Here is a 52,306-nt window from a genome sequence, read left to right as displayed (position 1 = left end):
GGGAGGCTGTGGTCGTCGCTCGGGAGGATGTGCCGGGGGATCAGCGGCTGGTGGCCTATTACGTGGCCGGACCGGATGTGGCCGGACCGGATGTGTCCGTTGAGGGGCTGCGGGTTCATCTGGCCCGGACTCTGCCCGACTACATGGTCCCGGCGGCCTTCGTCGCGCTGGCGGAGTTCCCGCTGACCGTCAATGGCAAGCTGGACCGGAGGGGTCTGCCCGGCCCTGACGCGGCCGTGTACGCGTCCCACCGGTACGAGGAACCGTCCGGGCCGCTGGAGACCCTGCTGGCCGGGGTCTGGTCGCAGGTGCTGGGCGTGGACCGGGTGGGCCGGCACGACAACTTCTTCGAGCTGGGCGGGCACTCCCTGCTGGCCGTGACGCTGGTGGAGCGGCTGCGCGAGCGCGGCACCGCCACCGACGTACGGACCCTCTTCGTGAACCCCACGGTGCAGGGCCTGGCCCGCGCCGTCGAGGGCGGCACCGAGGCCGTGGCCGTGACCGTGCCGCCGTCGCTGATCCCGGCCGGGGCGAGCACGATCACGCCCGACCTGCTGCCGCTGGTGACGTTGTCGCAGGAGCAGATCGACCAGGTCTGTGCCGCCGTCCCCGGTGGTGCGGCGAACGTCCAGGACATCTACCCGCTGGCGCCGCTCCAGGAAGGCATGTACTTCCACCATCTGCTCGGGGGCGAGGGCGACGCCTATCTGCTCTCCAGCCTGGCGTCCTTCCGCTCCGAGCAGACGCTGACCGCGTTCCTGACCGCCCTCCAGCAGGTCGTGGACCGCCACGACATCCTGCGGACCTCGATCCTGCGAACTGGTCTGCCGGCTCCCGTGCAGGTGGTCTGGCGCCGGGCAGAACTCCCCGTCGAGCACCTGGATCCTAAGACCCTGGAGGAGCAGCACGCCGGACCGGACACGGCCGCGCGGCTGCGGGACCGGTTCGATCCCCGGCACTACCGGCTGGACCTGAGCCGGGCCCCGTTCCTGCGGGTCGCAGTCACCTTCGACGCGGACCGGCAGCGCTGGCTGGCCCTGGTGATGCTGCATCACCTGGCCGGTGACCACAGCACCCTGGACGTCCTGCGGCAGGAGGTCGAGGCCCACCTGAGCGGTCGGGCCGACCAACTGCCCGTACCGGTCGCCTACCGGGACGTGGTGGCCCAGGCCCGGCTGGGCGTGTCCGAGACCGAGCACGAGGAGTTCTTCACCGCGCTGCTCGGGGACGTCGACGAGCCGACCGCGCCCTTCGGAGTGCTGGAGGAGCACAGCGACGGATCGGGGCTGCGGGACGCCGCCGCGGCCCTCGACCCCGACGTGGCGCTGCGTCTGCGGCAGCAGGCCCGTCGGCTGGGCATCGGCACGGCCGGGCTGTTCCACCTGGCCTGGGCCCAGGTCCTGGCCCGGGTCACCGGCCGCGACGACGTCGTGTTCGGCACGGTGCTGTCCGGACGGGCCCAGGGCACGGCCGGCGCCGAGCGCGGGATAGGCCTGTTCATCAACACCCTGCCGATACGGATCACCTTCGACGGTCGGACCGTGGAGACAAGCGCCCGGCACACCCACGACACCCTGGCCGGACTGCTGCGGCACGAGCACGCCCCGCTGTCGCTCGCGTCGCGGTGCAGCGCGGTCGTGGCTCCGGCACCGTTGTTCACCAGCCTGCTCAACTACCGGCACAGCCTGCGACCGGCCACCGCACCCGTACAGTCGGCCGGAACCCGGCCGCACTCCGGGACCGAGGCGGAGCGCTCCGGGATCGACACGGAGGCCCCCGGGACCGAGACGGAGATCGAATTCGTCGACGGTGCCGCCGAGGGCGGCGCGACCTTCCCGGTCACCCTGTCGGTCGACGACGACGGCATCGGGTTCCGGTTCCGGGCCCAGGTGGACGACTCGATCGACCCGGTCCGGGTGTGCGCCCTGCTGACCACGGCCCTGGAGCAGTTGGCGGTCGCGCTGGCGCGGACCCCGGACCGTCCGGCCGGAGACCTCGACGTGCTCCCGGCCGCCGAACGGGCCCGGGTGGTGGACGAGTTCAACGCCACCGACCTCGATCTGCTCACCCCCCGCGGTCTGCGGCCCGGGACGACCGTGCACGGACTCTTCGAGGACCAGGCCGCCCGGACGCCGGACGCGGTCGCGGTCAGCGACGAGGCCGGGTCCTGGTCATACGCGGACCTCGACGCATGGGCCGAGCGGATCGCCCTGCGTCTGCGGGCGAGCGGCGCCCGGCCCGGCACGCTGGTCGGCGTCTGCGCCGAACGCGGCGCCGGCCTGGTCGCCGGGCTGCTGGCCGTGCTGAAGTCCGGCGCCGGCTACCTGCCGTTGGACCCGGGCCTGCCCGCGGACCGGTTGCGGCACATGCTGACCGACGCCGCCCCGGTCGCCGTCCTGACCACCCGGGGAGCCCCCCGCACCCTGATCGGCACACTGGTCGACGACGAGGACGGCACCGGCACGCCGGTGATCGAACTGAGGGCCGACGCGGACACGGACGCCGACGCCGCATCAGAGGCCGCCACGGCCACCGAGACCGCTCCGCCCGTGCCCGTCCGCGGTGACTCCGGCCCCGGCCGCGCGACCGCGACGGACCTGGCCTACGTGATCTACACCTCCGGTTCCACCGGCATCCCCAAGGGGGTGATGGTCGAGCACCGGTCGGTCGTCAACCGGCTGCTGTGGGCCCAGCACGAGTACCGACTCGGCAGCGACGACGTCGTCCTGCAGAAGACGCCGTTCGGCTTCGACGTCTCGGTCTGGGAGTTCTTCTGGCCGCTCGCCGTCGGGGCCCGGCTGGTGACGGCCCGCCCCGGTGGCCACCAGGAACCCGCCTACCTGGCCGAGGTCGTCCGGCGTGAGCGGGTCACCACCTTGCACTTCGTGCCCTCCATGCTGCAGGTCTTCCTGGACCACGTGGAACGCCTCGACCCCGCGGACGAGGCCGCCGCGATCGCCCCGACCCGGGTCCTGGCCAGCGGCGAGACCCTGCCCGCGGCCCTGGTCCGGCGGTTCCACCGGATCCTGCCCGGCACCGAACTGCACAACCTGTACGGCCCGACCGAGGCCGCCGTCGATGTCACCGCCTGGCCCTGTCCGCCCGGCGACGTCACGGGCCCGGTCCCGATCGGACGTCCGGTGGCCAACACCCGGATGTACGTTCTGGACCCCGCCGGACGGCCCGCCCCCGTCGGCGTGCCCGGGGAACTGTTCATCGGTGGCGTCCAGGTCGCCCGCGGCTATCTGAACCGGCCCGGGCTCACCGCCGAGCGGTTCGTCCCCGACCCCTTCACCGGCGGGGACGACCGGCTCTACCGCACCGGCGACCTCGGCCGGTGGCGGCCCGACGGAAGCCTTGAGTACCTGGGCCGCGACGACTTCCAGGTCAAGATCCGCGGCTTCCGGATCGAGCTGGGCGAGATCGAGGCCCGGCTCGCCGAACAGCCGGAGATCGATGAGGTCGTGGTCCTGGCCCGCGAGGACGTCCCGGGCGACCGGCGCCTCGTCGCCTACTACGTCCCGGCCACCGACGACGAGGACGTCTCCGTGGCGGCGCTGCGCGGCCGTCTGGGCGCCGCACTGCCCCCGTACATGGTGCCGGCCGCGTTCGTGCCGATGCCGGTGCTGCCGCTGACGGCGAACGGGAAACTGGACCGCGCGGCCCTGCCCGCCCCCGGCGGCGACGCCGTCCGGGTCACCGGCTACGAACCCCCGGCCCCGGGCCTGGAGACGGTCGTGGCCCGGGTCTGGGCCCAGGCCCTCAACGTGGACCGGGTCGGGCGGCACGACGACTTCTTCGCGCTCGGCGGACACTCGCTGCTGGCGGTGTCGCTGGTGGAACGGCTGCGCGAGCAGGGCGTGCACACCGACGTCCGGTCCCTGCTCACCCACCCCACCGTCGCCCGGCTGACCGCCGTCCCGCACACCGGCACCGGCCAGGAGGACGTCGTGGTCCCGGCCAACGGCATCCCCGCCGGGGCGAGCGCGATCACGCCGTCGATGCTGTCCCTGCTGACGCTGTCGGCGGAGCAGGTCGACCGGATCGTGGCCACCGTTCCTGGCGGCGCCGCGAACGTCCAGGACCTGTACCCCCTGACACCGCTTCAGGAGGGAATGCTCTTCCACCACCTGCTCGGCGACGACGGCACGACCGGCGGCGGCGACGCGTACCTGCTCTCGGAACTGCTGTCCTTCCCGACCCGGGACCAACTCGACGCCTTCATCACGGCACTCGGGTCGGTCGTGGACCGGCACGACGTCCTGCGGACCTCCATGCACTGGGAAGGTCTGACCGCACCCGTCCAGGTGGTGCACCGGCAGGCGGGCCTCCCCGTCGAGGAGGTCGACCTGAGCGGCGTCCCGGCGGCCGAGGCCGCGGTCGAGCTGCGGGCGCGGTTCGATCCGCGCCGGTTCCGCCTCGATCTCACCCGCGCCCCCCTGCTGCGGGTCTGCGTGGCCTTCGATCCGGCCGCGAAGCGCTGGCTGGCGCTGGTCCTGCTGCACCACCTCGCCGGTGACCACGGCGGGCTGGCCGTGCTGCACGAGGAGGTCGGCGCGTTCCTGGCCGGACGCGGCGGCGACCTGCCGCTCCCGGTGCCCTACCGGGACGTGGTGGCCAAGGCCCTGCTCGGGGCCTCCACCGCCGACCACGAGGAGTTCTTCGCCGGCCTGCTGGGCGGGATCGACCGGCCCACCGCCCCGTTCGGGCTGCTCGACGTCCACGGCACCGACGACGTCCGCGAGGCCCTCGTGCGCCTCGACCCGGAGACGGCCCGCGCCCTGCGCGCGTCCGCCCGCCGGCTCGGCGTGAGCACCGCCGGTGTCTTCCACCTGGCCTGGGCGCAGGTCCTGGCCCGGCTCACCGGCCAGGACGACGTCGTGTTCGGTACCGTCCTGGTGGGCCGGACCCACGGCGGCGCCGGAGCCGAACGGGGCCTCGGCCTCTTCATCAACACGCTGCCCGCGAAGGTCGAGGTCGACGGGACCGGGATCGCCACCGCGCTCCAGCGGGTGCACCGGCTGCTGATCGACCTGCTGGCCCACGAGCACGCCTCGCTCGCCCTGGCCCAGCGCGCCAGCGCCGTCCCGCCGTCCGAGCCGCTGTTCACCACGCTGCTGAACTACCGCCACAGCGCCCCGTCCCCCGCCCCGGACACCGTCGTCGCCCCCGCGTCGGACGGTTCGCCGTACGGGTCCCCCGACGACTCCGCCTCCCCCGACGGACCGCTGGACGGCGTCGAACTGCTGGGCAGCGCCGAGCGGACCACCTACCCGCTCACCGTGTCCGTGGACGACCTGGGAGAGGACTTCACGCTCACCGTGCAGATCGCCGGGAGCGACCCGGGCGCCGACCCCGACCGGGTCGCGGCGATGCTGCGCACCGCGCTGGAGCGGCTTGCCGACGCCCTCGCCCAGGCCCCGGACACCCCGGCCCGCGACCTCGACGTCCTGCCCGCCGCCGAGCGGACCCGGCTCGTCGAGGAACTCAACCGCACCGACGCGCCCACCGGCCGCCCCGCCTCCGTGCACGAGCGGTTCGAGGCCCAGGCGGCGGACACCCCGGACCGGGTGGCGCTGGTCCACGGTGACCGGTTCTGGTCGTACGCGCAGCTGAACACGCGGGCCAACCGGGTCGCCCACCACCTGCTCGGCCTGGGCGTGCGGCCCGACGCCCTGGTCGGCGTCTGCGCCGTACGTGGCCCGGACCTGGTCGCCGCGCTGCTCGGCGTCCTCAAGGCGGGCGCCGCCTATCTGCCGCTGGACCCCGCCTACCCGGCCGACCGCCTGCGGTACATGCTCACCGACGCCGCCCCGGTCGCCGTGCTCGCCGACGGCCCGGACACCGCAGCCCGGCTGGCCGCTCCGGCCGCCGACGCGGCTCGCCCGGTGCCCGTGATCGAGCTGGGCGACCTGCTCCTCGGCCGCGGCGACTTCGCCGGACTGCCCACCGGCGACCCGGTCCGGACCGCCACCCCCGGCGACCGGCTCGCCTACGTCATCTACACCTCGGGCTCCACCGGCGTCCCCAAGGGCGTGCTGGTCGAGCACCGTTCGATCGTCCGGCTGGTGGTCAACAGCGGATACGCCGACTTCGGCGCCGGCGACCGCGTGGCCCTGGCCGCGAACCCGGCCTTCGACGCCGCCACGATGGAACTCTGGGCCCCGCTGCTGAACGGCGGGCGGATCGTCGTCGTCGACCACGACGACCTGCTCGACCCGGAGCGCCTGAGCGCGCTCCTGCGCCGCGAGTCGGTCACCGTGCTGTGGCTGACCGTCGGCCTGTTCAACCGCTACGCCGACGAACTGGCCCCCGCCTTCGCCGACCTGCGCTACCTGATCGTCGGCGGCGACGCCCTCGACCCGGCCCCCGTCGGCCGGGTCCTGCGGATGGCCCCGCCCCGGCACCTGCTGAACGGCTACGGCCCGACCGAGACGACGACGTTCGCGCTCACCCACGAGATCACCCATGTGCCCGAGGGCGCCCGGAGCATCCCGATCGGCACTCCCATCGGCAACACCCAGGTGTACGTCCTGGACCGGCTCGGCCGGCCGGCCCCGGTCGGCGTGGCCGGGGAACTGTACGTAGGCGGGACCGGTGTGGCCCGGGGCTACCTCGGCCGGCCCGAGCTGACCGCGGAGCGGTTCGTACCCGACTCCTTCCGCCCCGGTTCCGGCGGCCGCCTCTACCGGACCGGTGACCTCGGCCGGTGGCTGCCCGACGGCACGGTCGAGTTCCTCGGCCGCAACGACTTCCAGGTCAAGATCCGCGGATTCCGGGTCGAGCCCGGCGAGATCGAGGTCCGCCTCGGCGAGCACCCGCGGGTGCGGGAAGCGGTCGTGCTGGTCCGCGAGGACCGGCCCGGCGACCAGCGCCTCGTCGCCTACGTCGTCCCCCGGGACGCCGAAAGCGCCGAGGACGGCGCCGACGGACCCGGCGCCGACGACCTGCGCACCCATCTGCGCCGTACGCTGCCCGACCACATGGTGCCCTCGGCGTTCGTCCGGCTGGAGCGGATGCCGCTGACCGCGAACGGGAAACTGGACCGCGCCGCCCTGCCCGCCCCCGACGGCGACGCCTACGGCTCCCGCGACTTCCAGGCCCCCCGCGGAGCGTTCGAGACGCACGTGGCCGACGTCTGGTCCCAGGTCCTGGGCGTGGACCGGGTCGGCCGCCAGGACAACTTCTTCGAACTCGGCGGGCACTCCCTGCTCGCCGTCACCGTGGTCGAGCGGCTGCGGGAGCGCGGCCTGAACGCCGACGTCCGCACCGTCTTCGCCAGCTCCACGGTGGCGGTCCTGGCCGCCGCGATCGAGGCCGGCACCGGCTCCGGCGCGGTCGTCGTCCCGCCCAACCCGATCGGCCCCGACACCATCGAGATCACCCCGGACCTGCTGCCGCTGGTGTCCCTGACGCAGGAGCAGATCGACCACGTCGTGGCCGGCGTCCCCGGCGGGGTGGGCAACGTCCAGGACGTGTACCCGCTCGCGCCGCTCCAGGAAGCGATCCTCTTCCACCACCTGCTGGCCACCGACGGCGACGCGTTCCTGGTCTCCCACCTCATCGCCGTCGACTCCGCGGACCTGCGGAGCCGGGTCGTCGACGCCATGCAGACCGTGATCGACCGGCACGACACCCTGCGCACCGCGGTGGTCTGGGAAGGACTGCCGCAGCCGGTGCAGGTCGTGTGGCGGCACGCGCCGCTGGTGGTCGAGGAGGTCGACCTCGACCCCACGTCGGACCTGGACGCCGCCGACCAGCTGCGGGCCCGCGTCGACGCCCGCCACTACCGGCTCGACCTCGGCCGGGCCCCGCTGGCCCGGCTGTTCACCGCCTACGATCCGGACGCCGGACGCTGGCTGATCCTCGCCCTGCTGCACCTGGTCACCGGCGACGGCACCGTCCTGAACCTGATCCGGGACGAGGTCGCGGTGATCCTCGCCGGCCGGCCGGACTCCCTGCCCAGTACGCTGCCCTACCGGGACGTCGTCGCCCAGACCGTCCTCGGGGTCTCCGCCGAGGACCACGAGCGGTTCTTCCGGCACCTGCTGTCCGGGGTGGAGGAACCCACCACTCCGTTCGGACTGACGGACGTCTACGGCAACGGCACCGGCATCAGCGAGTCCCGCATCACGCTGGGCGCCGGCCTCTCCCAGGCCGTCCGGGACCAGGCCCGCCGCCTCGGCGTCTCCACCCCGAGCCTGTTCCACCAGGCCTGGGGACAGGTGCTGGCCCAGGTCACCGGCCGCGCCGACGTCGTCTTCGGCACCGTGCTGTCCGGCCGGATGGTCGACGAGACCGGCGCCGACCACGGGGTGCGTACCTTCATGAACACGCTGCCGGTCCGGATCACCGTCGACGAGCGCCCGGTCGACCTCGGGGTCCGGGAGATGCACCAGCTCCTGATCGACCTCATGCGGCACGAGCACGCACCGCTCGCGCTGGCCCAGCGGTGCAGCGCCGTCCCGGCCCCCACCCCGCTGTTCACCAGCCTGTTCAACTACCGGCGGCAGCGCGACGCCGTCCCGGCCCCGGTCGCCGGCCTCGACGCCACCCCGCTGTCCGGGTTCGACTTCATCGATGTCGAGGACCGCAACAACTACCCGCTGACCGTGTCCGTCGACGACCTGAGCGACGGGTTCGCCCTGACCGTCCAGGTCGACGACACCGTCGCCCCGGACCGGATCGCCGCACTGCTGCGCACCGCCGTCCAGGAACTCGTGACCGCCCTGGCCGACGAACCCTCCCGGCCGGTGCGCCGCATCGACGTCCTGCCCGACGCCGAACGATCCACCCTGCTGCACGAGTTCAACGCCACCGCCGTGCCCTTCGACGAGGACGCGCTGGCCCACGAACTGTTCGAGGCACAGGTACGGGCCACCCCGGACGCGGTCGCGGTGGTCCACGGGGACACCACGCTCAGCTACGCCGAACTGAACGTCCGTGCCAACCGGGTCGCGCACCGCCTGCGCTCCCTCGGCGTCCGCCCGGACCGCCGGGTCGGGATCTGCGCCGGACGCGGCCCGGAGACGGTGATCGCGATGATGGCCGTGCTCAAGGCCGGCGGCGCCTACGTCCCCCTGGACCCGGCCTACCCGGCCGACCGGCTGCGGCACATGCTCACCGACAGCGAGCCCGTCGCCGTCCTCGTCCACGGTCCGGCCGCCCGCGGCCGGCTGCGCGAACTCGGCCCGGACGCCGGGATGCCCGTGATCGACCTGGCCGAACCCCTCGACACCACCACCGGCTCCGACACCGACACCGACCCTGCGCCGCTCGGGCTCACCTCCCGGCACCTGGCCTACGTGATGTACACGTCGGGCTCCACCGGGTTGCCCAAGGGCGTCATGATCGAGCACCGCGGGCTGGTCAACCTGATCGGCTGGACCCTGTCCTCGTACAGCGAGCAGGCCCTGTCCCGGATGCTGTTCGCGACGTCGATCAGCTTCGACCTGTCCGTGTTCCAGCTGTTCCCGACCCTGTCCACCGGCGCCTGCGCCGTGATCGTGGAGGACGCCACCACGCTGGTCAGCGAGGAGGTCGACACCTCCCTGATCAACACCGTGCCCTCGGCGATGGCCCTGCTGGTCGACTCCCGCGCCGTACCGCCGATGGTCCGCACCGTCGACCTCGGCGGCGAGGCGCTCCCGCGCGAGCTGGTCGAACGGATCTTCGCCGAGACGGAGATCGAGGAGGTCTACAACACCTACGGCCCCACCGAGACGACCGTCAACGCGACCTGGACGCTGATGCGCCGCGAGGACGGCTTCGTCACCCACATCGGCCGCCCGATGGACAACACCCAGGTCCACATCCTCGACGAGCAGGGCCGGCCGACGCCGATCGGCGTCCCCGGCGAGATGTTCATCGGCGGCGCCGGAGTGGCCCGCGGCTATCTGAACCGACCCGAACTGACCGCCGAACGGTTCGTTCCCGACCCGTTCGCACCCCCGCTCCCCGGCCGCCCCGAACCCCGTATGTACCGCTCCGGCGACCGGGCCCGCTGGCAGCCCGACGGCACCATCGAGTTCCTCGGCCGCGACGACTTCCAGGTCAAGATCCGCGGCTTCCGGATCGAACCGGGCGAGATCGAGGCCCGCCTGCTCGCACACCCCCTGGTCCGGGAGACCGTCGTGGTGGCCCGGGAGGACGTCCCCGGCGACAAGCGCCTGGTCGCCTACTACGTCGCCGACGCCACCGACGCCCCGGCCGGGGACGACGTCGAGACACTGCGCGAGCACGTGGCCGCCACGCTCCCCGGACACATGGTCCCGGCCGCCTTCGTACGCCTGGACGAGTTCCCGCTGAGCATCAACGGCAAGCTGGACCGGCGGGCCCTGCCCTCCCCGGACGGCAACGCCTACGTCACCCGCCGCTTCGAGGCCCCGGTGGGCGACACCGAGACCGCGCTCGCCGACCTGTGGGCCGACGCACTGGCCGGGCCCGAGGGCACACAGCAGGTCGGCCGGCACGACAACTTCTTCGAGCTGGGCGGGCATTCGCTGCTCGCGGTCTCGCTCGTCGAGCAGATGCGCGAGCGCGGCCTGGCCACCGACGTACGGACGCTGTTCGCCCAGCCCACCGTGGCCGCCCTGGCCGCGGCGATCACCGCCGGGGGCGGCCCCGGCACCGTCGCCGTCCCCGCGAACCTGATCCCGCCCGGCACCGGCGAGATCACCCCGGCCATGCTGCCGCTGCTCACGCTCACGCCCGAACAGATCGACCTCGTGGTCCGGTCCGTGCCCGGCGGCGCGCCGAACGTCCAGGACATCTACCCCCTCGCGCCGCTCCAGGAAGGGATCCTCTTCCATCACCTGCTCGGCGGTGAGGGCGACGCCTACCTTCTGTCCAGCCTGATGTCGTTCGGGTCCCGGTCGCTGGTGGACCGGTTCACGGCGGCCCTGCGGGTGGTGACGGACCGGCACGACGTCCTGCGCACCGCCGTTGTCCGGGACGGCCTGCCCGACCCGGTCCAGGTGGTCCTGCGCGACGTGGAACTCCCCGTGGAGGAAGTGGTCCTGGACGCCGCCGACCCGGAACGGGACGCGGCCGCCCAACTGCGCGACCGGTTCGACCCGCGCCACTACCGGCTGGACCTGCGCCAGGCACCGCCCCTGCGGATCATGCTCGCCCAGGACCCGGCCTCCGGCCGCTGGCTCGTCCTGGTGCTGCTGCACCACTTCGCCGGCGACCGCGGCACGCTGGACGTCATCCGCGAGGAGGTGCAGGCCGTCCTCGCGGGACAGGCGGCCGGTCTCCAGGACCCCGTGCCCTACCGGGACGTCGTCGCCCAGGCCCGGCTCGGCGTCTCCGAAGCCGAGCACGAGGAGTACTTCACCGGCCTGCTCGGCGACGTGGAGGAGCCGACCGCCCCGTTCGGGCTCAGCGACATCCACGGCACCGGCGGGAACATCGACGAGGCCGTGCGTCGGCTCGACCCCGGCACCGCCCGCCAGGTGCGGCGGACGGCCCGGCGGTACGGCGTCACGACCGCCGGCCTGTTCCACCTGGCCTGGGCCCAGGTACTGGCCCGCACCACCGGCCGGGACGACGTCGTCTTCGGCACCGTCCTGTCCGGACGGACCGAGGGCGCCGCGGCCGGCGCCGGCCGCGGGGTCGGTCTCTTCGTCAACACGCTGCCGGTCCGGTTCACGCTCGGTGTGACCCCGGTCGCCTCGGGGGTCCGGCAGATGCACGAACGGCTCCGGGAACTTCTGCGCCACGAGCACGCGTCACTGGCCCTGGCCCAGCGGTGCAGCGCCGTACCGGTGTCGAGCCCGCTGTTCACCAGCCTGCTCAACTACCGGCACCAGAGCCCGGCCGCCGTCGCGGAGCCGGACACGGACCTCTTGGCGGACGTCGAGCTGCTCGGCGGTACGGACCGGACCAACTACCCGCTGGTGATGTCGGTCGACGACGCCGGCGAGCAGGGCTTCGGCCTGACCGTCCAGATCGCCCGGAGCGCAGCCACCCCGGTCGACCCGGACGCGGTGTGCGCCCTGTTCGAGACGGCCTTGACCGGCCTGGTCCGGGCCCTGGACGAGGATCCGCAGCGGCCCGTCGCCGACATCGACGTCCTGAGCCCCGGGGAACGGGACCTGCTCGTCCACGGCTTCAACCCGCACACGCCCGCCGGCCCGGCCCCTACCCTGACCGCCCTGTTCCAGGACCGGGTGGCGGCCGCGCCGGATGTCGTGGCGGTGGTGCACGAGGGTCGTTCGCTGACGTATGCGGAGCTGAATGCCCGTGCCAACCGGGTCGCCCACCGGCTGCGGGCCCTCGGTGTCGGTCCGGATGTTCTGGTCGGTGTGTGTGCCGAGCGTGGGCTGGATCTCGTGGTGGCGTTGCTGGGTGTGCTGAAGGCGGGTGGCGCGTATGTGCCGTTGGACCCGGCGTATCCGGTGGACCGGCTTGCTCACATGCTGTCCGACAGTGCGGCCCGGGTCGTTGTGACGGCGGGGGCCGCCGCGGGATCGGTCATGGAGGCACTCGCCGGTGACGGGCTGCTGGTCGTCGACCTGTCTGAACTTGGCTCCGGAGAAGAGGCGTTCGCTGAGTCGGATCCGGTGGGGGTCGGTGTCCGTCCGGAGCATCTGGCGTATGTGATCTATACGTCGGGTTCGACGGGTGTGCCGAAGGGTGTGATGGTTGAGCACCGGAACGTGTCGCGGTTGTTCTCGGCGACGGATGCGTGGTTCGGGTTCGGTCCGGAGGACGTCTGGACTCTGGCGCATTCGTATGCGTTCGACTTCTCGGTGTGGGAGTTGTGGGGTGCGCTGCTGCACGGGGGCCGGTTGGTGGTTGTGCCGGCTGACGTGGTGCGTTCGCCGGAGGATCTGTATGCGTTGGTGTGTGCCGAGGGTGTGACGGTTCTCAGTCAGACGCCGTCGGCGTTTGCGCCGTTGGTGCGGGCGCAGTCGGTGTCGGAGGCGGGTCACCGGCTGCGGTTGGTGGTCTTTGGTGGTGAGGCGTTGGAGCCTGCTTCGCTGCGGCCGTGGTTCGAGCAGAACCCTGGTGCAGGGACGCGGTTGGTGAACATGTACGGGATCACGGAGACGACCGTGCATGTGACGTACCGGCCGGTGAGTGAGGAGGATGCCGACTCCGTGGGCAGCCCGATCGGCGTGCCGATCCCGGACCTGCGCGTGCACGTCCTCGACCCGCAGGGCCGTCCCGCCCCGGTCGGGGTCGCGGGCGAGATGTTCGTCGGTGGCGCGGGCGTGGCCCGGGGCTACCTGCACCGCCCCGAGCTGACCGCCGAACGGTTCGTCCCCGACCCGTTCGCGGCCGGTGACGAGCGGCTCTACCGGACCGGCGACCTGGCCCGCCGCCGCCCCGACGGTTCGCTGGAGTACTTGGGCCGTAACGACTTCCAGGTGAAGATCCGCGGGTTCCGGATCGAACTCGGCGAGATCGAGGCCCGGTTGCTGGACCACCCGGGCATCCGGGAGGCCGTGGTCCTGGCCAGGGAGGACATCGCGGGGGACCGGCGTCTCGTCGCCTACTGCGTCGCCGGACCGGATGTGGGCGAGGCCGGGCAGCCGTCCGGACCCGAGGCCGCGGAGATCCGGGCCTTCCTCGGCGCCCGGCTGCCGGAACACATGGTCCCGGCCGCCTTCGTACGCCTGGACGGTCTGCCGCTGACGGTGAACGGGAAACTGGACCGGGCCGCGCTGCCCGCCCCCGGCGTCGAGGCCTTCGGCACCCGTGGATACGAGGCGCCGCAGGGCCCGGCCGAGACCACCCTGGCCCGGATCTGGGCCGAGGTCCTCGGTGTCGAGCGGGTCGGCCGCCACGACAGCTTCTTCGACCTGGGCGGCCACTCGCTGCTGGCCGTCCGCGCCCTGGCGCTGGCGGAGCGGGCCGGGTTGACCGTCTCGATCGCCGAGTTGTTCGCCCGTCCCACCGTCGCCGCCCTGGCGTCCGGATCCGCTTCGGCGACGGACCCGGAGGAGACCCTCATGTTCCGGCGTCCCCGGATCGTCCCGGACGACGCGGACACCGGGGCACCGGCCGACGGCGGGCCCGGTGAGCAGCCCGCCGGGGACGGTGCGATCGAGCTTCGGACCGGTCTCGGCGACCGGCCGCTGTTCCTGGTCCACGACGGCTTCGGCCAACTGCTCTACAGCCGGGCGCTGCTGCCCTACCTGGACGACACGATGTCCGTCCACGCACTGCCGGCCGATCCCCGCGGCCCGTCCGGAGCCCGGACCGTCCAGGGAATGGCGGCCCGGCTGATCCGGCTGATGCGCCGGGTGCAGCCCAGCGGCCCGTACCGGCTGGCCGGGTATTCCTTCGGCGGCACGCTCGCCCACGAGATGGCCACCCAGCTGCTCGGGGACGACGAGACCGTCGAGTTCCTCGCCCTGTTCGACACCCGCGTCCGGCCGGCCGCGGTGGTCGAGGACCTCACCGCGGAAGAACGGCTGAGCCGGGAGATCCTGCGTACCGCCGACACCGACGGGACCGCCGCCGACGCGGAGGAACTCGCCGGACTGGTCGCGACGTCCGACTTCGCGGCCCTCGTGGGCACGGCCAGGGAACGCCTGCTGCTGCCGCCGGAGCTGACCGTGGCCGACGCCCGGGTCGTGGTCGAGACCCTGCAACGGACCGAGTCGGCGCTCGCCGAGCACCTGGCCGGCGCCAACGGCGTCCCGGTGCACCTGTTCACCGCCGACGACGACCGGACGACCGGCGCCGACCGCGGCTGGGCCGCCCTCCTGCCGGCCGCGGAACTCCGGGTGATCCCGGTCGCGGGCACGCACTGGACGATGTTCCAGGCCCCCCACGTGAAGTCGGTGGGCGAGGAACTCGCGGCGGCCTTGCGGGACGTGGGCGGCGAGACGGTGGCCGACCGGTCGCTCCCGGGCACCGGTTTCACTCCGCTGGTGACCCTGCAACAGGACCGCACGGGACGGGCCGTCCCGCTGTTCGCCGTCGCCGGAGCCGGTGCCAGCGTCGTCGCCTTCACCGACCTGTGCGACGCCCTCGGCCGCGAACGACCGGTCCACGGGCTCCAGGCCCGCGGACTGGACGGCCTGCTGCTCCCGCACACCAGCGTCAGGGCCGCCGTCGACACCAATCTCGCGGCGCTGGAACGGACCCACCCGTCCGGGCCGGTGCACCTGCTGGGCCACTCGTTCGGCGGCTGGATCGCCTTCGAGATGGCCGGCCGGCTGCGGGACGCCGGACGAACGGTGGCGTCCCTGACCCTGCTCGACAGCGAGCCGCCGGACGCCGGGGCACAGCCGCCGAAGGAGTACGGGCACAGCGACGTCCTGGCCCGCTGGGTCAGGATCTTCGAGATGAGCCTGGAGCAGCCGCTCGGGATCACCCCCGCACAGCTCGCCCCCGGGACCGACCCGGCCGTGCGACTGGCCCTGATCCACCAACGGCTGGTCCACTTCGGGCTGCTGCCGAGCCGGACCACCCCGGACGTGCTGCACGGTCCGCTCCGGGTGTTCGCGGCCGCGGTGCGCACCCCGTACACACCGCGGGCGCCCTACCCGGGCCGGGTACAGCTCGCCCTGGCCGACGACTCCCTGTTCGACGGCGACGCCAACCGGCGGCTCAAGGACGCCATGGCGGCGGGCTGGCGACGGTGGGCCCCGGACCTGGAGGCGTTCGACCTGCCGGGGACCCACATGACGATCCTCAGGCCGCCGAACTCCGAGGTCCTGGGCGCCCGCCTGCGCGCGGGATTCGCCTCCGACAGAGGTGAGCGGATCTGACCTCGGCGCGACATCACGTGCAGCACAAGGCATTTCACGCCGCCCCGGAGCCGGTGGGTCCCCCCGGCTCCGGCCCGCGGCCATCGCATCCGGCCGAAGGCAGCGCCCGCGAGTTCCCACTCGCGGGCGTCGCACCGGCCCTTCACGAGGAGCTGTTCTCCGTATGGGCGTCACGTCGCCGTCGTCCCGTCCCGATGCCACGACGCTGGTCGAGGCGGTGCAGTGGTGGAGCGACAACGAGCCGGACCGGCCGGCCTTCGCCTTCGTGGCCGACGGCCACGACGAGTCGGCCCGGTTCAGCTACGCCCGGCTGGACCGTGAGGCCCGCCGGGTCGCCGCCGCGCTCAGCGGCACGGCCCGCCCGGGCGACCGGGCCCTGCTGTGCTTCGCGCCGGGCCCGGACTTCGTCGTCGGATACCTGGGCTGCCTGTACGCCGGCGTCATCGCCGTTCCGGTCAACCCGCCGCAGAACTCCCGCCACCTCGGCCGGCTGACCGGCATCGCCGACGACTGCGGCGCCGTGGTGGTGCTCGGCGACGCGGCGACCCTGGCCGCGCTGCGCGCCGACGCACCGGACCCGGCGTCGGTCCTCCGGCCGACGCTCACGGTGGACACGAGCGGCCCGGACCGCCCCGACGTCGACTGGCGGCCCGGACCGGTCGACCCGTCCGGCGTCGCGTTCCTTCAGTACACTTCCGGATCCACGGCCGCCCCGAAGGGGGTGGTGGTGGCACACGACAACCTCGCCGCCAACCTGCGCATGCTCGGCGACGCCCTGGACATGTCTGCGGACACGGTCGTCGTCAGCTGGCTGCCGACCTACCACGACATGGGACTGATCGGCTGCACCCTGACGCCCCTGTGGCACGGACATTTCACTGTGCAGATGCCGCCGATGGCCTTCCTGCGCGACCCGATGGCCTGGCTGCGGACCATCTCCCGGTACCGGGCCACCGTCACCAGCGCACCCAACTTCGGTTATGAGCTGGCCGCCCGGACGGCGACCCCGGAGCGGCTCGCCGAACTCGACCTCTCCACCCTGGAGACGGCGTGCAACGGGGCCGAGCCGCTCCGGGCCGACACCATGGACCGGTTCAGCCGGATCTTCGAACCGGCCGGGTTCCGCAAGCCCGCCTTCTACCCCTGCTACGGCCTGGCCGAGGCCACCCTCCTGGTCTCCGGCCGGCATCTCACCGGCCCCGCCCGGCGCGACACCGTCACCCTGGACCGCGAGGGTCTGCAGACGGGCAAGGTCATCCCGGTCGACGACGACCCGCACGCCCGGCCGGTGGTCAGCTGCGGGCCGCCGCAGCAGCCGCAGGCCGTCGCCATCGTCGAGCCGGAGACCGGACGGGAGTGCTCACCGCACGAGGTCGGCGAGATCTGGCTGTCAGGTCCGCACGTCGCCCGCGGCTACTGGAACAACCCGCAGGCCACGGCCGAGATCTTCGAGGCCGTCCTGCCCGGCCACGACGGCACCTTCCTGCGCACCGGCGACCTCGGCTTCCTCCACGAGGGCGAGCTGTACGTCAGCGGCCGGCAGAAGGACCTGGTGATCGTCTTCGGACGCAACCACTACCCGCAGGACATCGAGGCCACCGTCGCCCGGCACCACCAGATCGGGCCCGGCGGATCCGTGGCCTTCTCGCTCGAACACGGCGGCTCCGAGGGCGTCGCGATCGTGGCCGAGGTCGCCCCTCGCCACCAGCGGGAGGACCTCACCGCCGTGGCCGAGGCGATCGCCCGGGACGTCCGGCTCGACCACGACGTCAGTGTCCTTCAGGTCGTGCTCGTCAAACGCGGTGCGCTGCCGAAGACCTCCAGCGGGAAGGTCCGCCGCCGTCACACCCGCGACCTGCTGCTCCGAGCCGAACTGACCGAGATCCTGCGCTGGCCGGACCGTACCCCGTCCCCCGACGGAGCCACTGGGCCGGACGGCAGCGACGACGCCCGGTGGGAGCGGCCCGCCGGGACCCGGCCGGACCGTCTTCCGCCCGGCGTGGACGACGTCCTGGACATGATCCGCTCCGAGATCGCGACGGCCCTCGGCCTGCGCGTCAGCGCGGTGGACGTGGCCGTCCCGATGGGGGACCTCGGGCTGGACTCGCTCGGCGTCACCCTCCTGCGCACCCGGCTCCACGAGGTCACCGGGGTCGCCCTGCGGATCGAGACGCTGCGGGACCAGACCTGCCTCGACCTCGCCAAGACCATCTTCCGGACGACGCTGGCCCGAGCCATCAGCCAGGCCGACACCCCGGAACCCCAGGACGACGACTCGTACGACCAAGGATCGCTGTGACTTTTGACGAACTGCTCGCCCTGGCCGCCGACCTGGGGGTCACCTTCCGCGCCGACGAGGAGGGCCTGACCTTCCGGGCCCCGAAGGGCGCGATGACCCGGGAACTGCGGGCCGCCGTGGCCGACCACCGGGCCGAACTGGTCGCGCTGCTGCGCGCCCAGGCCGAGGACGGCCCGGACCCGCTGGACACCGGTGACCTGAGCGAGGCCGACCGCCGGCTGGTCTCCAGCGGTCAGCAGCGGCTGTGGCTGATCGACCGGATGAACGGCCCCAGCCCGCTGTACAACCTGCACATCCGGCTGCGCTGGCGCGGCGCCCTGGACCGGGCCGCCCTGTCCGGGAGCCTGCGCGATGTGATCGGCAGGCACCCGTCCCTGCGGACCCGGTTCGCCGACACCGCGTCCGGTCCGCAGGCGGTCGTCGCACCGGTCCCGGACGACGCCGGACCCGCGTACCTGGACCTGCGCGAGCCGGTGGCCGAGGCCGGCCGGGCCGAGCGGGAGCGGGCCGCGGCCGCGCTCCTGCTCCAGGAAGAGCAGACCCGGTTCGACCTGAGCCGGGGCCCGCTGCTGCGGGTGGCTGTCCTCACCCTCGCCGACGACGAACACATCGTCGCGGTGACCCAGCACCACATCGTCTCGGACGGCTGGTCGCTCAAGCTCTTCCTGGACGAGCTGACCGACGGCTACCGGGCCCGGCTGGACGCGCCGCACGACGGCGCCCCGGCGGCCCCCGTCCTGGAGTACGCCCACCACGTCCGCCAGGAGCACCGCGCGCGGACCCGGCCCGCCCACCGCGACCGCCGGTCCTGGTGGCACCGGCACCTCAGCGGCCTGCCGGCCCTCGACCTGCCCGCCGGACAGATACCCGCGACCGAGGCGGCCGGCTCCCGGCACACCGGCGGGGCGCACGAGTTCACGGTCCCGGCCGCGCTGACCGGCCGGCTGGAGGAGCTGGCCGCCCGCAACGGCTGCACCCCGTACACGGTCCTGCTCACCGCCTGGGCGATCCTGCTGCACCGGCTCACCGGCCAGGAACAGTTCGCGCTCGGCACGGTGGCCGCCGGCCGCGACGAGATCGCCCTGCAGAACGTCATCGGGTTCTTCGCCAACACCCTGGCCCTGCGCTGCGACCTGACCGGCGCCCCGAGCACGGCCGAGGCGATCGCCCGGCTGCGGGCCGAGAGCGCTGACGCGCTCAGGAACGAGCTGCCGTTCGCGGACGTCGTGGCGGCCGTGGAAGCGGCCGGGACCGGACGCGGGAACGGGCTCAACCCGCTCGCGCAGACCGTGTTCGTCTTCGAGAACATCCCGGCGCAGGCCGTCCGTGACCTCGGCGACGACGTCACCGTCACCCTGGAGACCCGGATCGACGGCGCCGTCGACGGCACGGCCAAGTTCGACCTGTCCCTGGTCATGGCCCGTGCCGGGAAGGGTCTGGCCGGACTGCTGGAATTCTCCGGCGCCCGGTTCGACGCCGCGGCGGCGGCCCGGATCACCGACGGCCTGCTCACCCTGCTGGACGGCATGGTCACCGACCCGGACGCACCGGTCGGCGCACTGCCGCTGCTGACCGCAGCCCAACGGGCGCAGGTGACCGAGGAGTTCAACGCCACGGCGATCGACCACCCCGACGTGGCCCAGGTCCACGACCTGTTCGAGGAACAGGTCCGCGTCCGCCCGGACGCCGTCGCCCTCGTGTCCGGCGGTGTGCGGCTGACGTACGCACAGCTGAACGCGCGGGCCAACCAGGTGGCGCACCACCTGCGCGCGCAGGGAGTCGGCCCCGACGTCCTGGTCGGGGTCTGCGCGGAGCGCGGCCCGGCCCTGGTCACCGCGATGCTGGCGGTGCTGAAGGCCGGCGGCGGCTACGTGGCCATGGACCCGGCCGCCCCGACCGAGCGGCTGCGGTACCTGCTCACCGACAGCGCTCCGGCCGTCCTGCTGCTGGCCGGTCCCGACGCGTCCCGGCTGACGACCGACCCGACCGTCACCGACGCCGGTCTGCCGGTTCTCGACCTGGACGACGCCGACGACGCCTCTGGGGCACTGGCCGGGCTGCCCCGGACGAACCCCGCCCCGCATCCGGCGACCTCGGAGTCCACGCCGTCCGGGCGGACGGCCTACGTGGTCTACACGTCCGGGTCGACCGGCCGGCCCAAGGGCGTCGTGGTCGAGCACCGCAACCTGGCCCACCTCGTCCGATGGCACTGCGACGCCTTCGGCCTGGGCGCCGGTTCCCGGTCCTCCAGCGTCGCCGGCGTCGGGTTCGACGCCACCGTCTGGGAGATCTGGCCCAGCCTCTGCGCGGGCGGCACCCTGCTGCTGCCGACCCCGGCCGAGTCCACCGATCCGCAGGCCCTGCTGACCTGGTGGCGGGCCCAGGACCTGGACGTGAGCTTCCTGCCCACCCCGGTCGCGGAACTGGCGTTCGCCCAGGGCGCCGCCGATGCCCGGACCGGCACCCTGCTGATCGGCGGTGACCGGCTGCGCCAGGCCCCGCCCCCGGACCTGCCCTTCACCGTGGTCAACAACTACGGGCCGACCGAGACCACCGTGGTGGCCACATCCGGGCGGATCGAGCCGGGGCATCCGGTACCGCACATCGGCCGCCCGATCGCGAACACCCGGGTCTACGTCCTCGACCCGCTGCTCGCCCCGGTGCCCGTCGGCGTCGCCGGAGAGCTGTTCATCGGCGGCGCCGGTGTGGCCCGCGGCTATCTGAACCGGCCGGAGCTGACCGCGGAGCGGTTCGTCCAGGACCCGTTCCCGGGTGCGGGCCGGCTCTACCGGTCGGGCGACCTGGTGCGCTGGCGGGCCGACGGCACGCTGGAGTACCTGGGCCGCAACGACCACCAGGTCAAGATCCGCGGAAACCGGGTCGAGCCGGGCGAGACGGAGGCCCACCTGCTGGCGGGACCCGAACTCCAGGACGCCGTGGTCGTCGCCCGGGAGGACACCCCCGGAATCCCCCGCCTGGTCGCCTACTGCGTCCCCGCTCCCGACCACGCGGGCGACGAGGCCGGCCTCCTGGCCGCGCTGCGGTCCCGGCTGAGCGCCGTGCTGCCCGACTACATGATCCCCTCGGCCTTCGTCGCCCTGGACGCGCTGCCGCTCACCGCGAACGGCAAACGCGACCTCAAAGCCCTGCCCGCCCCGGACCCCGACGCCTGGTCGCAGAGTGCGTACGCCCCGCCCGTCGGCGACACCGAGACCCGGCTGGCCGACGTCTGGGGCCAGGTCCTGGACGTGTCCCAGGTCGGCCGGAACGACAACTTCTTCGAGCTGGGCGGGCAGTCGCTGCTGGCCGTGACCCTGGTGGAGGCACTGCGCCGGCACGGCCTCGGCACAGACGTCCGTACCCTCTTCGCGCATCCGACGGTGGCGGGGCTCGCCGCCGCGCTGGAGTCGGGTGCGGTGCCGGAGACGGTCGTCGTCCCGGCGAACCTGATCCCGGCCGACGCCGACGTGATCACCCCGGACATGCTGCCGCTGGTGTCGCTGACGGCGTCCCAGATCGAGCGGATCGTCCGCACGGTACCCGGGGGCGCGGCCAACGTGCAGGACATCTATCCGCTGGGCCCGATGCAGGAGGGCATGCTCTTCCACCACCTGCTCGACGACGGCGACGCCTACCTGCTTTCCAGCCTCGTCTCGTTCGCGTCCCGGGAACTGGCGGACCGCTTCGTCGACGCCCTCCAGATGGTGGTCGACCGGCACGACATCCTGCGCACCTCCCTCGCCTGGGAAGAACTGGCGGTCCCGGTCCAGGTGGTCCGGCGCACCGCCCCGCTCCCGGTCGCGGACGTCACCCTCGACCCGGCCGGACCGGACGCCCCCGACGCGGGCGACCGGCTCCGGGCCCAGGCCGCCCCGGCCCACTACCGTCTCGACCTGCGGCAGGCCCCGCTGCTGCGCGTCGTGCGGGCCCAGGACCCGGCGACCGGCCGGTGGCTGGCCCTGGTCCTGCTGCACCACCTGGCCGGCGACCACACCGCCCTGGACGTGATGCGGGACGAGGTGGCGGCCGTCCTGGCCGGCCGCGCCGCCGACCTGCCCGCCCCGACGCCGTACCGGGACGTGGTGGCCCAGGCCCTGCTGGGCGTCCCGCGGGCCGAGCACGAGGAGTTCTTCACCGAACTGCTGGGCGACGTCGACGAACCCACCACCCCCTTCGGTCTCACCGAGGCCCGGGGCGACGGCTCCGACGTCGAGGAGCACACCCTCGCCCTGGACCCCGGCCTCGCCCGGGACCTGCGCCGGCAGGCCCGGCGGCTGGGCGTCGGCCCGGCGGCCGTCGTCCACCTCGCCTGGGCCCAGGTGCTGGCCCGGATCAGCGGCCGGGACGACGTCGTGTTCGGGACCGTCCTGCTCGGCCGGACACACGGCGGAGCGTCGGCCGAGCGCGGACTCGGTCTGTTCGTCAACACCCTGCCGGTGCGGATCCCGGTGGGCGGCGACGACGTCGAGACCGGCGTCCGCGACACCCAGCGGCGGCTGACCGCACTGCTGCGGCACGAGCACGCCCCGCTCTCGCTGGCCCAGCGCGGCAGCGCGATCCCCGGATCCGGACCGCTCTTCACCAGCCTGCTCAACTACCGGTACAGCGCCCCCGCCGACGGGCCGGACACGGCCCCGATCTGGCCCGGCATCGAGATGTCGGGCGGACGGGAGCGGACCAACTACCCGGTCACCGTGTCCGTCGACGACCACGGCACCGGATTCACCGTGACCAGCCAGGTGACGCCGGGCCCGACCGGGATCGAGGCCGCCCGGGTGTCGGCGCTGCTGGCCACCGCGCTGCGCCGGCTGGTCACCGCGCTGACCCCCCAGACCGCAGGACCGGACGCGCTCCCGGTCCCCGGCGCACCGGTCACGGTCGCCGCCGTGGACGTACTGCCCACGGCTGAACGGGACTTGGTGCTGACCGGGTTCAACCCGCTACCGGCCGAGCCGCCGGCCCGAACCGCGGATGACGACCTCCTGCACACCCTGTTCCAGGCGCGCGCCGCCGCCACCCCGGACGCGATCGCGGTCGTGCACCGGGACCACTCCTGGACCTACGCGGAACTGAACCGGCGGGCCAACTGCGTCGCCCACCGGCTGCGTGCGGTCGGGATCGGCCCGGACACCCTCGTCGGTGTCTGCGCCCGGCCCGGACTGCCGCTGATCGCCGCCCTGATCGGCGTTCTCAAGGCGGGTGGCGCCTATCTGCCGATGGACCCCGCGCACCCCGTCGAGCGGCTGGCCCACCTGCTCACCGACAGCGCCCCGGCCGTGGTCCTGGCCGACACCTCCGCCGCCCTAACCGTGACGGAGACCGTCGGCCGGACGGCCTCGGCGGCGACGGTCCTGGACCTGGACGGCCTGACGGACGGCACCGGTGCCTTCGCCGGCCTGCCGGACACCGACCCGCGGGAGACCGGCGTACGGCCCGGTCACCTGGCCTACGTGATCTACACCTCCGGATCGACCGGCGTGCCGAAGGGCGTGCTGGTCGAACACCGCAACGTGACCCGCCTGTTCTCCTCGACTGACTCCCTCTTCGGGTTCGGCCCGGACGACGTGTGGGTCCTGGCCCATTCGTACGCCTTCGACTTCTCCGTCTGGGAGCTGTGGGGGGCGCTGCTGCACGGCGGACGCCTCCTCGTGGCCGACCCCGACGTGCTGCGCTCGCCCGGCGACCTGTACGAACTGGTGTGCAGGGAAGGGGTGACGGTCCTCAACCAGACCCCGTCGGCGTTCCAGCCGTTCGTCGCGGCCCAGGCCCGGCACGGCGCGAGCGCCCGGGCCGGGGCGGCCGTTCCGGAGCACCGGCTGCGGTACGTGGTCTTCGGCGGGGAGGCGCTCGAACCGTCGTCCCTGCGCCCGTGGTTCGAGCAGAACCCGGGGGACCGCACCGTCCTGGTGAACATGTACGGGATCACCGAGACGACCGTGCACGTGACCCACCGGACGCTCTCCGTCCAGGACACGGGGACGTCCGGTGCCAGCCCGATCGGCGTGCCCATCCCCGACCTGCGGGTGTACGTGCTGGACCCGCACGGCCGGCCGGCCCCGGTGGGAGTGGCCGGGGAAGTGTTCGTCGGCGGCGCCGGCGTGACCCGCGGCTATCTGAACCGGCCGGAGCTGACCGCGGAGCGGTTCGTCCAGGACCCGTTCCCGGGTGCGGGCCGGCTCTACCGCTCGGGCGACCTGGCCCGGTGGCGGGCCGACGGCATGCTGGAGTACCTGGGCCGCAACGACCACCAGGTCAAGATCCGCGGCTTCCGCGTCGAACCGGGCGAGATCGAGGCCCGGTTGCTGGACCACGCCGACGTGCGCGAGGCCGCCGTCGTCGCCCGGGAGGACACGCCCGGAGACCAGCGGCTGGTCGCCTACTACGTCCCGGCCGGCACCCGGTTCGAAACCGGCAGCGAGTCCGGGAGCGGAACCGAGTCCGGGACCGGGGCCGAAACCGCCTCCCGGGCCGACGGGTTCCGCGCCTTCCTGGCCGCCACTCTGCCCCCGTACATGGTCCCGGCCGCCTACGTCCGTCTGGACTCCCTGCCGCTGACGGTCAACGGCAAGCTCGACCGCTCCGCCCTGCCCGCACCGGACACGGCCGCGCACGCCGTCCACGGCGCCGAGGCCCCCACCGGGGCGACGGAACAGCTCCTGGCCCAGGTGTGGGCGCGGAGCCTGGGCCTGGAACGGATCGGCCGGCACGACGACTTCTTCGCACTCGGCGGGCACTCGCTGCTGGCCGTCTCGACGGTGGAGCAGATCCGGGCACAGGGCCTGGCCACCGATGTGCGCACGCTCTTCGCGCATCCGACGGTGGCGGGGCTCGCCGCCGCGCTGGAGTCGGGTGCCGTGCCGGAGACGGTCGTCGTCCCGGCGAACCTGATCCCGGCCGACGCGGACGTGATCACCCCGGAGATGCTGCCGCTGGTGTCGCTCACGGCGGAGCAGATCGACCGGATCACCGCGAGCGTGCCCGGCGGCGCGGCCGACGTGCAGGACATCTATCCGCTGGGTCCGTTGCAGGAGGGCATTCTCTTCCATCATCTGCTGGGTGGGGAGGGTGATGCGTATCTGCTGTCGAGTCTGATGGCGTTTGATTCGCGGGAGTTGGTGGACGACTTCACGTCGGCGTTGCAGGTCGTGGTGGACCGGCATGACATTTTGCGGACGTCGGTGCGGTGGGAGGGGCTTCCCACCCCGGTCCAGGTCGTCCATCGTGAGGCCGCGCTCCTGGTCGAGCAGGTTGATCTCGGTTCTGGCCCGGAGGTGGAAAGCCGGTTCCGGGCGCTGTTCGACCCGCGGCGGTTCCGGATCGACCTGCGCGAGGCCCCGTTGCTGCGGCTGGCCGTCGTAGCCGATCCGGATCGTGACCGGTGGCTGGTGATGGTGCTGCTGCACCACTTGGTGGATGACAACACGTCGTTGCGGTTGCTGGTGTCGGAGGTCCGGGCGATCCTGGGCGGCCGGGCGGGGGAGCTGCCCGAGCCGGTGGCCTATCGCGACGTGGTCGCTCAGTCGGTGCTGGGGGTGTCGCGGGCGGAGCACGAGGAGTTCTTCTCCGGTCTGCTGGGCGACGTGGACGAGCCGACGGCGCCGTTCGGGCTCCTCGATGTCCAGGGCGACGGCACCGGCATCACCGAATCCACCGTCGCACTCGATCCGGCACTGGCTGCCACCGTGCGTGAGTGCGCCCGCGCCCTGAACGTGTCCGCCACCAGCCTGTTCCACCTGGCCTGGGGTCAGGTTCTGGCGCGGGTGACGGGCCGGGACGACGTGGTGTTCGGCACTGTGCTGTTCGGGCGGATGCACGGCGGTGCCGGGGCCGAACGCGGTCTGGGCCTGTTCGTCAACACTCTCCCGGTCCGGGTCACCGTCGGCTCCCAGGACGTGCGTTCCGGGCTGGGTGAGGTGCATGGTCTGCTGACCCGGTTGCTGCGGCACGAGCACGCTCCGCTGGCCCTGGCCCAGCGCAGCAGTGCCGTTCCCGCTTCCATGCCGTTGTTCACCAGCCTGTTCAACTATCGTCACGGCACCGGGGGTGAGGCCGGCTCCGACGCCGTCACCGACCTGTGGCCCGGGGTTGCCGTTCTCAGCGGGGAGGAGCGGACCAACTACCCGGTGGTGGTGTCCGTGGACGACATGGGCGACCGGTTCACCGTGACCGCGCAGATCGTCCGTGAGTCCGCCGCGATCGACCCGGCCCGTGTCTGCGCGATGATCGAGACCGCCCTGGAGTCGCTGACCGACGCCCTCGCCCAGGCCCCCCACACCGCACTGGCCGACCTCGACGTCCTTCCCGGCGCCGAACGGGACCTGGTCACCGCCGGCTTCAACACCACCGACGTCGACCTCGACCCCGACGGCCCCGGCACCGTGGCCGGACTGTTCGAGGCCCAGGTACGGCGCACCCCCGACGTGGTCGCCGTGGTCGCCCACGGCCGGACCTGGACCTACACACAGGTCGACCGGCGGGCCGAGCAGGTCGCGCACCGGCTGCGGACCGCCGGTGCCGGCCCCGACCGGCTCGTCGGCGTCTGCGCCCGCCGGGGGCTGAACCTCGTCACCGCCCTGCTCGGGGTCCTCAAGGCCGGAGCCGCGTACCTGCCCCTGGACCCGGACCATCCGGCCGAGCGGCTGGCCCACATGCTCACCGACGCCGCCCCCACAGCCGTCCTGGCCGACGGAGAGGAGTGCGCGGACCTGCTGCACGGCCTGCTCGCCGACGGCATCCCCGTCCTGGACCTCGCGGACGCCACGGCCGCCGGAGCGCAGGCGGCGCAGCACACCGACCCGGCCGGACCCGGCCACCTCGCCTACGTGATCTACACATCCGGCTCCACCGGCCGGCCCAAGGGAGTGATGAACGAGCACGCCGGCGTCGTCAACCGGCTGCTGTGGACCCAGCGCACCTTCGGCCTGGACGCCTCCGACGCGGTGCTCCAGAAGACCCAGTTCGGCTTCGACGTCTCGGTCTGGGAGTTCTTCTGGCCGCTGATCACCGGCGCCCGCCTGGTGATGGCCGAGCCCGGACGGCACGGCGACCCCGACTACCTCGCCGACACCGTCCGGGACGAGCGGATCACCACGATCCATTTCGTGCCCTCGATGCTGCGCACCTTCCTCGACCGGCTCGCCCGGCCCGGGACGCACTTCACCGCCCCGGCCCTGAAGCGGGTGCTGTGCAGCGGCGAAGCGCTGCCGGCCGAACTGGTCCGCCGCTTCCACGCACTGCTGCCCGGGGTGGAGCTGCACAACCTCTACGGCCCGACCGAGGCTGCCGTCGACGTCACCTGGTGGCCCAGCACCTCCACCGCGGTGCCTAAGACCGTCCCGATCGGCCGCCCGATCGCCAACACCCGCCTCTACGTGCTCGATTCCCGGGACCGCCCGGCCCCGGTCGGTGCCGTGGGCGAACTGCACATCGGCGGCGTCCAGGTCGCCCGCGGCTACCTGAACCGGCCCCGGCTCACCGCCGAGCGGTTCGTCGTCCGGTCCGTGAACGGCTCCGACGAGCGGCTCTACCGGACCGGGGACCTGGCCCGCTGGCAGCCCGACGGGAACCTGGAGTACCTGGGCCGCGACGACTTCCAGGTCAAGATCCGCGGTTTCCGCATCGAGCCGGGCGAGATCGAGGCCCGGCTGCGCGAACACCCCGACCTCGCCGACGCCGTCGTCCTGGCCCGTGAGGACACCCTCGGCGACCTGCGCCTGGTCGCCTACTGCCGTCCCGCGCACGGCGACGCCCTGCCCGCCGTCGACGGCCTGCGGGCCCATCTGGGCACCACCCTGCCCGGACACATGGTCCCGGCCCTGTTCGTCCCGATCGACGCCGTCCCGCTGAGCCCGAACGGCAAGCTCGACCGCTCCGCCCTGCCCGCACCCGACATCGGCGCCCTCGCCGTCACCGGATACCAGGCACCGATCGGCGACACCGAACAGCTCCTGGCCCAGGCCTGGGCCGACGTCCTCGGCGTCGAACGGGTCGGCCGCGACGCCAACTTCTTCGAACTGGGCGGGCACTCGCTGCTGGCCGTGTCCCTCGTCGAGCGGATCCGTGAACGCGGCCTGGCCACCGATGTGCGCACCCTCTTCGCGCATCCGACGGTGGCGGGGCTCGCCGCCTCGCTGGAGTCGGGTGCCGTGCCGGAGACGGTCGTCGTCCCGGCGAACCTGATCCCGGCCGACGCCGACGTGATCACCCCGGACATGCTGCCGCTGGTGTCGCTCACGGCGGAGCAGATCGACCGGATCACCGCGAGCGTGCCCGGCGGCGCGGCCAACGTGCAGGACATCTACCCGCTCGGCCCGCTCCAGGAAGGCATCCTCTTCCACCACCTGCTCGGCGGCGACGGCGACACCTACCTGATGTCCACCCTGCTGTCGTTCGACTCCCGCGACCGGGTCGACCGGTTCACGGCCGCGCTCCAGCACGTCGTCGACCGGCACGACATCCTGCGCACCTCGATCGCCTGGCAAGGACTCCTCACCCCCGTCCAGGTGGTGCACCGCACCGCACGGCTGGTCGTCGAGGAGATCGGCCCGGACCAGCTCGCGAGTGCAGGAGGCGAGGACGTCGAGCAGCGCCTGAGATCCCGCTTCGACCCCCGCCACCACCGGCTCGACCTGCGCCGCGCGCCGCTGCTGCGGCTGGCCCTGGCCTTCGACCCGGACCGGCAGCGCTGGCTCGCCCTGGTGCTGCTGCACCACATCGCCGACGACAACACCTCGCTGCGGCTGCTGGTCTCGGAGGTGCGCACCGTCCTGGCCGGAGGGGGCTCGGCCCTGCCCGTGCCGGTGCCCTACCGCGACGTCGTCGCCCAGTCCGTGCTCGGTGTGAGCCGCGCCGAGCACGAGGACTACTTCCACCGGCTGCTCGGCGACGTCGACGAACCGACCGCCCCCTACGGCCTGCTCGACGTCCAGGGCGACGGCACCGCCGTCGCCGAGGCCCGGCTCACCCTGGACCCCGCGGTGACGGGCGGGATGCGCGCACAGGCCCGGCGGCTCGGCATCTCCACCGCCGCCGTCCTGCACCAGGCCTGGGCTCTGGTGCTGGCCCGGCTCACCGGCCGCGACGACGTCGTGTTCGGCACCGTGCTGTTCGGGCGCATGCACGGCGGTGCCGGGGCCGAACGGGGCCTCGGTCTGTTCATCAACACCCTCCCGGTCCGGATCCGGCTCGGCGACACCACCGTCGCGACCGGCCTGCACGCCACCCAGCGACAGCTGACCGACCTGCTGCACCACGAGCACGCCCCGCTGGTCCTGGCCCAGCGCCGCAGCGCCGTCGGCGCCTCGATGCCGCTGTTCACCAGCCTCCTCAACTACCGGCACGCCACCGGCGGCGCGGCCGGCGACCTCACCGGCGACGACATCGTGGCCGGCTGGGAGGGGGTGGAGTCCCTCGGCGTGGAGGAACGCACCAGCTACCCGGTGACCGTCAACGTCGACGACCTCGGCGACGACCTCGTGCTGACCGCCCAGGTCGACGCCTCGATCGACCCCGTCCGGGTCTGCGAGCTGCTCGCCGTCGCGCTGGCCGAGCTGACCAGCGCGCTGGCCGAGCGCCCGGACACCCCGCTCGACGACCTCGACGTCCTGCCGGACGCCGAACGGCAGCGGGAACTGCACACGTTCAACGCGACCGACGTGCACCGTCCCGACGCCGACCACACCCGGATCCACGACCTGTTCGAGGCCCAGGCGGTCCGGACGCCGGACGCGACGGCCGTCGTCGACGGCCACGCGTCCTGGACCTACGCGCGGCTGGACGCGACCGCGAACCGGCTGGCCCACCGGCTGCGCGAGGCCGGCGTCGGACCCGACGTCCCGGTCGGCGTCTGCGTCGAGCGCGGTGCCCCCCTGGTCGCGGCGCTGCTGGCGATCCTCAAGGCCGGCGGCGCGTACATCCCCCTGGACCCGGCCTACCCCGTCGGGCGGCTGCGCGAGATCCTCGACGACAGCGCCCCGCGCGTCGTCCTGGCCTCCGGCCCGGACGCGGCCGCGATCATCCCCGCCCTGACCACGTCCGTGCCGGTGATCGTCCTGACCGACCTCGACGCGGCCCTCACCGGCTACCCCGACACCCGCCCGGCGGAGGCGGGCCTGCGCCCGGACCACCTGGCCTACCTGGTGTACACCTCCGGGTCGACCGGCCGCCCCAAGGGCGTGATGGTCGAGCACCGCAACGCCGTCAACGTGATCCGCTGGGCCGTCGACGAGATCGGCGCCGACCGGCTGGCCCGCACGCTGTTCTCCACCTCGATCAGCTTCGACCCCTCGGTCCTCCAGCTGTTCGCGCCGCTCGCGGTGGGCGGCACCGTCGTCGTCGTATCGAACGCCCTGGCCCTCGCCACGACCCCGGCCGACGTCACCCTCGCTGACACCGTGCCGTCGGCGATCACCGCCCTGCTCGACGCCGGCAGTCTCCCGGCCGGCGTCGGGGCGGTGAACCTCACCGGCGAGCCGCTGAGCCGGGAACTGGCCGAGCGGATCTTCGCCACCGGTCACGTCGAGGAGATCCGCAACCTCTTCGGCCCCTCCGAGATCACCCTGTACTCCCTGGCCGCCACCATGCGCCGGGAGACCGGCTACGTGTCCCACGTCGGCCGCCCGATCGCCAACGTCCGCGTCTACGTCCTCGACGGCCGGGGCCGCCCGGCGCCCCTGGGCGTGCCCGGTGAACTGTTCGTCGGCGGCGCCGGAGTGTCCCGGGGCTATCTCAACCGCCCCGAGCTCAACCGGGAGCGTTTCGTCCCCGACCACCTCGGGCCCGATCCGCGGGGACGGCTGTACCGGTCCGGTGACCTCGGCCGCCGTCTTCCCGACGGGTCGATCGAGTTCCTGGGCCGCAACGACTTCCAGGTGAAGGTCCGGGGCTTCCGCATCGAACTGGGCGAGATCGAGGCCCGGTTGCGGGACCACCCGGCCGTGGCCCGGACCGCGGTCATCGCCCGGCCCGACCCGGCGGGGGAGTCCCGACTGGTCGCCTACTACGTCCCCACGGACCCGGCCGGCCCCGAGGGCACCGCCGGAAGCGGCGCCACGGTGACCGCACTCCGCGACCACCTGGCCCGGCACCTGCCCGAGTACATGGTCCCCGCGGCGTTCGTCGCCCTGGCGGCCCTGCCGCTCACGGTCACCGGCAAACTCGACCGCCCGGCCCTGCCCGACCCGGAGACCGACGCGTTCGCCACCGCCGGGTACGAACCCCCGGCCGTCGGGGTGGAGACCACCCTGGCCGCGGTGTGGGCACGGATGCTCGGCGCCGGACAGGTCGGCCGGCACGACAACTTCTTCGAACTGGGCGGACATTCGCTGCTGGCCGTCTCCCTGGTCGAGCAGTTGCGCGAGCACGGGCTGGACACGGACGTACGGACCCTTTTCGCCCACCCCACCGTCCGCTCCCTGGCCGCCGCCCTCACCCACGGTCCGGCCCCGGACCTGGTGGAGGTGCCGCCCGTCGCGATCCCCGCTGGGGCCGACGCGATCACCCCGGAGATGCTGCCGCTGGCGGCCCTGACCCAGGACGAACTCGACCGGATCGTGGCCACCGTCCCGGGCGGTGCCGCCGCCGTCCAGGACATCTACCCGCTGACCCCCCTTCAGGAGGGCATGCACTTCCACCACCTGCTCGGCGGGGACGGCGACCCCTACCTGCTGACCCAGCTGCTGGCATTCGACTCACGCGCCCTGCTCGACGGCTTCACCGCCGCCCTGCGACAGGTGGTCGACCGGCACGACGTCCTGCGCACCTCGATCGTGCGCGCGGGACTGCCGAAGGCGGTCCAGATCGTCCACCGGCAGGTCACCCTGCCGGTGGAGTACCTGGACCTCACCGGCGATGTAGCGGCCGTGCTGCGGGAGCGGTTCGACCCGCGCCACTACCGGCTCGACCTCGGACAGGCACCGCTGATGCGGGTCGTCGCCGCGTTCGACCCGGCCGCCGACCGCTGGCTGGCCCTGATCCTGATGCACCATCTGATCGGCGACCACAGCACGCTGGCGGTGATGGAGGCCGAGGTCGCGGCGATCCTGGCCGGAGCCGGCGACCGTCTGCCGGCCCCGGTGCCCTACCGGGACGTCGTCGCCCAGGCCGTCCTCGGCATCTCCGAGACCGAGCACGAGAAGTTCTTCACCGCCCTGCTCGGCGACGTGGACGAGCCGACCGCTCCGTACGGACTGCTCGACACCTACGGCGACGCCCACGCCGTCCGGCAGGCATCGGCGGAGGTCGGACCGGAGGTGTCGGCACGGCTGCGGGAGCAGGCCCGGCGGCTGGGGGTCGGCGTCGCCGCCCTGCACCACCTGGCCTGGGCCCTGGTGCTGGCCCGGCTGACCGGCCGGGACGACGTCGTCTTCGGCACCGTACTGCTGGGACGCCTGCACGGGCGGGCCACCGGCGGCCTCGGCCTGTTCGTGAACACCCTGCCGGTCAGGATCCGCACCGACGCCGCGGGCGCTGCCGACGGCGCCCGCGACACCCATCGGCTCCTGACCGAGCTACTCGGACACGAACACGCCTCGCTGGCACTGGCCCAGCGTTGCAGCGCCGTCCCCGCGTCCGCGCCGCTGTTCACCAGCATCCTGAACTACCGCGCCGGTGAACCCGTTTCCACGACGGACGGCCCGGCGGCACCGTGGAACGGGGTCGAGGCGTTGGGCGGCGACGACCGCACCACCTACCCGGTGACCCTGTCGGTCGACGACCGGCGCGGCGGATTCACCCTGACCGCGCAGATCGGACCGGACGACCCGGCGGCCGACCCGGACCAGGTGTGCGCCCTGATGGCGACCGCCCTGGAACGGCTCGTCACGGAGCTGGAGCATGCCACCGCCACCCCGCCGGCCGAGATCGATGTCCTGCCCGCGGCCGAACTCGCCCGGCTGGAATCCTTCACCGCCCCGTCCACCGGTCAGGACTTCCCTGACCCGGGGAACGCCACCCTGCCCGAGCTGTTCGAGCGGCAGGCGGCCGCGACGCCGGACACGGTCGCGGTGGTGCACGGGAACCGGTCCTGGACGTATGCGGAGCTGAATGCCCGTGCCAACCGGGTCGCCCATCACCTGCGGGCGCTGGGGGTGGGCCCCGATGTCGTCGTCGGAGTCTGCGCCGAACGCGGCCTGGATCTGGTCGCCGCGCTGCTTGGCGTCCTGAAGGCCGGCGGTGCGTATCTCCCTCTGGATCCGGCCCACCCGGTCGAGCGGCTGCGGCACATGCTCGCCGACAGCGCGCCCCGGGTGGTCCTCACCTCCGGTGCGACCGCGCCCGCGACGGCCGCCGAGCAGGTCGTGGTCGACCTGGCTGAACTGGACGCCGGAGATGGGGTGTTCGCCGGTTGCCCGGAGACGGATCCGGTGGGGGTCGGTGTCCGTCCGGAGCATCTGGCGTATGTGATCTATACGTCGGGTTCGACGGGTGTGCCGAAGGGTGTGATGGTTGAGCACCGGAATGTGTCGCGGTTGTTCTCGGCGACGGATGCGTGGTTCGGCTTCGGCGCCGACGATGTCTGGGCCCTGGCGCATTCGTATGCGTTCGACTTCTCGGTGTGGGAGTTGTGGGGTGCGCTGCTGCACGGGGGCCGGCTGGTGGTCGTGCCCACTGACGTCGTGCGTTCTCCCGAGGACTTTTTCGACCTGGTCGTCCGTGAGCGGGTGACCGTCCTCAACCAGACCCCCGGTGCCTTCCGCCGGCTGGTCGCCGCCCAGCAGCGGACCGGCCGCCCGCACCAGTTGCGCTACGTCGTCTTCGGCGGTGAGGCCCTCGACCCGTCCATGCTCCGGCCCTGGTACGCCCACCCGGACAACGGGGCCACGGTCCTCGTCAACATGTACGGGATCACCGAGACGACCGTGCACGTGACGTACTGGCCGATGAGTGAGGAGGATGCCGACTCCGTGGGCAGCCCGATCGGTGTGCCGATCCCGGACCTGCGGGTGCGCGTCCTGGACCCGAAGGGCCGTCCGGCGCCGGTCGGGGTCGCCGGCGAGATGTTCGTCGGTGGCGCGGGCGTGGCCCGGGGCTACCTGAACCGTCCCGAGCTGACGGCTGAGCGCTTTGTGGTCGTGGAGGGTGAGCGGTTCTACCGGAGTGGTGACCTGGGCCGCTGGCGGTCCGACGGTTCGCTGGAGTATCTGGGGCGCAACGACTTCCAGGTGAAGATCCGCGGGTTCCGGATCGAACTGGGCGAGATCGAGGCCCGGTTGCAGGACCACCCGGGCATCCGGGAGACCGCCGTCCTGGCCCGCCCCGACACCTCGGGGGACCAGCGGCTGGTCGCCTACTACGTCCCGGCCGAGACCGCGCCCACCGACGGCTCCGGCCTCACCGCCGACGCGCTGCGCGCCCGGCTGGGCCGGACCCTGCCCGACTACATGGTCCCCGCCGCGTTCGTACGGCTGCCCGCGCTCCCGCTGACCGTCAACGGCAAGCTGGACCGCGACGCGCTGCCCGTCCCGGACACCGACGCCTACGTCTCCCACGGCCAGGTGGCCCTGGTCGGGGACGCGGAAACGGCACTCGCCCGGATCTGGGCCCAGGTCCTCGACGTCGAGCGGGTCGGCCGGCACGACAACTTCTTCGAGCTGGGCGGCCATTCGCTGCTGGCCGTCTCCCTGGTCGAGCGGATGCGCGAGCAGGACCTGCCGGCCGACGTGCGGATGGTGTTCACCCACCCGACCGTGGCGGGCCTGGCGAGCGCCCTGGACCAGGCGGCCACGGACGGCGTCACCGCGCTGACCGTGCCGGAGAACCGGATCAGCGCCGCCACCACCAGGATCACCCCGGACCTGCTGCCGCTGGTGGAACTGACCCAGGAACAGATCGACACCGTCGTACGAACCGTCCCCGGCGGCACCGCCCACATCCAGGACATCTATCCGCTGGGCCCGCTGCAGGAGGGCATCCTCTTCCACCACCTCCTCGGCGGAGAGGGCGACGCCTACCTGCTCTCCAGCGTGCTGGCCTTCGAGACGCGCCTGCTGGTCGACCGGTTCACCGACGCCCTTCAGACCGTCGTCGACCGTCACGACATCCTGCGCACCTCGGTGGCCTGGGAGGGGCTGCCCGCGCCGGTGCAGGTGGTCCGGCGATCGGTGACCCTGCCGGTCGACGAGATCAGCGTCGATGCCGCGGCCCTGGACGCCGGGGTGGACGCCGTCCAGCAACTGCGGGCCCGGTTCGACCCCCGGCGCTTCCGTCTCGACCTGCGCCAGGCACCGTTCCTGCGCGTGGTGCGGACCTTCGATCCGGCCGCCGACCGCTGGCTGGTCCTGGTGCTGCTGCACCACATCGCCGACGACAACACCTCCCTGCGCCTGCTGATCTCCGAGGTCCGGACGATCATCGACGGCCACGCCGACGACCTGCCGGTCCCCGTGCCCTACCGGAACGTCGTGGCGCAGGCCGTCCTCGGCGTCAGCCGGGCCGAGCACGAGACCTTCTTCGCCGGGCTCCTCGGCGACGTCGACGAGCCGACCGCGCCCTTCGGGCTCCTCGACGTCCAGGGCGACGGCACCCGGGTGACCGAGTCCGCCGCCCGGCTGGACCCGGAGGCCGCCCGGCTGATCCGCGAACAGGCCCGCCGGGCAGGGGTGTCCACCGCCGCCCTCTTCCATCTGGCCTGGGCTCTGGTCCTGGCCCGGGTCACCGGCCGCGACGACGTCGTGTTCGGCACGGTGCTGTTCGGACGGACCCAGGGCGGCAGCGGCGCCGAGCGCGGCCTCGGCCTGTTCATCAACACCCTGCCCGTCCGGGTCCGGGTCGACGGCACCGCGGTGGAGGAGGGCCTGCGCAGGACCCAGGACCTGCTCACCGACCTGCTGCACCACGAGCACGCCCCGCTGGCCCTCGCCCAGCGGGCCAGCGCCGTCCCCGCCTCGACCCCGCTGTTCACCAGCCTGCTCAACTACCGGCACGGGGTCGGCGGAGCCGCCGACCCCGGCCCCCGGCCGCGTGGCGACGCCGAGGGCACCGGCTGGGACGGCGTGCGGGTGCTCAGCGGCGAGGAGCGGACCAACTACCCGGTGACGGTCTCGATCGACGACCTGGGCACCGACTTCACCGTCACCGCCCAGATCATGGCCGGCGACTCCGACCTCGCCGTCGACGTCGACCCGGCCCGGGTGGGCGCGCTGCTGGCCCGGACCGCGGGCGAACTGGCCGCCGCGCTGGCCCGCGACGACGGCTCCCCGGTGGACGGGGTGGACGTCCTGCCCCCCGCCGAACGGGACCTCGTGCTGCGGCGGTTCAACGACACCGCCACGGACCTGGCCGACACCGCCGGACTCTGTGTGCACCGGCTGTTCGAGGCCCAGGCCGCCCGGACACCGGACGCGACCGCCGTCGTCCACGAGCAACGGGCCTGGACCTACGCCGAGCTGAACGCGCGGGCCAACCGGGTCGCACACCGCCTGCGGTCGGCCGGGGTGGGCCCGGACGTCCTGGTCGGCGTGTGCGCCGAGCGGGGCCTGCCCCTGGTGGCCGGCCTCCTCGGCGTGCTGAAGGCCGGTGGCGCCTACGTGCCGCTCGACCCGCGCTACCCGCTGGACCGGCTGCGCGGCATGATCTCCGACAGCCGGCCCGCCGTCGTCCTGGTCGACGGCCCGTCGGCGACCGAGGTGACAGCCGAACTGGCCCGGACGCCCGGGACCCGGCTGGAGCCGGTGGATCTGGCCGCACTCGTCGACGACCCAGGCCCCGCATGGCTCGACGCCGACCCGGTCGTCACCGCACTGCGCCCCGACCACCTGGCCTACGTGATCTACACCTCGGGCTCGACCGGGCGTCCGAAGGGGGTCATGGTCGAGCACCGCGGTGTCGTGAACTTCGTCGGCTGGGCGCTCACCGAGTTCGGTCCCGACGTCCTGGCCCGGGTGATGTTCTCGACCTCGGTGAGTTTCGACCCGTCGGTGTTCCAGCTGTTCGCGCCGCTGTCGTCGGGCGGCACGGTCGTCGTCGTGCAGGACCCGCTGGCCCCGATGACGCGGGACCTGGACGTCACCCTGCTCGACATGGTGCCGTCGGCGATGGCCGTCCTGGCCGGTGCCGGCCGGATCCCCGCGACCGTCCGCGCGGTGAACGTGGCCGGGGAGCCGGTACGGCGGGAACTGGTGGAGCGCGTTTTCGCCTCCGCGCCCGGCGTCGCGGACGTCCGCAACCTGTTCGGACCCTCCGAGGTCACCCTCTACGCGACGGCGGCCCGCATGCCCCGGCGGCGCGGCTATGTCCCGCACGTCGGCCGCCCGCTGGCCAACGTCCGGGTCTACCTGCTGGACGAGCGCCGCCGGCCGGTGCCGGTCGGTGTCGTCGGCGAGCTGTTCATCGGCGGGGCCGGAGTGGCCCGCGGCTACCTCGACCGGGCGGAACTGAACGAGGAACGCTTCGTACCCGATCCCTTCGGCCCGGACGGCGGCAGGCTCTACCGGTCCGGGGACGTGGGCCGGTGGCGGCCGGACGGGACGATCGAGTTCCTGGGCCGCAACGACTTCCAGGTCAAGATCCGCGGCTTCCGGGTCGAACTGGGCGAGATCGAGGCCCGGCTGCTGGAGCATCCCGGCATCCGGCAGGCGAGCGTGATGGCCCGCGAGGACCGCCCCGGCGGACCCCGGCTGGTCGCCTACCACGTGCCCGCCGCCCCCTCCGGCGACGCGGGGGACGAGACGGACGGCGGCCCGAGCGCCGCGGACCTGCGGGCGCACCTGGCCCGCACCCTCCCGGACCACATGATCCCGTCCGCGTTCGTCGCCCTGGACGCGCTGCCCCTCACCGTCACCGGGAAGATCGACCGGCCCGCGCTGCCCGCCCCGGCCGACGACGCGTTCACGGCCCAGGCCTACGAGCCGCCGGCCGGGGACACCGAGACGGCACTGGCCACGGTCTGGGCCCAGATCCTGGGCGTCGAGCGGGTCGGCCGGCACGACAACTTCTTCGCACTGGGCGGCCATTCGCTGCTCGCCGTGACGCTGGTCGAGCGCATGCGCGAACAGGGACTGCCGGCCGACGTACGGACCGTGTTCACCGCCCCGACCGTGGCCGCGCTGGCCGCCGCCCTGGACCGGGCCGACGCGTCCGAGGTCGTCGTACCGCCCAACCTGATCGCGGCCGGCCCGCCCGTGCCGTCCGGTCAGCACTCCACCTCCGGGTCCGGCCCGGACGCCGATTCCGATTCCGATTCCGATTCCGATTCCGATTCCGATTCCGATTCCGACGACGATCTCGTGGAGATCACGCTATGACTCAGCCCGCCACCCCAGCCGCTCCCCGGCCGGCGGGTGCCCCGGCGCCCGCCGCCCGCCCGGTCGGCATCCGCACCCTGCTGCCCTACCTGCGGGCCCACCGCCGGACTCTGATCACGGTCTGCGGACTGTCCCTGCTCAGCTCGGTCGCCACCCTGGCCGAGCCGCTGGTCACCCGGGACATCTTCGACGACCTCCAGACCCACCAGCCGATCTCCCGGCTGGTCGTCGTCCTGGTGACCCTGCTCGTCGTGGTCGCCCTGCTCAACGGCGTCCGGGACTTCCTGCTGCACCGCACCGCCGAGGGCGTCGTGCTCAGCTCGCGACGCCGACTCGTCGCCCACGTCATGCGGCTGCCGATCGTCGAGTACGACCGGCGCCGCTCCGGGGACCTGCTCTCCCGGGTCGGGGCGGACACCACCCTGCTGCGGGCCGTGGTCACCTCGGGGCTGCTGGACACGGCCACCGGCTCGGTGATGGTCGTCGGAGCCTCGATCGCGATGGCCCTCATCGACCCGCTCCTCTTCCTGTCCACCTGCGCCGGGGTCGCGGTCGGTCTCGGCGCGTCGCTGCTCTCCTCGCGCCGGATGCGCCCGGCCTCAGGTCGGATGCAGAACCGCATCGGGGAGATGACCTCTGCGGTGGAACGGGCGCTGTCCGCGGCCCGGACGATCCGGGCCGCGGGTGCCGCGGACCGCGAGATCGAACAGGTCGAACGCAGCGCCACCGGCGCCTACGAGGCCGGCCTGCGGGTCGCCCGGCTTCAGGCGCTGGTCGGACCGTCCACCATCGCCGTCGTCCAGGGAGCCAACCTGCTGGTCCTCGGCATCGGCGGAGCCCGGGTCGCCTCGGGCGCGATCAGCGCCGGTGACCTGGTCGCCTTCGTCCTCCTGCTGTCGTTCCTGATCGCCCCGCTCAGCCAGGCGATCCAGGCCTACGCCCAACTACAGACCGGGCTGGGCGCTCTGGAACGGATGGAGGAGATCCTCGCCGTCCCCCTGGAGACCGACCGGCCCGCCGCCGGGGCGACGCCCGACTTCGCCTGGCCGGCGCTGGAGTTCGACAAGGTGAGCTTCGGATACGCGGGCGCCGCCGGACCCACCCTGCGGGACGTCACCTTCACCGTCCCGCACGGCACCCGCACGGCCCTGGTCGGACCCTCCGGCGCCGGCAAGTCCACACTCCTGCAACTCGTCGAGCGGTTCTACGACGTCGACGAGGGCGCCCTGCGGATGGGCGGCGTCGACATCCGCGACCTGCCCCGTGACCTGCTGCGCCGCCACCTGGGCTACGTCGAGCAGGAAGCCCCGGTACTGGCCGGCACCCTGCGCGAGAACCTGCTCCTGACCGCCCCGGACGCGACCGACGCACAGATGGAGGAGGCGCTCGGCTTCGTCGACCTCGGGCATCTCACCAGCCGCTCCGGCCTCGGTCTGGACCTTCAGGTCGGTGAGGGCGGGGTGCTGATGTCCGGCGGCGAACGGCAGCGGATCGCGATCGCCCGGACCCTGCTGGCCGCCCCGCCGATCCTCCTGCTCGACGAGCCCACCAGCAACCTCGACGCCCGCAGCGAGACGGTCCTTCAGAACGCGATCGACGCGGTCGCGCGGCAGCGGACCCTGCTGATCGTCGCGCACCGCCTGTCGACCGTCGTCACCGCCGACCAGATCGTCGTCATGGAGGCCGGCCAGGTCGTGGCCGTGGGCCGGCACGACGAACTCATCGAGAGCTGCGACCTGTACCGGGAACTGGCCACCCGCCAGCTTCTCGTCTCCTGACCCCGCCCCGAGACCGACCCTTCCTGCCGTGCGGCCGCCCCCCGGCCGCACGGCAGGCCTCCCACCCCTGCAAGGAGCCATCGTGGAGACCCGCCCCTACGCCAAGTATCCGGTCCGGATCGGCGTCCAGATCCAGCCGCAGCGCTGCACCTACGCCGAGATCCGCCGGGCCGCCGCCCGGTTCGAGGAGATCGGCGTCGACATCCTGTTCAACTGGGACCACTTCTTCCCGGTGTACGGATCCGCCGACGGCCCCCGCTACGAGTGCTGGACCATGCTCGGCGCCTGGGCCGAGGCCACCTCCCGGGTCGAGTTCGGCCCGCTGGTGACGTCCAACTCGTACCGCAACCCCGACCTGCTCGCCGACATGGCCTGCACCACCGACCACATCAGCGAGGGCCGGCTGATCCTCGGGATCGGCTCCGGCTGGAGCGAACGCGACCACGTGGAGTACGGCTACGAGTTCGGCACCCCCGGCAGCCGGCTGGACGCGCTCGGTGAGGCCCTGCCCCGGATCCGGCGCCGCTGGGACAAGCTCGACCCCCGCCCGACCCGCCGGATCCCCCTGCTGATCGGAGGCAACGGCGTCCGCAAGACCCTGCGGTTCGCGGCCGAACACGCCGACATCTGGCACGGCTTCGGCCAGCCCGACGAGATCGCCGAGAAGCACCAGGTCCTGGACGAGTGGTGCACCCAGGTCGGCCGCGACCCCGGCGCGATCGAACGCTCCGCCCGCGTGTTCCGCCAGGGACCGGACGACGTCGGCCAGGGCCTCCTCGACGCCGGCACCCGGCTCTTTCAACTGGTCTCGCCGGGACCGGCGTTCGACACCGCCCCGGTCCTGGACTGGCTGGCCTTCCGGGACGAGACGAACCGCGCGGCGGCCCCGGACCCCCTGCTCACTCCGGCCGGTGCCACGGCAGGGCCCCGGTGAGGGCACCCGTCCGCCACCCCTGACCCCCCGGCCCCGGCCCAGGTGCGCCGCCCCGGCGGTAGCGGCACCGCGAAGCCGCTCGCCCGACGATGTCGCCCGGCCGCGCTTGTGCTGGACCACCTCGCCGTTCCCGGCCGCCGGGCGGCCCGCGGCTGTCCGGCGCCAGTAGCACAAGCGCGAGCGGGCGACGCCAAGGATGCCGCAGAGCCGCTTCACGCCGGCGCAGGCGGGACGGCCGCCGGGTGGCGGTGCCTCAGCGCAGGCCGAAGGCGCGGCTCACCGTCTGGGTCACCGTGTTGCCCGCCGTGTCACCGGCGCTCACCCGCAGCGAGACGAAGCCGGCGCCGCGCGGTGCGTCCAGGGCGTAGTGCCCGCCGTCGTTCCGCTCCCGCAGCCGCTGCCAGCGGTGCCCGTCGTCGTACGACACGTCGACGGTGAGCCGGTCGACGCGGCCCGCTCCCGTCGCCCCGGGCAGGTGCAGTGCGGTGACCGCGAGGCCGGCCTGCCTGCTCGCCCGGTCCGCACCGTCCGTCGGGACCGCGTAGTCGAGTTGGAGCAGGGGCAGCACCGCCTGGGTGTCCGGGGCCGGGGCCTTGGACGTGAAGGTCCACTCGGTGCGGGTGCTGGGGGAATAGCGGCTGACGGTGGCGTCCCGGCTGTTCTCGACGACCAGCCGGTAGGGCAGCGCGCCTGCCGAGGGCGCGTCACCCGCGACGACGGTCCCCGTGCTGCTTTGGCCGAGCACCGTGGCGCCCTGGGACAGGGTGAGGTTCTGCCGGGTCCGCTCGTAGTCCATGGACATCCCGACGTGGTCGCCGCCGCCCCAGCCCGGCACGTCGGCGCTCAGCCGGTCGCCGCTGCGGCTCGGTGCCTTGTAGTTGTCATTGAGGTAGGGACGCGCGATCGGTTTGAACCACTCCTGCGTCTGCCGGCTGCCCGCCTGGTAGCTGCGCTTGGGCTCGATCTCGTACAGCAGGTTGTCGACGTAGGCCTCCTGGCCCCACCGGTTGTCCCCGGTGGTGGAGACCCAGTCGACGCGGCGGCTGTTCACCGGCTCCCGCATCGTCGTCCCGATGCCCCAGTTGGAGTACGAGGGCCAGTCGAAGCGGTACTCACCGCCGCCGCGCGTCGGATCCGGGCTGTCGAAGGACACGTCGACGCGGGCCAGATTGCGCGGGCCGCCCTTGACGACCAGGTCGGCGGGGATCTCGTTGTGCCAGGTCTGCATCAGGTCGTACACGTACGGGCTGGCCGGCACGGATGTGACCGTCAGGGCGTTCCGGCCCTGGCGCACCTGGCCGATCAGCCTCTCGCCCTCGTCCGTGCTCAGCAGGGCGACGTCCAGGGCGGCCGGGGTGAACGGGTCGCTGCCGTACTCGCGGATCTGCCGCCCCGGCTGGTCGTTCACGACGAGCAGCAGCCGTGCACCGGCCGCCGCGGCGGCCTGGGCCTGCTCGACGTCGCCGACCTCGGCGGTGCGGCGTACGACGACCGCCTTGCCTCGCACGTCGAGCCCGGTGTAGTCGGCCGCCGAGCCGTTGCCCGCGACGACCGTGCGCAGCGTGCGCCGTCCCTCGGGCAGCGGCGTCACGGCCGCCTGGCGCAGCACGTCCGTGAAGTCGGTGGTGGCCGTGGCGACACTGAGCGCGGGCTCCTCCTTGCGCCACCGCGCGGCCATGTGGAAGTCGCCGTGCCGGACCCGCTCGGTGGTGGGCTGCGCCCACAGGCTGTCGTAGCTGGTCTGGGTCTCCATGAAGTCGCGCCAGAAGGCTCCGCCCATCGAGCGGTTGTACTCCAGCCGCTGGTAGGTGGTCTCGGTCCGCTGCGGTGTGGTCATGTCGATCCGGCGTATCCTCGCCGCGTCCAGCGTGACGGTGGTGTCGTGGTCGAGGGTCACCTCGGGGTCACCGAGCAGCGCCATGCCCAGCGAGTGCGGGCCGTGCAGGCCCTGGACGTCCTTGAAGGCCAGGACCGAGTACACGTCGTTCTGAAGAAACATTTCTGCGGTGCCCGACTCGTCGACGACGACGAACATCGGGTCGTACTCGCCGGACTTGAGAACCTGGACGACGCCCGGCATGGGGTTGCCGTGGGCGTCCTTGAGCACCAGCTTCAGCTTGTGCGCCACGTCACCCAGCGACACGGCGGTGTGGGCGAGCGGTGTGCCGGTGGGGCCGGTCGCCAGGATCTGCCCGCTGTAGCGGCCGTTGCCCGGCGCCCGCGTGGCGTCGATGGTGACGGTGACGGCGGCCGTGCCGTGCGCGGGCACGACCACCTGGTCCGCCGACAGCCCGAACAGCCCGGCGGGGGCGTTCGGGGCCGCCACCGACAGCGTGAGGGTGACCGGCGCTGCCGAGGCGTTGGTGTACGTCACCGGACGCCGGACCACGCTGCCCGAACCGCCCTGCGGCGCCTGGCCCGCGTACGCGGTCGCCGACGCGAACACGCTCGCCGTCGAGGCCGCCGCCACGTCCAGGCGTCCGCTGCCCGCCTGGAAAGCGTCGTACTGCGGGGTCAGTACGGAGGTGCTGGTGAGCAGGTCCTTGAGTTGACTGCCCGTCAGATCCGGGTGGGTGCGGGCCAGGAGGGCGGCGGCACCGGTGACGTGGGGGGCGGCCATGGAGGTGCCGCTGAGCGTCTGGTAGCTGCCGGATCCCTCGGGCGCGTACTGCGAGCGCGCGGCGAGGACGTCGACGCCCGGCGCGGTGATCTCCGGCTTCAACGCCCCGTCACCCACGCGCGGGCCCTGGCTGGAGAAGTACGCCACGGAGTCCGTCGAGTCGACCGCTCCCACGGTCAGCGCCGCGTCGGCGGCACCGGGGCCGCCGATACTGGCGGGCGTTCCGGTGTTGCCCGCCGCGGTGACGAACAGCGTGCCGGTCTCCGCGCTGAGCCGGTTCACCGCCTCGCTCTCCGGGTCGGTCCCGTCGGACGGCTCGGACGAGCCCAGGCTCATGTTGACGACCTTGGCGTGCTGGTCGCGGGCGGCCCACTCCATGCCGGCGATGATCCAGGAGTCCTGGCCCCAGCCCTCGTCGGAGAGCACCTTGCCGATGTGGAGCGAGGCGCCGGGCGCGACACCGCGCTCCTTTCCGCCGGAGGCCGCGCCGGTCCCGGCGACCGTCGAGGCGACGTGCGTGCCGTGCCCGTTGCGGTCGGTGACGTTCTCGTCCGGTACGAAACTCCTGGTGGCCGCTATCCGGTCCGTGAGGTCCGGGTGCTCCGTGTCGACCCCGGTGTCCAGGACGGCGACGTCGACCCCCTGGCCGGTGTCACCGTCCGCCCAGACCTTCGGGGCGCCGATCTGGGCGGTGGTGTCGGCGAGGTCCGCCGTCACCTTTCCGTCCAGCCAGATGTGGGCGATGCCCTGGCCGAAGCTGCCTGCTGCCTGTCCCGCGGCGGTGCGGGAAGCGGACGCGCCGGTGACGGCGGCCCAGAAGTCGGCTGCCCCTGTGCGGCTTTGGGCCAGGGCGGCGCCGTGCAGGCTGCTGAGGTCCCGGGTGCGGGTCGCGCCGGCCGGCGGTGCGCTCCGCCATGCACCGGCGGGGCTGGAGCGGTAGGAGACGATCAGCGGCAGCCGGTCGCGGCGAGCATCGTCGTACCCGGCGGCGACGAGGCCGGTGACATCGAACAGCCGCCGGTCCAGGACGCCTCGGGCCACGTAGGGCAGGGCGGCGTCCGGGTACACGTACAGTTTGCCGCCCGCCTCCGTGACGTGGGCCTCGGCGGGACCGCCGTCCGGGCCGGTGACCTCGACCGTCCCGCCGGCCGAGCCGGCTCCGGCGGACTGCCGGGTGGTGACGACGTCACCGGTGATCAGCGTGGTGGTGTGCGTGCCGGGCGGCACGCGCTCCGCGACCGGACCGTCTGCCGTCGAACCCGCCGTGGCAGGCGGGGTGATGGATGCTTCGGCGGTTGCGGTGAGCGGAGCCGACAGGGCGAGGACGGTGGCCCCCGCCAGAGCCGACGCCCACCAGTGTGTGAGCCGTTTTCTCAAGGTGCTTCCCGATTCGAGGAGGATCCGGCGACGTTTGCCACCGGACAGGTCAGGAAACTTTCTCCGCCGTTCGACGTGGCAAACCCGGACCGGACCGAATGTATTCATCCGGCAGCCCCCTCACCGCAGGACATTCGTCACATCCGCCAGAGCATTCCGGCACACATACCTGGAGAAGGCCAGATGCCGACACGTATCTCATATGCAGTGAGATTCACTGATTCAGGCGGACGAGACCGGCGGGACCTTGGCTCGTACCGGAGGGGAATCCGAGAGCGGCGCCGATGCACGGGGGACGGCGCGATGAACCGGGAGATCCACGGAGCGGGTTCGCCCCCCCTCCTGAGCACCACATGACCGGTCTCAAGGCTCCGTCCGCACTTGCGTGATGGCCACGGTCAACGCTTCAGCAGAACATCCTGGACCACCTGGTGCCCCGACACCCGCAGACCGCCGCCGCGGCCCACCCCGACCCGCAACACGCGGCCCACCCCGACCCGCAACACGCGGCCCACCCCGACCCGCAACACGCGGCCCGCGCCTACCTGCGCCGCCTGTGCCTCATCGGGCAGGACCGAGAAGAAGGCCTGCTGGACGATGCGGCCCTCGACTTCACCGAGGTGCTCGGCGCCGAAGCCGCCCCGCAGCCGGTTGCCGCCCACCCGGATGCCGGCGGCTCCGAGACGGAGGCGATTCCCGGCTACCCGAAACACCTGACAGGCGGCTTGCAGGCCACTGCCCGGTGGTGCCTCATCTCACCTGCGGCCCGCCGCATCGCCGGCCGGACCATGGACTGGCTCGTGCGTGCCGAAACCGCCCTGCTTCGACAGCCTCGCGCCGGGCAGCCGGCAAGTGTTTCCGTTCAGCCTGGCCGGTCATTTCAGCGGCAGCCTGACCTGCGAGGATCACAGTAAGACGGTCGGCGGCCCATGCTTCGGCTTCGGTGGTGCCGGGTTTGCGGAAGGCGTGGGCGGCGGCCCAGGCGTTCTCGGCGACGTGCACGAAGTCCAGCAGGACATCGACCGTGATCCCGCGGCGGCCGGTCTCGGCGCTGATCAGGTCGAGTTGATGGCGGGCGCCGTCGACGAGCTGTCGGCGTACTCCTCTGGCTGCTCCAGCAGGTACGGAGATACGTGCACCACGTTCGAGCCCTTTCTCGTAGGGTCTGCCTGTGAATTCAGACGCGGTAGGAGGGGGTCCTGTTGGAGGAGAGAGAGGCGAGGCGGCTCGCAGAGGAGTTCGGTCGTGGCTTGACCCAACGATGGGATGAATGGGCCTTTGAGCTCGGCCTGTGGGCGACCCCGGCCGTCACGGGCATGTTCGGCTTCATCTGGCATGCCACCGCGAAGAACAAAGATGGGCGTCCGATCCGAGTCGGGGGAAACTGGCCCATCCTCGTGGACCAGGACACCGGCGCATGCCGACTCGTGCGGGGGCCGAACGAGTTCGCGGCTCTCAGAGGCAGGTCGGCGGTTCGCAACGCCCGCTGGACCACTGCCCGTACAAGGCGCCCAATCACCAGGTAGCTGGGGCCTCTCTCCAACCGGCTGTCAGGCTGCGTCGTTGCGATCGCGTTCGATGGCGGAGAGTCGGCTCTTGAGCCGGTAGCTTGGACCGTTGGTGGAGATGACTCCGCAGTGGTGGAGGAGGCGGTCGAGGATGGCGGTGGCGAGGACCTCATCGCCGAACACCTGTCCCCATTCGCTGAAGGTCTTGTTCGAAGTGAGGATGATCGAGCCCTTTTCGTATCTCTTTGAGATCACTTGGAAGACCAGGTTGGCTTCGGCGCGGGCGAGGGGCTGGTAGCCGACCTCGTCCAGGACGAGCACGGCGGGCCGCAGGTAGCTGCCGGGTTTACTGGTCAGGTGCCCTGCGGCTTCGGCGGCACCCCCGCCTACCGCACTCCCGAGGCCACCGACCGCTGGCTCACCCTCGTCTTGCCTGGCCTCACCACCCGTGGCCGCCCGGACACGACCACCTGACAGGACGGAGGCGCCCCTCGCCGGCCCGGACATCGGGACGATGCACCGGGCACCGTCACCGCCGGGCGGCCGCCCCGCGAAAGCCGCGGCCCCGGGCGACGTTCCCGGGGCCGGAGACCCGCCCGGAACCCGGCCGCGGGCCGGCACCCGAACCCGCGGACCCCCGCGTCCCCACCCGGGCAACCGGACACAACGAGACCACGACAGAACAGGAACACCGTGCGCACCATCATCTTCGGCGCCACCGGCATGGTGGGCCAAGGCGTCCTGGACGCCTGCCTGCGCGATGACGAAGTCACCGACGTCCTCGCCATCGGCCGCACCCCCACCGGCCGCGCCCACCCCAAACTCCACGAGGCCCACCACGGCGACTTCACCGACTTCACCGCTCTCCAGGACCAACTGGCCGGATACGACGCCTGCTTCTACTGCCTGGGCATCTCCGCGGCCGGCAAGACCGAGGCCGACTACCGGACGGTCTCCCAAGACTTCCCGCTGGCCGCCGCCCACGCCCTGCTCGCCGCCAACCCCGACCTCGCCTTCTGCTACGTCTCCGGTGCCGGCACCGACCCCACCGGCAGGTCCCGCATGATGTGGGCCCGCGTCAAGGGCGAGACCGAGAACGCCCTCCTGGCGCTCTCCCCCCGCTCCTACATGTTCCGCCCTGGCTTCATCACCCCCCTGCCCGGCACCACCTCCAAGACCGCCTGGTACGCACTGCTCTATCGGGCCCTCGCCCCGCTGAACCCGCTGCTGCGCCGCCTCGCCCCGCGCCACGTCACCAGCAGCGCGCAACTGGGGCAAGCCATGATCTACACCGTCCACGCCGGGCCGCCCAGCCGGGTCCTGGCCACGGTCGACATCAACGAAGCAGCGGCATCCCGTCCCCCGGCGCCCTGACCCTGCATCGGCACACGACGGCCCGATCCGAGGCCGAGTACGCGCGGACGGTCCGACCGTTCACCCTGACGTTCGACCGGCCGTCCATCGGCGTCGTGGCGGTCGAGATCGGTGGGTGGCCGAGGGAGCCGTTCGCCGCGATCGTGGATGCTCTCACCCCGGAGACGGTCCGCACGGGCGGGAGTTTCACGGCCGCGCCCAGCCGTTACCCCCACGTGTCCGTCGCCTACGCCTCGGACGGAGCCGAGGACGTCGAGGCGGTCGCTCTCAGGTTGTCATTTTACGGTCGGCGTCGAACGGCGCCTCCTGCCGGTATGTCAGTCCCACGCGTTGAAGAGGACTCCGCCCAACGTGGTGATGCCGTAGAAGCGGACCTCACGCCACTCGCCCTGCGTGAGCCCGTCCGTCCAAGGAGCAGTGTGCCGCCGTCCTTCGTGTACCGGATTACCACGTACCCCCCTGCCGACCGCGACGAGCACGGCCACTACACCGGCGTCGAGGACACAGTCAGCGACCACGGACCTGTCGAAGCGGCGTATCTGGCGGCGATCGCCGCCTTTGCGGAGGCCTCGGACATCGACCGGTTGGAGATCCGCGAACCTGCGGTCACCGGCTTCGTCCACTTCGGTGTGGAGCCGCCGGTTGAGGGGCACGGCCTCGGCGGGCTTTTCCCGCCCGACCTCACTGGCTACCACGACGGGGCCGAGGTCTTGACCGATGCGCGAGCAGCCTGCGTTTTGCCCTTGTCTCTCGACGAACGCCACCCGCTGCTCTGTGCTGTCCTGCCGGACGGCGACGGCGTGCTGCGCGCCCGATGGTGACCCGGTTCGGGCTCAGCCAAAGGTGAACGTGAGGAGCTTCCCGTCCAAGGTGGCTCCGGCGCCTGTCGCTAGGCTCCACCGCCATGACCAGTGATCTCGGATTCACTTGCACGTGCTGCGGGACTCAGCACCTTGAACTGCCGATGAATTACACGGCCGAGGCCCCGGCCGTGTGGGATCCGGCTTTCGTCGGCGCCGACGACTGCCTGCTCTCATCGGACCAGTGCGTGGTCCGCGGGCAGCATTACTTCGTCAAGGGCCTGATCGAGATACCGGTCATCGACAGCGATGAGGTGTTTTCCTGGGGGGTCTGGGTCTCGCTCAGCCGTGAGAGCTTCTCCCGGGCTGCAGATCTGTGGGACAGGCCCGACCGCGAGGCGGAGCAGCCGTACTTCGGCTGGCTCACCACCGACCTCCCGGTCTACTCGCCCACGACCCTCAACCTGAAAACGCATGTCCACACCCGCCCGGTCGGTGAACGCCCCTACGTCGAGCTTGAGCCCACCGACCATCCCCTCGCCGTTGAACAGCGCACGGGGATCACTCTGGACCGCATCCGGGAGATCGCGGCGGCCGTACTTCACGTCGGCGGTGGTGAGCAGCGGTGATGGCCGATAATCCGGTATCACCGATTCCAGTCGCACCTGCCGGCCTGAGCCGCCGGGCCCGGAGGTTCGTCGAGGTGGACGGCATCCATGTCCCCCGGCAGGACATCCGGCGTCACCGCGACGCGTGGATCGAGCGCGAGGTTCCCGCTGCGGAGATCGACCGGGCCTCGGCCTTCCAGGACCGCTGGGGCGGCCTCGCCCTGCCGCCTGCCCCGTTCTACGAGGGCGGCCCGCGCATCCTGGATGCAGGCTGTCCCGCGGGCTCGGCCGCTGAGGGCTGGTCGTTTCCGGCGGGGAGCTGCCGGGTGTCCATGGCCTACGGGTTCATGATCGGCCCCGAGGGTGCGTTCGGGGTCGACGCCTACCGCTGGACACCCCTGCATGCCAGCACAGAAGGATGGGTGGAGTCCTTGGCACTCGCCGCCCATGCCGCTCGCTGGGCCAAGACCGTCACGAGGATCAAAGGCGAAGCCGTCGGGTCAGCCGTATCGCGCACGTCGGAGTCCTGGACCCGGGTTCATGGCGAATCTGCGGTGGCTGGCCCGCCACCGGCATGAGCGGTGCGGTCGAGCGACCGGCACCCTCCTCCTGTGGCCGCGCCATGACGGACGAGGAGTCATCACCGCCCCCGCGCCCCTGCCCGCCGGACACGCGCCGGGCGAGGAATCGGTCCACCCTGACCAAGGCCGCGTGAACTGCCGAACGTGAACGCCGCCAGGGGGTTGGCGTTGCGGGCTCGGCTCCCTAACGTAGAGCAGAATATGAGTCCGGCTCACATTTAAGGATCTACGCGATGGTCATCGTTCAACCTTCGCGCCGCAGGCCCAGATCGTTCGCGGTGGTGGCGCTGCTTGTCGCCGTGACGGCACTGGTGCTCGGTCCGGTGCCCAGCTCCGCGGCAGATTCCAACTGGTGGGATCCGTCCGCGAGACCCGCACCCGACTCGCAGACCAACGTCACGGGCGAGCCCTTTAAGGGCACCGACGCCCAGGGTCGCGTCAGGGGCTTCGTCGACGCCCACGACCACATCATGTCCAACGAGGGCTTCGGCGGCCGGCTGATCTGCGGCAAGCCGTTCTCGGAGCAGGGCGTCGCCGACGCGCTCAAGGACTGCCCCGAGCACTACCCCGACGGCTCGCTCGCCATCTTCGACATGATCACCAAGGGGGGCGACGGCCGGCACGACCCCAACGGGTGGCCCACCTTCAAGGACTGGCCCGCCCACGACTCGCTGACCCACCAGCAGAACTACTACGCCTGGATCGAGCGGGCCTGGCGCGGTGGCCAGCGGGTGCTGGTCAACGACCTGGTCACCAACGGCGTGATCTGCTCGGTGTACTTCTTCAAGGACCGCAGCTGTGACGAGATGACCGCCATCCGTTTTGAGGCGAAGAAGACGTACGACATGCAGGCGTTCATCGACAAGATGTACGGCGGCCCGGGCAAGGGCTGGTTCCGGATCGTCACGGACAGCGCGCAGGCCCGAGAGGTCATCGAGCAGGGCAAGCTGGCCGTCGTCCTGGGCGTCGAGACCTCGGAGCCGTTCGGCTGCAAGCAGATCCTGGACATCGCGCAATGCAGCAAGGAGGACATCGACCGGGGCCTGGACGAGCTGCGGGAACTGGGCGTCAGCAGCATGTTCCTGTGCCACAAGTTCGACAACGCCCTGTGCGGGGTGCGCTTCGACTCCGGCGCGCTCGGTACGGCCATCAACGTGGGCCAGTTCCTGTCGACCGGAACGTTCTGGACGACGGAGAACTGCCGTGGCCCGCAGCACGACAACCCCATCGGCAACGCGGCGGCACCGGAGGCGGAGAAGCGGCTCCCGACGGGCGTGGACGTCCCCTCGTACGCCTCGGGTGCGCAGTGCAACACCCGCGGGCTGACCGACCTGGGCGCGTACGCGGTGCGCGGCATGATGAAGCGCAACATGATGCTGGAGCTTGACCACATGAGCGTCAAGGCCGCTGACCAGGCCTTCGACATCCTCGAATCCGAGTCGTACCCTGGTGCCATCTCCTCGCACAGCTGGATGGACCTGGGCTGGACCGAACGCCTCTACAAGCTAGGCGGGTTCGCCGCCCAGTACATGAGCGGCTCCGAGGCCTTCAGCGCGGAGGCCAAGCGCACGGACGCGCTGCGCGAGAAGTACAAGGTCGGCTACGGCTACGGCACCGACATGAACGGTGTCGGAGGCTGGCCGGCTCCACGGGGCGGGGACACCCCGAACCCGGTGAAGTACCCCTTCCGCAGCACGGACGGCGGTTCGCTGATCGACAAGCAGACCACCGGCGAACGCACGTGGGACTTCAACACCGCCGGCGCCGCGCACTACGGCATGGTCCCGGACTGGATCGAGGACATCCGGACCGTCGGCGGCCAGGGGGTCGTCGACGACCTCTTCTCGGGAGCCGAGTCCTACCTCCGCACCTGGGGGAACGCCGAGAAGTACAAGACCGGGAAGAACCTTGCCTCAGGCGCAGCCGCCACGGCGTCCTCAACGGAGTGGTGGAACCCGTTCGTCAGCTTCAGGCCCGGCCAGGCGGTGGACGGCGACACGGGTACCCGCTGGGCCAGCGAGTGGAACAACGACCAGTGGCTGCGGATCGATCTCGGATCCGCGAAGCCGGTCGAGCGCGTCACCCTCGACTGGGAGCAGGCGTACGCGAAGTCGTACCGCGTCGAGCTGTCGGAAGACGGCACGAACTGGAAGACGGTGTGGTCCACAGCCTCCGGTGACGGCGGCCTGGACACGGCACGTTTCGTCCGGACTCAGGCGCGCTACGTACGAATGAAGGGGCTGGAGCGCGGTACCCAGTGGGGCTACTCGCTTCGCGAGGTCGGCGTCTACGCTTCCTAATGCTGTTGTCAAGCGGTCGTAGTCACTGGCGGTGTGACTTCGTAGCACCGCCGGTCACGGGTCAGAGCCCACAGGACGTTGACGCGTCGGCGGGCGAGGGCGAGCACGGCTTGGACGTGCTTCTTCCCCTCGGCACGTTTGCGGTCGTAGAACTTT

At 72.5% G+C, this 52,306-nt stretch carries 11 protein-coding genes and 5 pseudogenes; 11 read left to right on the top strand and 5 right to left on the bottom strand.

What is annotated here, in order from left to right:
- Nucleotides 1–8: 8 nt before the first annotated feature.
- From ACFYPJ_RS37210 to ACFYPJ_RS37190, 5 genes are all read left to right on the top strand, one after another.
- On the top strand, nucleotides 9–15,731 hold the full coding sequence (locus ACFYPJ_RS37210; protein ID WP_389026252.1) for an amino acid adenylation domain-containing protein: 15,723 nt from the start codon (nucleotides 9–11) through the stop codon (nucleotides 15,729–15,731).
- A gap of 163 nt (nucleotides 15,732–15,894) precedes the next feature.
- Nucleotides 15,895–18,030, top strand: coding sequence for an AMP-binding protein (locus ACFYPJ_RS37205; protein WP_389026250.1), 2,136 nt, complete (start codon nucleotides 15,895–15,897; stop codon nucleotides 18,028–18,030).
- Nucleotides 18,027–38,270 carry an amino acid adenylation domain-containing protein gene (locus ACFYPJ_RS37200; RefSeq protein WP_389026248.1) on the top strand — a complete coding sequence of 6,748 codons (20,244 nt, stop codon included), beginning with the start codon at nucleotides 18,027–18,029 and terminating at the stop codon, nucleotides 38,268–38,270. The genes ACFYPJ_RS37205 and ACFYPJ_RS37200 overlap by 4 nt, the downstream gene beginning before the upstream one ends.
- Complete coding sequence (locus ACFYPJ_RS37195; RefSeq protein WP_389026246.1) at nucleotides 38,267–40,048, top strand: ABC transporter ATP-binding protein; 1,782 nt, start codon at nucleotides 38,267–38,269, stop codon at nucleotides 40,046–40,048. The genes ACFYPJ_RS37200 and ACFYPJ_RS37195 overlap by 4 nt, the downstream gene beginning before the upstream one ends.
- Nucleotides 40,049–40,130: 82 nt before the next feature.
- Nucleotides 40,131–40,982 carry an LLM class F420-dependent oxidoreductase gene (locus tag ACFYPJ_RS37190; RefSeq protein ID WP_389026244.1) on the top strand — a complete coding sequence of 284 codons (852 nt, stop codon included), beginning with the start codon at nucleotides 40,131–40,133 and terminating at the stop codon, nucleotides 40,980–40,982.
- Between the two features lie 253 nt (nucleotides 40,983–41,235).
- On the opposite strand, the gene ACFYPJ_RS37185 is transcribed toward ACFYPJ_RS37190, so the two are convergent.
- The 4 genes and pseudogenes from ACFYPJ_RS37185 to ACFYPJ_RS37170 all read right to left on the bottom strand — a co-directional run.
- Complete coding sequence (locus ACFYPJ_RS37185; RefSeq protein WP_389026242.1) at nucleotides 41,236–44,979, bottom strand: S8 family serine peptidase; 3,744 nt, start codon at nucleotides 44,977–44,979, stop codon at nucleotides 41,236–41,238.
- A gap of 398 nt (nucleotides 44,980–45,377) precedes the next feature.
- Nucleotides 45,378–45,641, bottom strand: a complete 264-nt coding sequence (locus tag ACFYPJ_RS37180) for a hypothetical protein (RefSeq protein ID WP_389026240.1) — start codon at nucleotides 45,639–45,641, stop codon at nucleotides 45,378–45,380.
- 163 nt (nucleotides 45,642–45,804) lie between these two features.
- A pseudogene (locus ACFYPJ_RS37175) lies at nucleotides 45,805–46,068 on the bottom strand (ISKra4 family transposase); the annotation flags it as partial.
- Nucleotides 46,069–46,529: 461 nt separating this feature from the next.
- A pseudogene (locus ACFYPJ_RS37170) lies at nucleotides 46,530–46,826 on the bottom strand (ATP-binding protein); the annotation flags it as partial.
- On the opposite strand from ACFYPJ_RS37170, the gene ACFYPJ_RS37165 reads away from it, so the two are divergent.
- The 6 genes and pseudogenes from ACFYPJ_RS37165 to ACFYPJ_RS37140 all read left to right on the top strand — a co-directional run bounded on the left by ACFYPJ_RS37165 (nucleotide 46,743) and on the right by ACFYPJ_RS37140 (nucleotide 52,150).
- Nucleotides 46,743–46,961, top strand: a complete 219-nt coding sequence (locus ACFYPJ_RS37165; protein WP_389026256.1) for a hypothetical protein — start codon at nucleotides 46,743–46,745, stop codon at nucleotides 46,959–46,961. The pseudogene ACFYPJ_RS37170 and the gene ACFYPJ_RS37165 sit on opposite strands and share 84 nt — an antisense overlap.
- 219 nt (nucleotides 46,962–47,180) lie before the next feature.
- Entirely contained in the window at nucleotides 47,181–47,861 is a 681-nt protein-coding gene (locus tag ACFYPJ_RS37160) for an NAD-dependent epimerase/dehydratase family protein (RefSeq protein WP_389026238.1), read from the top strand.
- Between the two features lie 419 nt (nucleotides 47,862–48,280).
- Nucleotides 48,281–48,571 (top strand): annotated as a pseudogene (locus tag ACFYPJ_RS37155) (RNA-binding protein); the annotation flags it as partial.
- Between the two features lie 254 nt (nucleotides 48,572–48,825).
- A complete protein-coding gene (locus ACFYPJ_RS37150; protein ID WP_389026254.1) occupies nucleotides 48,826–49,290 on the top strand; it encodes a DUF2199 domain-containing protein in 465 nt (154 codons plus the stop codon).
- Nucleotides 49,290–49,772: pseudogene (locus tag ACFYPJ_RS37145) on the top strand (hypothetical protein); the annotation flags it as partial. The gene ACFYPJ_RS37150 and the pseudogene ACFYPJ_RS37145, both read left to right, overlap by 1 nt.
- Before the next feature lie 311 nt (nucleotides 49,773–50,083).
- Nucleotides 50,084–52,150, top strand: coding sequence for a discoidin domain-containing protein (locus ACFYPJ_RS37140; protein WP_389026236.1), 2,067 nt, complete (start codon nucleotides 50,084–50,086; stop codon nucleotides 52,148–52,150).
- A gap of 8 nt (nucleotides 52,151–52,158) precedes the next feature.
- Here the strand turns inward: ACFYPJ_RS37140 and ACFYPJ_RS37135 are convergent.
- Nucleotides 52,159–52,306: pseudogene (locus ACFYPJ_RS37135) on the bottom strand (IS110 family transposase); the annotation flags it as partial.

The sequence above is a fragment of the Streptomyces sp. NPDC006012 genome (assembly GCF_042871185.1).
Taxonomy (GTDB): Bacteria; Actinomycetota; Actinomycetes; order Streptomycetales; family Streptomycetaceae; genus Streptomyces.
This window is presented reverse-complemented; position numbering and strand designations above follow the sequence as displayed.

Coding starts and splice junctions, on each gene's coding strand:
- ACFYPJ_RS37205 (WP_389026250.1), top strand. CDS start 15,895: ATGGGCGTCACGTCGCCGTCGTCCCGTCCCGATGCCACGACGCTGGTC.
- ACFYPJ_RS37195 (WP_389026246.1), top strand. CDS start 38,267: ATGACTCAGCCCGCCACCCCAGCCGCTCCCCGGCCGGCGGGTGCCCCG.
- ACFYPJ_RS37150 (WP_389026254.1), top strand. CDS start 48,826: ATGAATTACACGGCCGAGGCCCCGGCCGTGTGGGATCCGGCTTTCGTC.
- ACFYPJ_RS37140 (WP_389026236.1), top strand. CDS start 50,084: ATGGTCATCGTTCAACCTTCGCGCCGCAGGCCCAGATCGTTCGCGGTG.